Origin of the sequence: Aedoeadaptatus coli, from assembly GCF_900343085.1 — a bacterium.
Classification (GTDB): domain Bacteria; phylum Bacillota; class Clostridia; order Tissierellales; family Peptoniphilaceae; genus Aedoeadaptatus; species Aedoeadaptatus coli.
On sequence record NZ_OPYI01000003.1, the window covers coordinates 57,672 to 115,342 of the forward strand.

The 57,671-nt window shown below is 41.5% G+C and carries 55 protein-coding genes, 3 tRNA genes and 2 pseudogenes (2 of these 60 cut by a window edge); 7 read left to right on the forward strand and 53 right to left on the reverse strand.

From position 1 onward, the window contains the following. The 30 genes and pseudogenes from ltrA (DG046_RS02265) to mscL form a co-directional block, all read right to left on the reverse strand. Window positions 1-946, reverse strand: the 5' portion of a protein-coding gene (ltrA, locus tag DG046_RS02265; RefSeq protein WP_108830976.1) for a group II intron reverse transcriptase/maturase. Its footprint begins 725 nt before the window's first position; the window shows 946 of its 1,671 coding nt (coding positions 1-946); the start codon lies at window positions 944-946; the stop codon falls past the left edge of the window. 576 nt (window positions 947-1,522) lie between these two features. Beyond that, a pseudogene (locus DG046_RS09990) lies at window positions 1,523-6,013 on the reverse strand (helicase-related protein); the annotation flags it as partial. 1,768 nt (window positions 6,014-7,781) lie between these two features. Continuing rightward, window positions 7,782-8,747: a DNA cytosine methyltransferase gene (locus DG046_RS02275; RefSeq protein WP_108830978.1), complete on the reverse strand. Its 966-nt coding sequence runs from the start codon at window positions 8,745-8,747 to the stop codon at window positions 7,782-7,784. Beyond that, window positions 8,740-10,461: a DNA topoisomerase 3 gene (locus DG046_RS02280; protein ID WP_108830979.1), complete on the reverse strand. Its 1,722-nt coding sequence runs from the start codon at window positions 10,459-10,461 to the stop codon at window positions 8,740-8,742. Before DG046_RS02280 ends, DG046_RS02275 begins: the two co-directional genes overlap by 8 nt. 92 nt (window positions 10,462-10,553) lie before the next feature. Continuing rightward, window positions 10,554-11,537, reverse strand: a pseudogene (locus DG046_RS02285) (nucleotidyl transferase AbiEii/AbiGii toxin family protein). After that, window positions 11,530-12,141 (reverse strand): DUF6088 family protein, encoded by a 612-nt coding sequence (locus DG046_RS02290; protein WP_108830980.1) that lies wholly within the window; start codon window positions 12,139-12,141, stop codon window positions 11,530-11,532. Before DG046_RS02290 ends, DG046_RS02285 begins: the two are co-directional and overlap by 8 nt. 73 nt (window positions 12,142-12,214) lie before the next feature. Next, window positions 12,215-13,072, reverse strand: coding sequence for a CD1107 family mobile element protein (locus tag DG046_RS02295; protein ID WP_108830981.1), 858 nt, complete (start codon window positions 13,070-13,072; stop codon window positions 12,215-12,217). A 14-nt stretch (window positions 13,073-13,086) separates the two neighbouring features. Continuing rightward, complete coding sequence (locus DG046_RS02300) at window positions 13,087-14,670, reverse strand: stalk domain-containing protein (protein WP_108830982.1); 1,584 nt, start codon at window positions 14,668-14,670, stop codon at window positions 13,087-13,089. After that, window positions 14,657-14,896 (reverse strand): hypothetical protein, encoded by a 240-nt coding sequence (locus DG046_RS02305; protein ID WP_001080402.1) that lies wholly within the window; start codon window positions 14,894-14,896, stop codon window positions 14,657-14,659. The genes DG046_RS02300 and DG046_RS02305 overlap by 14 nt, the downstream gene beginning before the upstream one ends. Before the next feature lie 14 nt (window positions 14,897-14,910). After that, complete coding sequence (locus DG046_RS02310) at window positions 14,911-17,490, reverse strand: CD1108 family mobile element protein (protein WP_108830983.1); 2,580 nt, start codon at window positions 17,488-17,490, stop codon at window positions 14,911-14,913. Between the two features lie 7 nt (window positions 17,491-17,497). Beyond that, window positions 17,498-19,900, reverse strand: a complete 2,403-nt coding sequence (locus DG046_RS02315; RefSeq protein ID WP_412835130.1) for a VirB4-like conjugal transfer ATPase, CD1110 family — start codon at window positions 19,898-19,900, stop codon at window positions 17,498-17,500. Beyond that, window positions 19,812-20,222, reverse strand: coding sequence for a PrgI family protein (locus tag DG046_RS02320; RefSeq protein ID WP_004827263.1), 411 nt, complete (start codon window positions 20,220-20,222; stop codon window positions 19,812-19,814). Before DG046_RS02320 ends, DG046_RS02315 begins: the two co-directional genes overlap by 89 nt. A 1-nt stretch (window position 20,223) precedes the next feature. Beyond that, window positions 20,224-20,514, reverse strand: a complete 291-nt coding sequence (locus tag DG046_RS02325) for a hypothetical protein (protein ID WP_002838520.1) — start codon at window positions 20,512-20,514, stop codon at window positions 20,224-20,226. A 9-nt stretch (window positions 20,515-20,523) separates the two neighbouring features. Then, a complete protein-coding gene (locus DG046_RS02330; RefSeq protein WP_000466919.1) occupies window positions 20,524-21,387 on the reverse strand; it encodes a VirB6/TrbL-like conjugal transfer protein, CD1112 family in 864 nt (287 codons plus the stop codon). A 10-nt stretch (window positions 21,388-21,397) separates the two neighbouring features. After that, on the reverse strand, window positions 21,398-21,544 hold the full coding sequence (locus DG046_RS02335) for a Maff2 family mobile element protein (protein WP_000504425.1): 147 nt from the start codon (window positions 21,542-21,544) through the stop codon (window positions 21,398-21,400). Between the two features lie 104 nt (window positions 21,545-21,648). After that, the gene (ltrA, locus tag DG046_RS02340) at window positions 21,649-23,508 is read right to left on the reverse strand and encodes a group II intron reverse transcriptase/maturase (protein ID WP_108830985.1); all 1,860 of its coding nucleotides are present in this window, start codon (window positions 23,506-23,508) and stop codon (window positions 21,649-21,651) included. Between the two features lie 717 nt (window positions 23,509-24,225). Then, window positions 24,226-24,357: a Maff2 family mobile element protein gene (locus DG046_RS02345; RefSeq protein ID WP_000394205.1), complete on the reverse strand. Its 132-nt coding sequence runs from the start codon at window positions 24,355-24,357 to the stop codon at window positions 24,226-24,228. Between the two features lies 1 nt (window position 24,358). Continuing rightward, entirely contained in the window at window positions 24,359-24,670 is a 312-nt protein-coding gene (locus DG046_RS02350) for a single stranded DNA-binding domain-containing protein (protein ID WP_002839977.1), read from the reverse strand. 195 nt (window positions 24,671-24,865) lie between these two features. Beyond that, window positions 24,866-26,335, reverse strand: a complete 1,470-nt coding sequence (locus DG046_RS02355) for a PIN-like domain-containing protein (protein WP_001105422.1) — start codon at window positions 26,333-26,335, stop codon at window positions 24,866-24,868. 17 nt (window positions 26,336-26,352) lie between these two features. Further along, window positions 26,353-26,889 (reverse strand): ClbS/DfsB family four-helix bundle protein, encoded by a 537-nt coding sequence (locus DG046_RS02360; RefSeq protein ID WP_001258251.1) that lies wholly within the window; start codon window positions 26,887-26,889, stop codon window positions 26,353-26,355. A 61-nt stretch (window positions 26,890-26,950) separates the two neighbouring features. Next, the gene (locus DG046_RS02365) at window positions 26,951-28,741 is read right to left on the reverse strand and encodes a VirD4-like conjugal transfer protein, CD1115 family (RefSeq protein ID WP_108830986.1); all 1,791 of its coding nucleotides are present in this window, start codon (window positions 28,739-28,741) and stop codon (window positions 26,951-26,953) included. Next, on the reverse strand, window positions 28,734-29,468 hold the full coding sequence (locus tag DG046_RS02370) for a phage antirepressor KilAC domain-containing protein (RefSeq protein WP_108830987.1): 735 nt from the start codon (window positions 29,466-29,468) through the stop codon (window positions 28,734-28,736). The genes DG046_RS02365 and DG046_RS02370 overlap by 8 nt, the downstream gene beginning before the upstream one ends. Next, on the reverse strand, window positions 29,465-29,950 hold the full coding sequence (locus tag DG046_RS02375; RefSeq protein WP_108830988.1) for a PcfB family protein: 486 nt from the start codon (window positions 29,948-29,950) through the stop codon (window positions 29,465-29,467). The genes DG046_RS02370 and DG046_RS02375 overlap by 4 nt, the downstream gene beginning before the upstream one ends. Further along, window positions 29,943-30,770, reverse strand: coding sequence for an ATP-binding protein (locus DG046_RS02380; RefSeq protein ID WP_108830989.1), 828 nt, complete (start codon window positions 30,768-30,770; stop codon window positions 29,943-29,945). The genes DG046_RS02375 and DG046_RS02380 overlap by 8 nt, the downstream gene beginning before the upstream one ends. Next, window positions 30,767-31,540 (reverse strand): replication initiator protein A, encoded by a 774-nt coding sequence (locus tag DG046_RS02385; protein WP_108830990.1) that lies wholly within the window; start codon window positions 31,538-31,540, stop codon window positions 30,767-30,769. Before DG046_RS02385 ends, DG046_RS02380 begins: the two co-directional genes overlap by 4 nt. A gap of 158 nt (window positions 31,541-31,698) precedes the next feature. Next, on the reverse strand, window positions 31,699-32,460 hold the full coding sequence (locus DG046_RS02390; protein WP_199909562.1) for an N-6 DNA methylase: 762 nt from the start codon (window positions 32,458-32,460) through the stop codon (window positions 31,699-31,701). Between the two features lie 462 nt (window positions 32,461-32,922). Further along, entirely contained in the window at window positions 32,923-33,888 is a 966-nt protein-coding gene (locus tag DG046_RS02395) for a 3D domain-containing protein (protein WP_108830991.1), read from the reverse strand. A gap of 122 nt (window positions 33,889-34,010) precedes the next feature. Then, on the reverse strand, window positions 34,011-34,640 hold the full coding sequence (locus tag DG046_RS02400; protein ID WP_159082033.1) for an NUDIX hydrolase: 630 nt from the start codon (window positions 34,638-34,640) through the stop codon (window positions 34,011-34,013). Then, entirely contained in the window at window positions 34,633-35,751 is a 1,119-nt protein-coding gene (locus DG046_RS02405) for a patatin-like phospholipase family protein (RefSeq protein ID WP_108830993.1), read from the reverse strand. Before DG046_RS02405 ends, DG046_RS02400 begins: the two co-directional genes overlap by 8 nt. Continuing rightward, entirely contained in the window at window positions 35,751-36,206 is a 456-nt protein-coding gene (gene mscL, locus DG046_RS02410) for a large conductance mechanosensitive channel protein MscL (protein WP_108830994.1), read from the reverse strand. Before mscL ends, DG046_RS02405 begins: the two co-directional genes overlap by 1 nt. Window positions 36,207-36,277: 71 nt before the next feature. Here mscL and DG046_RS02415 point away from each other — a divergent pair, with 71 nt between their 5' ends. After that, window positions 36,278-36,700: a deoxycytidylate deaminase gene (locus DG046_RS02415; RefSeq protein WP_108830995.1), complete on the forward strand. Its 423-nt coding sequence runs from the start codon at window positions 36,278-36,280 to the stop codon at window positions 36,698-36,700. Here the strand turns inward: DG046_RS02415 and DG046_RS02420 are convergent. The 22 genes from DG046_RS02420 to DG046_RS02525 all read right to left on the reverse strand — a co-directional run bounded on the left by DG046_RS02420 (window position 36,678) and on the right by DG046_RS02525 (window position 53,698). Beyond that, on the reverse strand, window positions 36,678-37,277 hold the full coding sequence (locus DG046_RS02420) for a ribonuclease H1 domain-containing protein (RefSeq protein WP_108830996.1): 600 nt from the start codon (window positions 37,275-37,277) through the stop codon (window positions 36,678-36,680). The genes DG046_RS02415 and DG046_RS02420 overlap by 23 nt on opposite strands. Then, a complete protein-coding gene (gene larC, locus DG046_RS02425) occupies window positions 37,274-38,563 on the reverse strand; it encodes a nickel pincer cofactor biosynthesis protein LarC (protein ID WP_108830997.1) in 1,290 nt (429 codons plus the stop codon). Before larC ends, DG046_RS02420 begins: the two co-directional genes overlap by 4 nt. Beyond that, a complete protein-coding gene (larE, locus tag DG046_RS02430) occupies window positions 38,560-39,366 on the reverse strand; it encodes an ATP-dependent sacrificial sulfur transferase LarE (protein ID WP_108830998.1) in 807 nt (268 codons plus the stop codon). The genes larC and larE overlap by 4 nt, the downstream gene beginning before the upstream one ends. A 53-nt stretch (window positions 39,367-39,419) precedes the next feature. Beyond that, window positions 39,420-40,412, reverse strand: a complete 993-nt coding sequence (gene pta / locus DG046_RS02435; RefSeq protein ID WP_108830999.1) for a phosphate acetyltransferase — start codon at window positions 40,410-40,412, stop codon at window positions 39,420-39,422. A gap of 162 nt (window positions 40,413-40,574) precedes the next feature. After that, window positions 40,575-40,651: transfer RNA gene (locus DG046_RS02440), tRNA-Pro, on the reverse strand. A 21-nt stretch (window positions 40,652-40,672) separates the two neighbouring features. Further along, a tRNA-Pro gene (locus tag DG046_RS02445) sits at window positions 40,673-40,749 on the reverse strand. A 156-nt stretch (window positions 40,750-40,905) separates the two neighbouring features. Next, window positions 40,906-40,982 (reverse strand) — tRNA-Arg (locus DG046_RS02450). Between the two features lie 35 nt (window positions 40,983-41,017). Continuing rightward, entirely contained in the window at window positions 41,018-42,322 is a 1,305-nt protein-coding gene (locus DG046_RS02455) for a D-alanyl-D-alanine carboxypeptidase family protein (protein ID WP_108831000.1), read from the reverse strand. Beyond that, window positions 42,319-43,443: a non-hydrolyzing UDP-N-acetylglucosamine 2-epimerase gene (gene wecB, locus DG046_RS02460; RefSeq protein ID WP_108831001.1), complete on the reverse strand. Its 1,125-nt coding sequence runs from the start codon at window positions 43,441-43,443 to the stop codon at window positions 42,319-42,321. Before wecB ends, DG046_RS02455 begins: the two co-directional genes overlap by 4 nt. Beyond that, window positions 43,440-44,474 carry a glycosyltransferase family 4 protein gene (locus tag DG046_RS02465; RefSeq protein ID WP_108831002.1) on the reverse strand — a complete coding sequence of 345 codons (1,035 nt, stop codon included), beginning with the start codon at window positions 44,472-44,474 and terminating at the stop codon, window positions 43,440-43,442. Before DG046_RS02465 ends, wecB begins: the two co-directional genes overlap by 4 nt. A gap of 10 nt (window positions 44,475-44,484) precedes the next feature. After that, window positions 44,485-45,114 carry a uracil phosphoribosyltransferase gene (gene upp / locus DG046_RS02470; protein WP_108831003.1) on the reverse strand — a complete coding sequence of 210 codons (630 nt, stop codon included), beginning with the start codon at window positions 45,112-45,114 and terminating at the stop codon, window positions 44,485-44,487. Beyond that, on the reverse strand, window positions 45,102-45,545 hold the full coding sequence (gene rpiB, locus DG046_RS02475; RefSeq protein ID WP_108831045.1) for a ribose 5-phosphate isomerase B: 444 nt from the start codon (window positions 45,543-45,545) through the stop codon (window positions 45,102-45,104). Before rpiB ends, upp begins: the two co-directional genes overlap by 13 nt. After that, complete coding sequence (locus DG046_RS02480) at window positions 45,542-45,970, reverse strand: arsenate reductase/protein-tyrosine-phosphatase family protein (protein ID WP_108831004.1); 429 nt, start codon at window positions 45,968-45,970, stop codon at window positions 45,542-45,544. The genes rpiB and DG046_RS02480 overlap by 4 nt, the downstream gene beginning before the upstream one ends. Further along, window positions 45,967-47,016, reverse strand: coding sequence for an L-threonylcarbamoyladenylate synthase (locus DG046_RS02485; RefSeq protein ID WP_108831005.1), 1,050 nt, complete (start codon window positions 47,014-47,016; stop codon window positions 45,967-45,969). Before DG046_RS02485 ends, DG046_RS02480 begins: the two co-directional genes overlap by 4 nt. A gap of 232 nt (window positions 47,017-47,248) precedes the next feature. Then, on the reverse strand, window positions 47,249-47,716 hold the full coding sequence (locus DG046_RS02490) for a hypothetical protein (RefSeq protein ID WP_108831006.1): 468 nt from the start codon (window positions 47,714-47,716) through the stop codon (window positions 47,249-47,251). Further along, the gene (locus DG046_RS10060; RefSeq protein ID WP_159082034.1) at window positions 47,700-47,852 is read right to left on the reverse strand and encodes a hypothetical protein; all 153 of its coding nucleotides are present in this window, start codon (window positions 47,850-47,852) and stop codon (window positions 47,700-47,702) included. Before DG046_RS10060 ends, DG046_RS02490 begins: the two co-directional genes overlap by 17 nt. Window positions 47,853-47,915: 63 nt before the next feature. Next, complete coding sequence (locus tag DG046_RS02500) at window positions 47,916-48,614, reverse strand: alpha/beta hydrolase family protein (protein ID WP_108831007.1); 699 nt, start codon at window positions 48,612-48,614, stop codon at window positions 47,916-47,918. 1 nt (window position 48,615) lies between these two features. After that, a complete protein-coding gene (locus tag DG046_RS02505; protein WP_108831008.1) occupies window positions 48,616-49,272 on the reverse strand; it encodes a uracil-DNA glycosylase in 657 nt (218 codons plus the stop codon). A 17-nt stretch (window positions 49,273-49,289) separates the two neighbouring features. After that, window positions 49,290-50,627 (reverse strand): TrkA C-terminal domain-containing protein, encoded by a 1,338-nt coding sequence (locus tag DG046_RS02510; RefSeq protein ID WP_108831009.1) that lies wholly within the window; start codon window positions 50,625-50,627, stop codon window positions 49,290-49,292. 9 nt (window positions 50,628-50,636) lie between these two features. Continuing rightward, on the reverse strand, window positions 50,637-52,091 hold the full coding sequence (locus DG046_RS02515; protein WP_108831010.1) for a TrkH family potassium uptake protein: 1,455 nt from the start codon (window positions 52,089-52,091) through the stop codon (window positions 50,637-50,639). Further along, window positions 52,069-53,451 (reverse strand): Trk system potassium transporter TrkA, encoded by a 1,383-nt coding sequence (trkA, locus tag DG046_RS02520; protein ID WP_108831011.1) that lies wholly within the window; start codon window positions 53,449-53,451, stop codon window positions 52,069-52,071. Before trkA ends, DG046_RS02515 begins: the two co-directional genes overlap by 23 nt. Before the next feature lies 1 nt (window position 53,452). Then, the gene (locus DG046_RS02525; RefSeq protein ID WP_108831046.1) at window positions 53,453-53,698 is read right to left on the reverse strand and encodes a DUF896 domain-containing protein; all 246 of its coding nucleotides are present in this window, start codon (window positions 53,696-53,698) and stop codon (window positions 53,453-53,455) included. Between the two features lie 80 nt (window positions 53,699-53,778). Here DG046_RS02525 and DG046_RS02530 point away from each other — a divergent pair, with 80 nt between their 5' ends. Both DG046_RS02530 and DG046_RS02535 read left to right on the forward strand, forming a co-directional pair. Further along, window positions 53,779-54,303, forward strand: a complete 525-nt coding sequence (locus DG046_RS02530) for an LURP-one-related/scramblase family protein (protein ID WP_108831012.1) — start codon at window positions 53,779-53,781, stop codon at window positions 54,301-54,303. A 15-nt stretch (window positions 54,304-54,318) separates the two neighbouring features. Then, window positions 54,319-54,678 (forward strand): LbetaH domain-containing protein, encoded by a 360-nt coding sequence (locus tag DG046_RS02535; RefSeq protein ID WP_108831013.1) that lies wholly within the window; start codon window positions 54,319-54,321, stop codon window positions 54,676-54,678. Here DG046_RS02535 and DG046_RS02540 read toward each other — a convergent pair. After that, on the reverse strand, window positions 54,662-55,102 hold the full coding sequence (locus tag DG046_RS02540) for a nucleoside deaminase (RefSeq protein ID WP_199909564.1): 441 nt from the start codon (window positions 55,100-55,102) through the stop codon (window positions 54,662-54,664). The genes DG046_RS02535 and DG046_RS02540 overlap by 17 nt on opposite strands. A gap of 49 nt (window positions 55,103-55,151) precedes the next feature. Here DG046_RS02540 and DG046_RS02545 point away from each other — a divergent pair, with 49 nt between their 5' ends. The 4 genes from DG046_RS02545 to DG046_RS02560 form a co-directional block, all read left to right on the forward strand. Next, complete coding sequence (locus tag DG046_RS02545; RefSeq protein WP_108831015.1) at window positions 55,152-55,982, forward strand: M55 family metallopeptidase; 831 nt, start codon at window positions 55,152-55,154, stop codon at window positions 55,980-55,982. A 14-nt stretch (window positions 55,983-55,996) separates the two neighbouring features. After that, a complete protein-coding gene (locus DG046_RS02550; RefSeq protein ID WP_108831016.1) occupies window positions 55,997-56,641 on the forward strand; it encodes an HAD family hydrolase in 645 nt (214 codons plus the stop codon). Continuing rightward, entirely contained in the window at window positions 56,638-57,201 is a 564-nt protein-coding gene (locus DG046_RS02555; protein ID WP_108831017.1) for a VanZ family protein, read from the forward strand. Before DG046_RS02550 ends, DG046_RS02555 begins: the two co-directional genes overlap by 4 nt. Window positions 57,202-57,276: 75 nt before the next feature. Next, a protein-coding gene (locus tag DG046_RS02560; RefSeq protein ID WP_108831018.1) for a tetratricopeptide repeat protein crosses the window boundary here: on the forward strand, window positions 57,277-57,671 show its start. The gene runs 829 nt beyond the window's last position; 395 of the gene's 1,224 nt are visible here — the first part of the coding sequence; the start codon lies at window positions 57,277-57,279; its stop codon lies off the right edge, out of view.

Below are 57,671 nucleotides of genomic sequence, written 5' to 3' on the forward strand. Positions count from 1 at the left end.
GTGTTATGAGTGTCTTTTCCTCTGATAATTCTAAACCTCTTTCAGCCAAGAATTTTACAATGATTGGCTTTACACCATTTTTAAGCAATTCTGCACTTTCCCCTGTAACGATGAAATCATCTGCATATCTAACAAAGTTAACCTTTGGGAAATATGTTTTCTTATTTACTGTTCTTCTATGGTATTTCTCTTTGATTGCTTTTTCTAAACCATCTAATACCATATTGGAAATAATAGGTGATATTGGCGAGCCTTGTGGACTTCCTGTTTCTGTTGGAAATAGTTTTTGTTTTTCTATATATCCACACTCAAGCCAGAGTTTTAATAATTTCTTGTTCATTGGGATATTATTTAATATCCATTCATGACTTATATTATCAAAACAACCTTTTATATCTCCCTCAAGTACCCATTTTGCAGACTTCTTTTTATTGAGTGACGTAAAACACTGCTCGATAGCATCTTGTGTACATCTTTTTGCCCTAAATCCATAAGAATTAGGGTCAGCAGTAGTTTCTGCTATGGGTTCAAGTGCAAATTTATATAGGGTTTGCATTGCTCTATCTGTCATTGTAGGAATGCTGAGAGGTCTTTTCTTCCCGTTTTTCTTTGGTATATACACTCTTTTAAGAGGCTTAGGTTTATATCCTCTTAAATTTAACTTTTCTATCGCCTTATACTTTGCCTGTGGTGTTAGCCATAATTCGCCATCTACACCACTTGTTTTCTTGCCTTGATTTTCAGTTACCCTCTTAATAGCCAAGGCTTTTGCATAAAATGAAGTTGTGAGTAAATGTTGTAAAGATTTTACCTTTCCATATTTACTCATTTTCCACGCTTTCACAATACGCATTTGTAGTTTTTTAACATAGCTTTCTGCTAGAGAAAAATCTATACTTTCCCAGTCTTTAGCTCTGTTAGTAGTAGCACACATTTTACTGTTCATTTGCTTTCTCCTTTCAAAAATTCTACAAGTTCTCTTGTGATTAAAAACCAAATGGAAGTCTGCACTCTTTCAAGTTAGGGCAAATTTTGAACCCCTATCCATCTCATTACAAGATGGCATTCGCTTTTTCCATTCTCCTTTACCTGCACCATTATCAGCATTTCTTACGATTTGCCTTGCCTTTTGGCAATAGTACAGGCTTACCATGTTTCACTTAATTAACATTGATAACTTAGGCTCTACCTCTCTGCCGGTAGTCTTTTTGTCCGTGTAATCCCACTGTGGAAAGGATTATCCGACTACACACCATTTTGGTTCAGGCTTATCAGCAACTTTAGCCTGTTCACCTTAACGACATTTATCAGTAGTTCACATATGTTAGCCATATTATCAAGCCTCGCTCCCTAACCGCCTTGTTGCTGGCAGTTTCGGTATTCCCTCACGGTTTTACCTCAAGTAGGGCTACTTTAATATCGGCTTACCACACCTAAGTGCAGTCGATACTTGGCTCAACTAACGGAATAGTTGGTTTGGTCATTATGCCAAACAGTTAAATTAAGCGACTTCATGTCGCACCCACAAATAAGAATCAAATGTATTCTCTGTTACATATCTAAAGATATTGACTTTATCATTTTCATTACCTTGACGAACAATTCTACCACTTCTTTGCTCTAGGTCAGACGGTCTCCAAGGGACGTCTAAATCGTGTAAGGCTATTAGCTTATTTTGTACATTTGTACCTGCTCCCATTTTTTGAGTAGAGCCTAATAATACTCTTACTTCTCCTCTTCTTACCTTAGAGAACAATTCATCTTTTTGTTTGTCTGTATCTGCTTCGTGAATAAAGGCTATTTCTTCTTTAGGTATTCCCATATTCACTAGCTTATTTCTAATATCATCATAGATATTAAATTCTCCATCTCCTTTTGGTGTGGACATATCCGAAAACACTAATTGGGTCGATGAATTTTCTTTTGTCTTATCCCAGATCGAAAAGATATTTTTAACGCATACATTAACTTTTGAATTAGGATCATCGGGAAGTAGTGGATTTATTAATCTTTGGTCAAGGGCAAGTTTTTTACCATCATTTGTAATCTTTAACATATTGTCTTCTGTTGGCTCTACTTGGTTATTTCTAACCGCGTCAGCTCTTTCTGAAATAGCTTCTAATATTTCTTTTTGTTCCTCAGTAGGTTTTGTTTTAATAACTTCGAAGTTTGCTTCTGGTACTGGTAAATTTAACATATCTGAGGTCTTTATATCTGCTACTTCTTTAAACATGCTCATCAGTTCTGGCAAGTTATAAAACTTTGAAAATCTTGTCTTTTGCCTATATCCAGTGCCTTCTGGAGATAATTCAAAAGTATTTTCTGTTTCTCCAAAAGTAGAAGCCCAAGCGTCAAAATGTTCTAATCCCCTTGCCTTTAAATCGTCATATTGAAGGTATCTTTGCATGGTATAAAGCTCTGTCATTGAATTTGATATTGGTGTACCAGTAGCAAAAACAACTCCCTTTCCATCTGTCATTTCATCCATATACCTACATTTCATATACATATCCGAAGACTTAAAGGCTTCACTTTGACCGATACCAGCCACATTTCTCATCTTTGTATGCAAGAATAAGTTTTTGTAATTATGAGCTTCGTCTATAAATAACTTATCTACTCCTAGTTCTTCAAAGGTTATTACATCATCTTTTTTAAAGTCATCATTTAGTTTTTCAAGTCTAACCAAGAGTTTCTTCTTTGTTTTTTCCAGTTGTTTTACTGTAAAATTTTCTCCTCTATTTCTTTTGTTCTCATCAATAAAGGAAACTATATCATCTATTTGGTCTTGTATATGTCTTACCTGGTATTCCTTAGACATTGGTATTTTTTCAAATTGAGAGTGTCCTATGATGACCGCATCATATTCTCCTGTTGCAATCCTACCAATAAATCTTTTCCTATTTTTGGGTTGAAAGTCTTTTTTATCGGCCACCATAATATTTGCTGACGGATATAATTGCATAAACTCTCTACCAATTTGAGTGGTTAAATGGTTAGGAACTACAAATAATGACTTACTTGTAAGTCCTAACTTTTTAGATTCCATAGCAGAAGCTACCATTTCAAAAGTTTTTCCTGCTCCTACTACATGGGCAAGTAGTGTATTTCCACCATAAAGAGTCCTTGCTATGGCATTTTTTTGATGTTCTCGAAGTCTGATTTCAGTATTCATTCCATCAAAAGTTAAGTTAGAACCATCAAATTCTCTATTTCTAATTGAATTGAATTTTTCATTATAAATCTTCTCTAGCCTATATCTTCTATCAGGATCTTCAAATATCCAATTCTTAAATTCTTCTTTAATCAGTTCTTGCTTTTGGCTTGCAAGCATAGTTTCTTTTTTATTTAATACAGAAGTCTTAGAACCATCATCATTTATTACTTGGTCAAATACTTTTGTATCTTTTAGATTAAGAGCATTTTCAATTAACTTATAGGCATTAACTCTACTTGTACCATAAGTCATGTTAGCAAGGTCATTAGTTGAGTCAACACTTTTACCTTCAATGTTCCATTCACTTGTATGTGGTGAAAACCTAACATTTATATTCCACCTATCATAACCTGGTGTTTTTAAAAGGTTAAAAGTAAAGTCTTCTATATCTTTCTGAGGTATCCATGTTGCTCCTAACCTTACATTTATATCAGAAGCAGTGAGTTCTTCAGGCATAACTTCTTGTAATTTTTCTCTTTGATATTTGAGTTTGCCTAACTCGTTTAATAGTGTGTCTTTCTTTTCAGAAGGTGCTAAATCTATTACATTTTCAATTTCTCCGATATATGAATTGAGATAACCAATCTTTTCTCTGATATTACCACTTAAATATTCATCAGCCGATACATATGAAAAATGAAATGGATCGTCATTGTTAAAGTTTTCAAAGGGCATTCTGTTATTTATTAGGTCTGTATCCTTAATGTCTAAAAATATTTCGCCCTCAAGTTCAGCAATTAAGGTGTCCCTATCTTTACTTGTGATAGATTCCATATATTCAAAATCTACATATCCCTTTTGTGAAACAGATAAGACCAAAGCTTCAAGGGAAGTATCTACATGGTCTACTACTTTCGCCTTTGTGATTGTTCTTTTTGAGAATATATCACTCTTAGCTTTGAAATTATCCTCATCATCAAGTATTTCTATTGATGAAACCAAAGGAAAGTTTGAGTCTTCCTTTAAGGCTCTAGTATTTGATAAGGAGTTAATAAAGCCATGTTTCTTTGAAAAATTATCATAAACTTCATTTAACTTTGCTTGTGACTCTTTTATTTCTTCATTTGAAAAATCATCTTTTTGCTTTTCTATTACATCTTTTAAAGCATTCATTACATCAAGATAATCTTTTATCTTTTCTTTGTTTTTATCTGATATATCTTGCTTAATTAAGACTGAGTTTTCTCTTAGGTAGACCTCTTCGTCAATAATAGTGTAGGAAAAATTCTTAACATCGTCTGTTGCTGGAAGACTTAATTCTTCATCTTCCAATAGCTCGACTTCTTCATATTTTGAATTCGAAGATATTTCCTTACTTGAAAGATCCATTAAATCTTTTAACTTTTCATTTTCTTTTTCATCACAAGTAATAGTATTGCCAAATCTTCCAGATACTTCTTTCATATCCCCTAATACCATCTGAGGATTATCTACAAAGTATTTATTGTAGGTCAAACCCTTTTTATCAGTTGCAAGATGAATCCAATCATCATCTCTTTCTATAACTGAATCTCTCTTCTTTAAGAAAATAATATCTGAAGTAACTTCTGTACCAGCAAGACCTTTAAATGTTGTATTAGGTAGCCTCATAGCTCCTAAAAACTCACATCTTGCATTAATATATTTTCTAACAGATTCATCTTTTTTATCCATAGTTCCAGATGATGTTATGAAGGCTATAATTCCTCCATTCCTAACCTTATCTATTGACTTTGCAAAAAAATAATCGTGAATCAGAAAGTTATTTCTGTTATATTCACGATCGTTAACTTTAAAATCTCCAAAGGGAACATTTCCTATTACCAAGTCAAAGAAATTATTTGAGAAGTTTGTTTCTTCAAAGCCTTTAATTTGAATATTAGCTTCAGGATAAAGTTCTCTTGCTATTCTTCCGCTTAGACTATCTTTTTCTACTCCATAGACTTTAGAGCCTTGTATTTCATTTGGCATATTACCAATAAAATTACCGACTCCCGCAGATGGCTCAAGGATATTCCCAGTCTTAAAACCCATATCTGTCAGAGTTTTATATATTCCATCCATTACCTCTCTAGGTGTATAAAACGATGTTAAAGTAGACTCTTTAGCATTCAAATACTCATCATTTGTTAGATTTTCTTTTAAAATATTTCTTGCTTCAAGCCATTGCCCTCCCTTTTCTTCATCGAAGACATCGGCAAGACCTCCCCAACCTAGATAGTCAGCAAGGTAGGCTTGCTCATACTCTCTTGGACTCCTATTTTCATTTTCAAGTCTTTTTAGCATTTTAATAGCTTTTATATTTTTATCTAGTCTTTCTGATGGTGTTAGGTATTCTGAGTAGATATGAGTTTTCAAGTCATAATTTCTAGCAAAACTTAACCTTTCCTTATTAAGTTCATAGCCTAGATTCTTTAAATCTTCTTTACCTCTCAATAAGTTTTCGGCTGCTTCTCTTGGCACATTGTACCTATCCATCATTTGGTCAATTTCTGGATTGTGGGTATCAATAAAGCTTTCTTGCTCTACTTGTCTTTCAATTTGATTTTCATGGTCAGATAATTTGTATATCTCATAATTTCCACTATCTAAAAGGTCACCAATCTTTCTACTTTCTTCAAATGTTTCACCCTTACATAAAGGAAATTCTTCCCCATTAACTTCTACATAAGTTCCAGTTTCAATTAAATTAATTCCATCAAAGGTGTTCTCATCTTCTAAAATAAATTCTTTTCCAACCTTTACTGCTAATTTTTCTGATGTTTGACTTAGATTTTCAAAGATTTCTTCAAGGTATGAATCGTTTCTATATGGAATTACTTCCGAACCCCTAATCATACCTCCCATATACTCCATATTATCTCTTATGGTTACAGTTTTAAGTCCTTCACTTAGTTCATCAAAATCTGTAATGGTAAAGTCCTTGTCCTTATATCTAACCTGATCCCCTATCTTAAATTTAGGCTCTATCTTTTCCTTAATTTCTTCTTGTAAAGATTTTTCCTCGCTTAGTGCAACTTGCTCTTCTAAATATGAAAATTCACGCTCATTTACTTCTTCACCATCACCAAGGTCAATCCTATAGTGTTCGACAACTTCGCCATCTAAATAGTGGTCAAAATAGAATTTGAAATATCCGATATAATCATCAGTCATTTCTCCAAATTCATTTTCTCCAAGAGTTTGATTATGGTCTTTAACATCAATATCCTTTTGTCTTAGGATATTGATTAAGTCTTTAGTTACTATCTGCCCACTATAATCGGGAACTAATTCGTGATTTTCATTAAATTCTACAATCCAATAATCTTTTCTATTTTCATTTTTGCCATCAAAAAAAGAAGCTTCATCAGCTTCCTTTTTTTGACTTATTTCATTTTCTAAGCTTCCACGTATTTCTTGATTGCCATTTTCTTCACTGTTGCCATCAAGTTGTTCATCTGTCCTTGGTATTCCTCTGGATTCTCTCTCATCATCTTCTCTGTCAATCCTTGGGCTTTCATCATCTTGACTTTCTCTCTCTTGATAAAGTCCACTGCCTGATTCTGAATTTCCTTCAGATGGTTCAAAAGTGTTTTCTCCTCGTACATTTCCTGAAGTTTCTTCCAGTCCTCCATGTCCTCGCTCCCTACCAGGTAAGACAGTCTTAGAACTGCGTATGTTGGATTCGGAAATCTCTCCATAAATTCCAGATCCTTCTCCATCATGTCCAAGGTTTTCTCTTCGATCTTCATCGCTATTTCCTCTGTCGCTTCCATCTGTGAAAACTCGTCCATCTCTATTTCTTGACCTATCATCTCGTCTATATAAATCATCTTGACCTCCTCTATCTTCATTTGTATTTTCTATATCTCTATTATAGTCGGCATCGGCCCTTTCTGTCAGCAGCCTAGCACGATCCATTTCCTTAGATTTTTCTATTGTTCTATCTATAATATCTTCACTAACCCTTGATATTACAAGACCTATCTGTTCTAAAGAAATTGTATTAATCCTAGAAAAATTATTTTTTAAATTTTCCATATCCACAGGATAGACTGTATTAAACCTATTAGCTACCGCATAGGATATTGAGTCTCTCATAAACTTTTCAAAACTAAGTCTATCCTCTATATCTATTCTCAAATCAGCAAGAGCCAAGTTAATATATTCATCTCCATAAATTCGACTTAAAGAAAATATATTTTCATTGAGTGAATCACTAGCTTCAAATGAAGAATCTCTTATTATTTCTTTTAAAGCCTCCTTATGGTTTTCGTGGTCAAACTGCCATAAGCTAACCTCATTAATATTCCTATCCATTGATGTGGTCTGACTAATATCAAAAATATATGAAATACTTTGATTTACATCACTTCCAACTAAAATTGGAATACCCTTTTGACCTCTCATAACAACTCTTCCAAAATATTTTTTCCACATATCAAAAGTCGCACAAGCTCTAGCTTCAGGTTCTTTGTTGTATATACTTAGTTGGCTAGAAAAATCATACTTCTGATTATTGCCTATAACCTTTAAGAGTTTTAAATATTCTTTTTCATCTTGCAAAACTTCATACTTTATAGCTTCTTGTATATTCTTAAAATCATTTACTTGCATTTCCTACCTCCATTCTACGAATTTCTTTTATAATAGCCATTAAAACATCAACCACAATTGAATTGCCGGCCTGCTTATATAGTTTGCTTGAAGTGCAATTTTTTCTTCTTGGATGTGCGTCTTCTAGTTTGTTAATATCACTGTCATCAAAACCCATGAGTCTTAAACATTCTCTTTCTGTTAAATACCTATACCTACCATTTCCAATATCTATTATTCCAGAATTAGGTACTCTCATCTGTTTTGTAGAAATAGTATAAGAAAAATCTTTAATCACTTTTAGTCGCCCTCTAAAACTATTATCTATGCCTTTATTTAAAAATTTAAGCATATAAGGTTGGGTCATGGTATAAAGTTCACTTACATTCTTTTCTAAAAATTCACTTAGTGGTCTGGTTTCTTTCCTCTCCAATTTATTAAAAGAAAAGTTATTTGCTCCAAGACATGAAACAACAAATATCCTCTCCCTTTTTTGAGGTATCCCAAAGTCCACTGCATTTAATATTTCATACTTACTTTCATATCCAAGGTTTTCTAGTTCTTTTAGATAAATAAAAAAGGAGTCCCTCATATTTCTATCAAGGACTCCCTTTACATTTTCCCAAATTATCCATTTAGGTTTATCTTTCATTTCTTTAATTATTCTAATTGTTTCAAATAGTAAGCTTGATCTAGTTCCTGAATTCTTTACTCCTCCTTGCTTTTTTCCTATTCTTGAAAAGTCTTGGCAAGGACTGCCATGCATAATTAGGTCTATATTCTCATTAGGAGCTTTATATCCTACAACTGATTTTGGCTTATAATCTTCTCCATAAAGTGCGTTATATGATTTAACACAAGCCTTATCTATTTCTATATAATCAACTACTTCATAAGGTATTTTCAAATTAATAAAAGCCTTTCTAATAGCACCTATGCCACCGAAAAGCTCTAATATTTTTACCTTATTCATTTAGATTATTCTTGTATCTATCTACAAGCTCCCTTATACTATCTTCTATTTCTCTTAAAAAGTCTTCTTTATCTACTTCGCCAGATCTAATTTTTGCAAGTTTCATTTCCCATTCAGATGTTGTTTCTGCCGACTTAAACTTATCCTCTACAATCGATACAAGTCTATTGCCTTTTTCTGTTACAAGTAGATTTTTCTTATCTCTTCTTATAAGATCCTTATGGATAAGATTTTCTATAATTCCTGCTCTTGTAGCTGGTGTTCCTAAGCCTTTTCTTTCAACTTCTATATCTTTATCCAGTGATTCAATCCCTGCATTCTCCATAGCCTTTAAAAGTGTATCTTCATTATAATGACCTGGAGCTTTTGTAAATTTTTCCGATATGTTTTTAGAAGTTAGCTTAATTTTATCTCCAGTCTTTATATCTGGTAATTCATTTTCTTGTTTTCCCTTTCCATAGGTCTTTAGATACTTTGTATAACCTTCATCGATTACAGTCTTGCCACTTGCATTGAAGTTAAATTTATCATATTCATATCTAATTTTTCTACTAGATTCCTTTAAGTTACCCGAACATGAAGCAAGTAATTTATTCTTAATTAAATTATAGATTTTGCTTTCTTTATCAGATAAATTTTTGGCTTTTCCAATTCCTGATATAGTAGGAATAATTGCATAGTGGTCTGTAACTTTAGAAGAATTAAAAATAGACTTAAAGTTTGATTCATTAATTTTAAAATCATCTTCAAGTCCTTCTAATAATTCTTTCATAGTATTAGCCATATCATCGGTTAAATACCTGCTATCGGTTCTTGGATATGTGATTAGCTTCTTTTCATACAAGCCTTGTGCCAGGTTTAAAGTGTCATTTGCTGAATATCCAAAATATTTATTTGCTTCTCTTTGTAAGGTAGTAAGATCATAAGGCTTATCTGGTTTTGTAATTATTTCTTTATCTTCTACCTCTGTAATAACTATTTCATCTTCTAGTAGATTTAATAGTTGCTCTGCAACTTCAATTCTATCAATTCTATCCGATACAAGTTTCAATCCTTTATAAGATAGGTCAACTGTATAATATTTTTTCTTCTTAAATAGGTTTATTTCGCTATCTCTTTTAGCTATTAAATATAGGGTTGGTGTTTGTACTCTACCAACTGAATATGTTTCCTTGTAAATGCAAGAATAAAGCCTACTTAGATTCATTCCTACCAGCCAATCAGAGGTGGCTCTAGCACTTGCTGATCTATATAAGTCTTCAAAGTTTTCTCCGTCTTTAAGATTTCTAAAGCCATCTTCAATAGCTTTGTTTTCCATTGAAGATATCCAAAGTCTTTGAATCTTCTTCTTACATTTAGCTTGATTATATACAAGCCTAAAAATAAGTTCTCCCTCTCTTCCAGCATCACAAGCATTTATAACTGTGTCGGTGTTCTTATCGTTTAAAAGTTTCTTTAAAACTCCATATTGTTTTTTAGTGCTTTTAGATACTTCATAAATATATTCTTCTGGGATTATAGGAAGAGTGTCTATTGACCATTTTTTCCATTTTTCGTCGTGTCTTTCTGGACTTGCCATTTGAATTAAATGACCTACACACCAGGAAACAATGTATCCACTTCCTTCATAGTATCCGTTTTTTCTTATTCTTGCTCCAATTACTTTTGCAATTGTAACTGCTACACTTGGCTTTTCTGCTATTACTAACTTCATTAATACCTCCATAAATAAAAAAAGAGCGAAAGATTTCTCTCTCGCTCAAAGATTTTCTCCCGAATATTATATTATTTTTGGGAGAATTCGATTTACTTATTAACTTCTTTTTCTAGTTCTTGAAGAACTTTTATAATCTCTTCAAAGTTTGGATATTCTCCATATATCATTTCTGACATAGCCTTATAATCTTTTTCTATTTCAGAAAATCGGTATTTTCTTGGGACTAATTTTAATCTACCATCTAATGCTTCTTCATACTTTGCCCACTTCCTAGGGTAAAATTTCATTTTAAATTCAGTCACTTTCTTTAATAAGTCTTTATCCTTTAAGGCTTTGTTTTTAAAATCTGAATTTGATATTTTATATAAGTCATAAAAGTGTCTTGCATATCTGTGGGGCATAGGAGAAGCTTCTGGTCTATTTGCTTCGTGGTGTAAAATTGTTGCTTTTTCCCAAAAAGTTCTCTCTGCTGATACTGTTCTTATGCAAGTTTTTTCTTTAAATACATTTGGATAGGCTTCTCCAATTATTGGCAGGATTTCCACTTCAATTGCAGGTGTCCATGCTGCAAGACTTCCTATTTCGAGTCTTATATTTTGTGTCAAATAGTTAGATTCAAAAATTTTAGGATATTTACACAGAATGGTTTGTGGATCTATTGTATCTACCCAAAATTCAAAGTCCATGTCATTTAAATCTTCTTCTAAAACTTTTAAAAATTCATCTCTTAAAAATACTTCTGTCTTTTTATTAACCTCTTTGTTGAATTTATCCTGTTTAGTATTTGATCTTTCTAACCAAGGTTCTTTTTCTTCGTAGCCTAATACTCTCCAATCTAAGATTAGATCTATATCTTCAGAAAATCTTTCTATAAGTCCAAAACATTTCGACAATGATGTTCCACCTTTAAAAGTAAAATATTCTTTCCATTTATTTTCATTAAATAGATAGTCTAAGATAAAAGTAACCCAATAGTCTTTTTAAATTACTGCTTCAGATATATTTTTCTTTCTTGCAGTATTGACTATTAAAACTCTTAAGTCTTCTTTGTTTTCTATATAAAACTTATTCATTTTCACCCTCAGAAATTTCTCTTATTACTTCATATATCCATGATGGAACTGATTTTGACTCATTCATTAAGTCTTTTCTTTCTTTTTCAGTTAGGTTTTCTCTTATCTTTTGTATAACTTCGCTGGTTATATCTTCTTTACCTAAAGACTTAATTGCTTGAATAGCAGTCGCTGTCTTCAAAGACATATTAGCAATCTCTCCTGGATTTACTTTTTTAAATTCTAAAATGGTATCTCCAATTTTATATTCTTTATATCTTCCACTAGATATATATTTATAGTGAGTTGGTACTTGTGTTGAAACTCCTAATAAGTTTAAGGCTGTGCTATTATATGGTGCAATATTCCAATTGTATTTTCTTGCTATAGCAAGTGCTAATTCATGAATTGATACTGCTTCATACTCTCCGATTAATTCACTGTATTTTGGATTGTAATAGAATCCATCAATAACACGCTTAATTTTATCTTCATCTGCTAATCTTTTTAATATTTGTCTAACCGTAGCATTAGATGCAATATCTAAAAAGTCATTAGCAAAAAATACTTTATGTGAGTCAAAACTATTTATTTTGTTTGATATTTTTTCTGTATATGAACTCATTACAATCCTCCTTCGTCACGGATATTGTATCATATCCGTGACAAAAGTTCAATTGTACTTAAATTTAATATTCTTATAATAGTTCATCATCTTCATCTAAAGATTCCTCATGACTTTCTTCATTGTCAGACTCATCTTCTGACTCACTAATATACTCATCATCTTCTTCAAAATCTTCCAACATTTTATCTTCTTTTGCTTTAACTACCTTAAAATAGTATCCTGCTCCTACAACTCCTCCAATTACAAGTGCAATAATTAGAAATGAACCTATTCCGCTTTTCTTTTCTTCTTTTACTGGAACAGTCTTAGGTTCTTCTTTTTTTACTTCTTCTTTCTTAGGCTCTTCAACCTTTATAGTGTTTTTATCTTCTGATTCAATCATATTAAGTAGGTCTTGCTCTCCTACTTCTGTTAATAGCCTTACATTATCTTGGTTTGATGAGTGATCCACTATTAGGTGCATAGTTTTTCCACTTTTAGTTTGAAATGTTAAAAATTGTCTTACATCTACTGGATTTTCTTTATCTTTTTCTGTATCTCCACTTGGTGTAATGTCTTTTCCATTCCTATCTACATTCTCAATTACTGAACCTCTTGCCTTATTTTCTTGTGTCGCAAGATTATTTACTGCCTTTGTATTACCACCTTTTACAAGTGGTGTTTTCTTTGGAGGATTATTTGAAGGCTTGGTTGCTTCACTTGTATTTCCTGGTATTCTTGGAACATCTTGATAAGGAATTTCTTCTTTTGATGGTGTAAAAACATCATCTTTCAACATTTTTTCAAATTCTTCTTTTTGTGGTTCATATATTGAATCATTTTGACTTTCTATTTGTCCTTCATTTGTCATCGCAAATGTAGTTGCTGGTACTGTAAATGTAAAAAGGAGTAACGCTATGGCTACTCCTCGTTTGATGCTCATATTCATTTTTATATCCTTTCTTATTTTACATTTTTAAATACATAGATTGCTTTTCTAGCATTGTCCCATTCTATTGTTTGATTTTTGCCATCTTTAATATCTCCATGACTTGCTCCGAAAGCTTTGGCAATGTTTGAAATTGAAGCATGAATTCTTCCATTTATAATCACTGGCTTAACATCTGAATTGTAGACCTTTCCATCTGAATCTTTCATAACACCAGTATCAATATTTAGTCTTAATGTCTTTTTAGCTAGGATATTATTCTCTTTATTTGAGAAAATAGCTTCACGAGTAGAGTTGTCATACTCAACATTAAAACCTAGAGTATAAGCAATATATCTTACTGGAATCATAGTTCTTCCTTGATCCACATAAGTTTTTACATCCATGTAGACTGTTGTCTTACCATCTTTGTTGATAATGTTATAAAAGTTTTTGTCTACTTGAAAAACTGCAAATTCTTTTTCATCTTTAACTTGTTTTTTGCCTTGTTGTTCCTCTTGCTTTTTCATCTTGTTAAGATCAAATTGATTTAGAATATTCTTGTCATCAGCTTTTAAAAGTTCGTCCCACTTCTTATCTTGAGATTTCTTATCTTCTTTCTTCTCTTTGTTTTCTTTTTGGAGTTTTAGAAGTTCATCTAATTTCTTAGATAGGTCTTGGTTTAGGTTTTTTTCTTTTTCATCTTTAGCCTGCTTTTCAAGTTCTTCTTTAGCTTTTTTATTTGCTTCCTCGATTAACTTCTTTGCTTCTTCGATTTTCTTATCTAATTCTTCTTTTAGCTTTTTAATTTCTTCTTCAGAAGCTTTTTGTTTTTCTTCTAGTCCTTTAATCTTATCTTCTAATTCTTTTTTCGTATTTTCAGAAGATTCTTTTAAACTATCAATAGCCTTTTGAAGCTCTTCAATCTTCTTAAAGCATTCTGACTTAGAATTTTCTGTTTCTTTCTTTTTAGACTCGAGGTCTTTTATCTTAGTATCTTTTTCTTCAAGAACTTTTTCTAAGTCTTTAATTCTATTATCTTTATCCTCAATTTCTTTAGTCTTTTTTGCAAGTTTCCCTTCTAAAGACTCAAGCTTTTCTTGCATTTCTTTGATTTTATTTTCGTTTTTATCTGTCTTTTCTTTCTCAGCTTCTAACTCCCATTTTGTAGATGAATAATCTTCTTTTAGTTTTGCATTTTCATCTTGTAATCTTTTTAATTCATCTTTAAGCTGAGTAATTTCTGCTATTAGTTCATCATTATTGGAGTTTTTAAGATCCTCAATTTCTTTATTCAATTGAGCAATCTTATTATCTTTATCTCTAATCTCTTCTTCTAGCTTAGCTTTTTCTTGTTTTAGTTTCTCTCCATTATCTTTGCAAGATTCTAACTTTTCCTTTAATTCATCTATCTTTGATTGGTCTTCTTGTTTCTTATCATTTAAGTCTTTAATCTGATTTTCTAAATCACTAATTTTACTAATAGAACTTTCTATCACTTTTTTACTACCATCTGTATCATCAGCTTTAGCTAGTACATTAGTAGTTGAGGTTGATGTTAAAACTAATAAAAGAGCCATAAAAAAGGCTCTTAGTCTGTTCGTATTAAATTTCTTCATTATGAATGTTCTCCTTTTCTTTTAATTTTTCTTCTCTTTTTCTATCATTGATTTTCTCCATTAATTCTTCCAAGCTAATATTGTTCCTCCTAAGAGTTACAATTATTTCTTCATTTTCAACTTGTATTTCTTCATCGCAAATTTCCTTGTATTTTGCATTTAAATCTTTCAATTTCTCTTCTATTTTTTTCTTTTTGTTTCTAATACTTATAAGTTTTCTGTTCACATAATATCTCCCTTCTATCTTGGTCTTCCAAAACCATAAAAGTGTGATTTCCAATATTTTGAATTTATTGATGTGTATTGAATTGGATCTCCTGCGTGAATCATCATTCCGTTACCTGCGTATATTCCTACGTGAGATATTGGTGTTCCACTGTTATATGTTGAGTGGAAAAATATAATATCTCCAGGTTGAGCTTCACTTGGACTTACTGGATTACAATAGTCTTTGTATATTCTCCATGCAGTTGTTCTTGGCATTCTCTTTACACCAGACTTTGTAAATGACCAACATACAAAACCTGAACAGTCAAAGTTAGATGGTCCACTTGCTCCAAACACATATCTTTTACCTATATGTTTTTCTGCTTCATTAAATAAGGCTTTGGCAGTAGCTGAATCAAAAGCAAGACCAGGATTTCCAAAGTTTGGATTATCTACTATTTCTCCTAAGTCCCCATTACCTGATCCAAAAACATCTCCCATATTCCCCTTGGCTTCTAGAAGAGCTTCATAATGAACTACATTGTCTGGATAATCTTTAAATATTTCCCTAACAACTTCATCCATTTCTTTTTTCTTTAAAGTTACAATTAACTTTTTATATTCGTACTCTTCTTTTTCATAGCTAGTATAAGGATTACCACGACTATCATATCTAGTTCTTGCTACTGTTCTTGTTCTAATTTCAATTTCTTCCTTAAAATCAAGCTTATACATCTTATCGAAAAGTTCTTTTAGAATTCCTTTTACTTCAGATGCTGATTTTACTTCTCCACATCTTGAAGTTATATAGGATAAAAGTTCATGGGTATTATGACCAATTTCTCCTTCTTTGTTTATGATATATTCGTCATATCCAGGGTGACTTGTCTTTACACTTTCGATTTGTGATTGTAGGTCATACTCCATTGATGAAAATTCTTGATTAACTTCACTTAGAACTGTATCTTGTGATAGGTATGTTGTTGTCATTACTGAGTTAACAGAGTTACTTAATCCACTCATACCAACACTTCCACCACCAATCATGATTGATAGCATAAGACCTATTCCTATTACTAGAAATAGAACCATCTTACTTTTTCTTACGATTAGCTCTTTAGAAGCCTTACCTAAACTTAAAATAGCTTTTTTAACTCTATCCACAAGTCTTGTTTCGTGCTTTTTAGCTATCATGCTTTTCATTTGTTTTCTCTGGTAAAACTTTTTAAATCTATTTTTCTTTATATAGGCATCTGACTTTTTTAAATCTTCCAAGCCACTTTTAAACTCCAACTTGCTTTTTCTCTTTTTTATTTTCTTATCAAGTTTAGATAGCTTTTTTAAGGACTTTTTCTTTTTGTCTAACTTATACTTCCTTATTCCATGCTGGAGTTTAGAGCTTACATTAGCGACTTTTTCTCCAGATTCTACACCAGTATTGTCAGATCCTGAACTTAGATAATCTCTCACTAACTCTGATGACTTAGCTCCAGATAATAAAACCCCAGAAGATAGACTTCCTTTAGTTTTATTCTTTAAAATATTATCCTTTAGCTTGCTTTTAGACTTTTCAAGCTCTACAATCTTTTTATCTGATATAAAGTCTTTAACATCTTGTGTTTTCTTAGAATCTTTCGGCGTAACTTTCTTAGATTCATTTTTTAAGTCATCGATTTTCTTTCGAGTAAATTTATCACTTTCATAATTTTTTCTCTTGTAGTAAGTCTTCTTTTTATTAACTTTCTTTTGTTCTGAAGGTTTAAGGCTTGTTTCCTTTTCATCTTTTATAAATTTTTGATTGTTGTCTTTAAGCTCAGAATTATCAAAAGTTTTATCTGTATCAACTTTGCTTAGCTTATTTTCTTTATCTATTTCATTAGAAATTTTTTCCTTATCCCTAAACTTCTTTTCTTGATAAAGCTTCTGCTTTTGCTTTTTATCGATATTAGTATTACTCTCGTTCTTACTTACTTCATTTTTAACAAGCTTATCTTTTCTATATATTCTCTTGCTTTTCTTTGCTTCGATAGGTTTATCTTCGCTTGTGTAGATTCGCTTAGACTCTTTCTCGTTGATTTTATCTTGGAATTTATCCTTACTATGGATAAGTTTATCCTCATAATTTTTAAGAACTTGTCTTTTACTTGATACCTTCTTATTGCTTTTTGGTTGAGCCTTAGCTGAAATATCATCTGTTGTTAATTTATTAGAATTAATATTTCTACTGTTTTCACTATCAAAATTTACCTTTTTGAAGTCTACATCTAAGTCTTCATCAAGTTTAAAGCTTTCATCTGTCCTTATTTCAAGATTGGCTTGTTTTGTTCCTTCAGCCTTATCCTTATTTTCTAAAACTTCTTTTCTAATTCTTTCCTTGTTTTTAGACTTCTGAAAATCTTTTAATTTATCTTGTTTTTGATCTTTAGCTATTACATTCTCATGAATAAGTTTAGATTCTTTTTCTGAAATTTTATCTCCGAACCTATCCTTAGTTTTAATAATCTTATTGGTATAATCATCTGAATGAACAAGTTTACTATCCATATTCTTTTCAGGAGCGTCCCTATTTCGTATAATTTTCTTTTGAAAATCTTTTTTTAGTTTTTTATCCATATCACACCTACTTAGCTTCTTCTGGTTTTGTTGTCATTAGCTTATATAACATGGTGTCTTTAGGGAATTTATCTATAAAGGGAACAATAGTATTCCCGAAGAATAATAGTCCCTCACCTGCGTTTGAATTAGTAATATAGTTTAACTGATAAGGCGATATTTTTAATTTCTTAGCAAGAATATCTCTATCTCCAGATGCTTGATTTAACATTAGAACAAAGTCTGTATTATCAAAGATATTTTCAATTTCCTGACTTGTTAAAAGGTCTTTTACGTTTTGAGTTATACCTGTTGGAATACCTCCCCATTTTCTAAATCTTTTCCAGATTTCTACTGAATATGAGGCAGTTTGTGGGTCTTTTAATAAAAGGTGAAACTCATCTATATAGTATCTTGTAGACTTGCTTCCTCTATTAAGGGAAACCTTGTTCCAAACCTGGTCTTGAATTACAAGCATACCTATTTTTTTAAGTTGTGTCCCTAGCTCTTTTATATCAAAACAGAGCAGTTGTCTATTTAAGTCAACATTTGACCTATTATTAAATACATTAAGACTTCCCTTAACATAAATTTCCATTTCTGTTGCGAGTTTCCTACCAACTCCCTCTTCTTGAGATAGGAGCATATCGTATAAATCTCCTAGTATAGGCATATTTTCTGGTTTTGGGTCTTCAAAATATTTTTGATATATCTTTGGTAAGCACCTATCTATAACAGATTTTTCTGCAGCAGTAAGACCAGATCCTCCTACTACAAGTTCAAGCATAGACATTATGAAGTTTGCCTTATCCTTTAAAGGTGCGTCCCCATCTCCATAGTTCATATTAATATCTAATGGATTTAGGTAGTCCTTTGACTTTGCTGAAACTTTAATAACTTCTCCATTAAATTGTTTTACAAGGTTTGAATACTCACCTTCAGGATCACAAATAATTACATCATCGTCTGTTACAAGAATTGCATTTGCCATCTCTCTCTTTGCCGAGAAAGATTTACCAGAACCTGGTGTTCCTAATATTAATCCGTTAGGGTTCTTTAGTTTCTTCCTATCTGCCATAATCAAGTTTTGGCTAAGGGCATTTAAGCCATAGTACAAAGAATTTGCCGAATCAATAAATAGCTCTTCTGTTGTAAAAGGCATAAAGACTGCCGTTGATGATGAGGTTAAAAATCTTTTTATTTCGACTTGATTAACTCCTAGAGGCAAGACAGAAACAAGTCCTTGTTCTTGTTGGTGAGATAATCTTTTTACCTGACAATTATGTCTATTAGCAATTGATGAAATTTGAGCAATAGTGTTTTCTAATTTTTGATTAGTCCTAGCAAAATTCATCATTACTATGGTAACTACAAAGAGCCTTTCATCTCTATTTTGTAAGTCAGATAACATGGACTTAACATCAGCTCCAAAAGTATTTATATCTGAAGGGATAATATCCATATCATATCCAGCACGAACTGCTTTCTTTTGTTCTTCAATTTTCATTCTGTCCAAGTCTGTATTTTTTCTCTTAATGAGTTTAATAGCTTCTGCTTGTTCAACTACATCTATATGAAAAGCTACATAAATATTGTCATCAATATCTAAAAACTCAGATAACATTCTGTCTGATAACTCGCTTGCAAGTATTTGAAAATGGCTTACTGCTCCAATGAATTTGCCAAATTTAAAATTATTTGCTGGTGTAAAATTAAAGATATTAGGAGTTATATGTGATTTTGTAGACTCTTTTTTCTTCAAATCTTTATATGAAAAATCAAAGTTTTTGTCTGGATTTAACATATCGTGAACAAGTCTTAGTCTTTCTTCTCCATCAAGACTCTCTGCTCTTACTCCCATAGATTTAAAGTTGGATAAAATATCTACTTCAAGTCTATTTAACTTTGCTCTTGCTTGCTCTAGGTTATCGGCTTCTGTTGTAAAGGTTATATACTTCATCTTTTTAAGTCCGTTATTGCCCTTTGCAAGTTGAAGCTTTAACATCTCCCTAAACTCTTTTCTTACATCGTCATAAAAGTCTCCCTTATCAGCAATTTTAATTGCATCTTGTAGGTCTTTATTTCTTCCTAATTGATTTACATATGAAAGTTCAATGTGGACACTCGGATCAAAAGAATTTAAAAAGTTGGCAAATTGGTTAAAGATTAAATCTCTATCTTCTTCCAATGCCAACTGGTAATTTATATCTTGAAATGAAATTGTCTTTGAATAATTTTTTTCATCTAACTGGCAAATGCCCTCTGGTAACATTCTTATATATGGAATTGTATCCTCAACTGTAAATCTCTTTTTCTCTTTATTTAAAATTACACTTAGAAGACTATTTGTTGGATCTTTCTTTGTTTTTAGCTTTCTTACTTCCTTTCGGTCTTTTTTTAATTGTTTTTCCCTTAGATTTAAGTCGCTGATTTGCTTTTTTCTTTGCTTCAAGGTATGCCTCCTTTCTTATTCTCTTAGTAGGTTGATAAAACTTATGAAGATAGAAAAATTTAAAATACTTTTCAAAAGTTAAGGTGTCTTTTTCATATAAGGTTATAAAAAAGATTGGCAGGGTTACTATTAGCATTACAATGATAGAAACATCATTAGGTAGATATTTCTTCATAAATAAATAGGTTGGTATACCAATTAGTCCTGCCACAGAAAAACCTATAAGTTGTCTTTTGGTTAAGTTAAAGGCAACCTTTGTTTTAATCTTGTCCAAATCTTTTGGTATTGGTACATATGCCATTTTAATCTCCCTCTACTTCTTCTTTGGAAAGTTCAAGTATATGGTCATAATTAGATGTTGTTTCCTCTTCCAGGTAGCTAATTCTTTCTTCTAATTCTTCTTGTTTTTCTTCATTTCTGTCATTGTATTCGCCTTGATACATAACAAATTCATTGTGACATCTTCCGAGTCTATTTATTCTCCTCTTTAAGTTTCTAATCTCTTCATTTCTTTTTTTCTCTTTTAAGATTTCATAAGTTCCTCCTAATAAAATTCCAAGTCCCAATAAAGCACAATTTTTCTTTTTTAACATTTATTCCTCCTAGTGCGTATTCATAATACTTTTTGCAACTGTTCCACTCTTAAACATCATAAGTCCAAGTAGTAGAGCATATCCTAATATACTAAACAAGCTTGCGTGAATATCTGTAATCTGTACCGTTCTTATTAAAACGGTGTAGATACCTAAACATACCATCAAAAACAAACCTTGTAGTCCCAAGGCAAAAAGTCCCTTGATATAATTTGTTCCAATCTGACCCCATTCTTTATTTCCCATAGTCGCAAATGGTATGGATGATACTGATGAGTAGACATATATTTCAAACATACGCCCATATACTATTAAGGTAATAGTTAAAGATATACATTGAATTGCAATCCTTACAAGGCTTGTTTCAACTAATATCATTAAAAGCTCACCTATTTCTTTTTCTTTTAATGTATCAACCATTGCAACTATCTGATCTCCTGAAACAGTGGCAGAAGTAGTGATTACCCCTGCCGCTTTGTTTACAAGATTTTGTGCCACATCAAAGACTGCCATTGAAAATTCAAATGCATGGCTTGCAAGGTAGACTGCTATAAACATCTTTATAATGTATTTGAAAAACTCAAAAGTATCTGTATCGTGCATATTATTCTTTTGCATAACCATATTTATGAGTTCAATACATAAAACTGCTGTTATGATAAGTCCTGCTATTGGAACAATAACATTATCATTAATGTTTTTTATGAAGTTATATACTTCTCCATTCCAACCCATTGGTGTCTTTCCAACATCAGTTGCAATAACTCCTACCTTGTCATTTATATCTAAGAACATGGACTCAAGATTTGCTTTGATACCTCCGAGTAGCATATCCTTAAAAAATTCAGTTAGCTTGTCAAAGATACCAAACATAGACTTTCTCCTAATTTAAAGCATTTGCAAGTAGTGGAATTAATTTAATACCGATTAGTACAATTCCCCCACCTGCCATAAGCTGCTTAATACCTTGAGATTTAGCACCAGATAGTGATAGGTAATCCTTTGATGTTATCTCTGGATTTTCCCCCACTTCACACCGTGCATGCGACTTTCACCGCACACGGCGTTCCATCACAAGAAAGATTTTCACGTTTCAACTAAGACTTACACACTTCGTAACAAATTATTTTTTCTCTAAATTAGTGGCAATCCTGCCATTTTTCTAAGCTTATTACATTTCTCAATCTGCTTGAGCGTTAAGCCAAGCTCTTTTATATATTTTTGGATTGTATCTTCTTTTGTTGCATGGATGAGTATATGAACTGCTTCTGTAACAAGAATTAAGTTGCTATAACTGTCTGTACCGCCTTGTTCAAGCGGTATCTTGTGATGGCAATGTATATCGTTTGGCGTAAGTTTTACACCTGTTACTCCACATCTGCCATATTGAGCTGCAAAGAGCGAGATTCTGTTGTCCGCAAACTCTATGCTTTTATCAAGCACAGGGTGTTTCATTAGCCAAACAAGAGTGTCTACATCAATTTGTAGATTTTTATGAATGAAAGCTCTGCCCTTTACAGTGTATTTGTTTACAACCTTTTTCTTGTGTTTTGCGTCCTTTGTCCTGACATACCCCACTGGAATTAACGGATGTCCATTAAGGAAGCGAAGCTGTTTACTTTTTCCATATTTTTCTTTGATAAATCCTTTGTTTAGTGTTCCACTGGTTTTAATATCAAGTCTGTTGTTCATCTGCTTTTTAATGTGAAAGGCTATTTTCGCAAAATCCAGACTCACATTTGTTGCTATTTGGTAATAATTATGCAAGCCTGAAACAGTGGCATTATACCTAGCTATTGCTTTGTACTGCTCTTTTTCATTTGCAGGTCTTTTTATATCCGCAACACATTTAGAAATATTTTCTTTTGCATTTTTCAATGCCTTATCACTTATATGCGACTGTACAACAAACTTTTTACCTTTTGGTTTAACCTTCAGCTTGAAGCCTAAAAACTCTGAATACCTTTGTTTTAGGTTCGTAATTGTTGATTTTTCTTCATTTATTGTTAATTTAAGCCTATCTTCAAGCCACTGTTTCACTGCTTGATATGTCCTTTTTGCATCATAGTAATTACTGCAAAATATTTTAAAATCATCAGCATATCTTACAATGTAAATTTCCTTGAGCTTACTTGACCTTAAAGCTCTATAGGTATGGCTTTTTATTTCCGTTCCTTTGCTATTAGTCTTTTGTTTATATGGATAATGCGTTGGCATTGTTGCCCATTGAGATGAAACCCACCAGTCCAACTCATTTAGTACTATATTAGATAGCAATGGGGATAAAATACCTCCTTGAGGTGTACCCTTTGTAGGTATAATTGTTTCACCATTTGGCATTACAATATTAGCCTTTAACATTTCCTTGATAATGCAAATTAGCTTTTTATCTCTTATTCCTAAGTGCCATATTTGTTTTATGAGTTTTGAATGACATACATTGTCGAAAAATCCTTGTATATCAATGTCGACAACATAATGTAAGTGCTGTATCTGCATTAGCCTTGCACATTCTGCAATAGCGTGTTCTGTATTCCTATTAGGTCTAAACCCATAAGAACTGTCGTGAAATTTCGCTTCACATATTGGCTCTAAAATTTGTAAAATACATTGTTGTACAATTCTATCAACAATCGTTGGTATTCCAAGCGGTCTTGTTTTTCCATTAGGTTTTGGTATTTCCACTCTTTTTACAGGGCGGGACTTATACCAATGAAACTGTTTTTGTATTAGAGAAATGTATTCTTCCTCATTTAGTTTTGATAGATGGTTTATTGTTCTTCCATCTACTCCTGCTGTGTGACTGCCTTTATTTCCTTTTATACTTCGATAGGCTAGTTTTATATTTTCTCTTGAAGTTATTAACCCCATTAAATTTGAAAATACTTTATTCTCACTGCTATCTTTATATAGATTATCAAGGACCTCTTGCAAGTCATAATATTCCGTATAACGGATTTTATTTTGTTTTAATCTTTGTTTCGAAGTGGACACAGGCACCATCTCCTTTCGGATTTGATTTTCTTTGTCATACTCGAAGCTGTGTTTATCTTAATTTCAGTTCTTGTTCTTTCTTGTGACTAGTGGCTATCCCTCCACGAGCTTATTATTCTCGCTTCATAGGTACTATGCCACCACTTTCACCAAGATAAAAAATAGTTATATGATCTTTTTCTTATCATTTTCCCATTTAACACTTCATTAGCATTAGACTGCTTCCATGTTCTTGGTTTACCACGTTCCAACAATCCTATCATTGAATACGTTTAGGTTCTTCCTCTAAGCCTGTGTTTAGCTCTCGCCTTATCGCCTGTAACGATATATGGACTTTCATAACAACCATTCTTACTAATCCACAAACACACCATCTTTGATGGTAATTGCCGTTAGACAAATTCAAACGTCTAGACTTGTACATTCGGAAGTGCGTCAGTGTTTTGGTATACACATTCTCACCATGCGTATTCGACACCCGGCATATAAGTAGCACCATTTACCTCTAAACAGGTTTCGTATAACTATATAGCTATTTACGGCTACTCTCTGCCGACTTCACCGAGCTTTTGACAATAAATTAGTCTAATATTTATTGCCAATCGGAGTATCAGTGTAGGCATTTTAGGGCGTTACTCCATCATTCTACCTATTAGATTGTTAGTTCTCCTAAGTTTCGGACTTTTAGTCCTTCGACTTAGTGCATAAGCTTTTCACTTATGAACGTGTCGCACGGTTATCATTACCATAACCTTCCATTAAGTTAATAACTCCCCATGCTCCTAAACCTGCACCAATTGCAGTTACAAGTGTCTTTAAAACTCCAACTCCAGCTGTAAAAAATTCCATATTATTCCTCCTCGTTTTCTTTCTTATTTTCTATTTTATTTAGTGATTTAACTATAAAATTCTTGTAGACCTTATCTCCTTTTTTGTTTTCTTTGAAATATCCAAAGACATGGATTAGATCTCCTTTATCTAATTCTTTTGCACGTTCGCTTTTTTCTCCGTAGACTGAACAATTTATATATTCTTTTCCTTTACCATATTTTTTAATGAGAGTAAAATTTGCTACATCTACTTTTTCTCCATCTCTTTCAAATTCTGATAATTCCACTTCTTTAACTAAATTTGCATTAATATTTATCATTTCTCTATCCATTAATTTCTTCTCCTTAATCTATAAATTTCAATTAAAAAAGCGACTGGATCTATTTATTTCCAATCGCTATACATTATTCCTTATTAAATTGTTCTAAGTAGGAGCTCTTATCCTTAACATCTTAACCTCCTAATTTTGAGTATAAAAAAAGCAGTAAACTTTATAATTACTGCTTTAATAAAATATCCTATATTATTAATCATTAAATGAACAATCTCGACAAATACCACCTACATCTTCTCGCCTATCCTTAAATCCCTTTCCACATTTAGAGCAAATAAATGCATAATCATTATTGTAATTCTCCTCTTCTAAATAAGAGTCATCGTAGTCTTCTTCATTTTTGTTTATAGAATCTTGATCTATCTGAATTTCAATTATTTCAATATCTGTATATTCTTTATCATTATTAATATAAAAAGAATCTTCTTCGATATCATCTTTATTAATTAATCTTGTGACATTAACTATGACACTTCCACTAAATTCTTGTTCTATTGGTGGTGATTGTATGACTTCTTTTGTATCATCATCACGTCCCCAATAATCAAAGGATACACAACTTAAATTTATTAAATATTCTAGCTCATAAGTTATACTAACAATCTCGTCTGTAAACTCTTCATAAGTATCTAATATCTCATTGAATTCACAATTATTTATATCTAATTCTTCAATACCCTCACTTCCAATAACATACGATTCTAGATAATAATAGTTGTTATTATAAATACTGTCAACTATATCATTAGAAATATCTTGTTTTACTCTTTCTACATATGACACATCTTTTCTATTTAAATCTACATAAACATTAAAATCATATCTATCATATACTTTTGAAGCGAAATTCTGAAACATTCCTGTTGTTAAAAATTCAATATTTACATTTGGATTTTTTTCTTTAAATTCACTTAATAATTTATCGTGAACTACTAAATTATCTTGACTATCCTTACTCCACCAGTCTTCTTTTATATCATTCGTAATAAAAATAATATCTTTTACTGATTTTTCAACTGGTAAATCTAATATCTCTTTCCAAACAAATAAATCTCCAAATTTTTCAACTCCATCTTTATTAATGTCCTCATATCCAGGCGGAATTTTATATTTATACCTAAGTTCACCCTCTCTAATAATTTTTAACTGTTCACTAAACCTTATCCTATTACCTATCCTATTATTTTTTTCTAAATATGAAATAAGATTATCTATATCTTTAATTATTTCAGGAGAATCTGTTGTTATTTCATCATATTCAATACCAACACTATTTTTATAAGATTTGATTATTTGTTTTAATTCAACTAACTTGTTATTTAAATCATTCTCCAAATTTTTTCTTCCAAAATAATTATATTTAGATGATTTAATCAAGACACTCTCTAAATTTTTTTGACTCCTTTCAATTACTCTTAGTAAATCTTTTTCAAAATTTTGATACTTTTTTTTCAATTGTCCGAATACGCTATATTTATTTTTATTAAATTCTTTATACACTTGATTCGGAATCCATATTAAATCCTTACACTCCTTGAAAATTTCTAATATGTTTTTGCTACTGTATAATGAATATCGAGCTAAGTCAAGTATTACATTTGTATCTAATACTATTATAGAGGTTTTTCTATTTATTATTTTTTTAAATTTTTCATAATTCAATTAAAGCACCAACCTTATTATTTAATTACATTCACAAAATTATTAAGTTTTTTCCATTTTCTAATCTTAGTCCTAAATGTTCCAAATGGTGCTACTGTATTTACATGGATAAATTTATATACTTCCCAAGTTGCAGTTTTTGTTGCTTCATCTGCCCATTTTCTCATATGTGGTTTAAATAATTCTTCCTCTGTAAGATTATCTATCAAAGAGTAAATATCTTCTATATTCTGTGATAGTTGTTCTTTTAATTCCTTTAACGATTTATGAGCATAGGTATCTGTAAACCATTGATACAATTCTCCAAGTTGATTCCACTTAAATTTGTCAGATGGCGTTTTAACCTCAATTCCCTTTTTTTCATCTTCTTCCCATTTCAAAACTAAAGTTGTCCAACCTACTTGATAGGCAAGATTTTCAGCTGGTGTCCTATCAACTTGATCTACTCTTTTATCTTTTAATTCTTCTGGGATATTATCAAACTCTGAAATATATTTTCCAAAAGTTTTCTTTATCTCATTTTTTAATTCTTCCTTACTTTCATAAGACCTCATATGCCTACCTCCATGGTTTATATAGATATTATACCAAAAATATTTTTATCCTAGGCTTAATTCATAATCTTGTAATCAAACTGTTCCTGTTTATTTTTATTTTATCTCTATTTGTTAAATACTCTTCCACATCAAACAAGTTTTTCTTATCATAATCTTCCAACAACTTGTAATTCTTATGCTTTGTAATATCGAATTTATCAGATAGAAAAGGTCTTACTCCTCTTAACTGATAAATACACTTACCGCCATCCATTACAGTTATTTCATCTTGACTCATAAGTTCCTTGCCAGTTTTTTGGTAATTTAGACCAAAAGATTTTTGATTGGATCTTGTTTCTGATGTGTTATATAGGTCTATGGTTTCTTTTCCTAAGGTTTCAGATAATTCTTTTACTGTTGTTTTTTCTTTTCCTCCTAAAAAGAGTGTAGAGTCGCAGTTACCAACTATTGTATCTGCATGGTCTTTATAGATTGCTTTTAATTGAGATTGTGCTTGCAGTATTATGCTTGCCGATATTTCTCTTGAACGAATTGTTGCAATCAATTTTTCAAATTTAGGAATTAATCCTATATTTGCAAACTCATCAAGTAGACACCTAACATGAACTGGAAGTCTTCCACCATACACATCATCTGCCTTATCACATAGAAGATTAAATAGTTGAGAATACATTATTGAAACTACAAAGTTAAAGGTATCATCTGTATCTGATATTATTACGAATAAAGCAGTTTTTCTATCTCCAATTTTATCAAGCTCTAATTCATCTTCGCTCATTAGTTCTCTAAGCTCTCTTATATCAAAAGGTGCAAGTCTTGCTCCACAAGATATTAGAATTGACTTGGCAGTTTTTCCTGCTGCAAGCTTATATTTCTTATATTGCTTAACTGCAAAATGACTTGGGTCTTTCTTTTCAAGAGCTTCAAAAAGCCTATCAATTGGGTTCATATAGGTTTCGTCATCTTCTCTAACCTCACTTGCGTCAATCATATCCAAAAGTGTCTTAAAGTTCTTTTCTTCTTCTGGTGCTTCATAATAGATATAACCGATGAGGGCAGTGTAATATAACTTTTCAGCCTTTACCCAAAAATCTTCTCCTGCCTTTTCTCCATCTCCCTTGGTGTTGGATATAATTGTTTGGACAAGTTTTAAAATATCTTTTTCACTTCTCAAATAAGCAAAGGGATTGTATTTCATAGATTTTTTAAAGTTTATTGTGTTTAATATCTTTATGTCATATCCATTTTCATAAAGCATTTTCCCACACTCTAACACAAGCGTGCCTTTAGGGTCTGTTACTACATAGGAAGAGTGCATTTGCATTAGATTTGGCTTTACATAAAATCTTGTCTTACCTGATCCAGAACCACCTATTACTAATACATTTTTATTTCTAGCGTATTTAGGGTTTTTAGGTCTTGAGTTCATTGTCAGTCTTTCGGTATTAGTTATAAGAACATTGTTTTCAAACTTAGGGTCAATGTATGGAGCAATATCCTTGCTTTCTCCCCATCTTGCAGATCCATATTCCTTACCTTGCCTATATTTCTTTTTGTTTTTACCTTTGCTATAAACAATTAGCTTAACAGTAGCAGCAACTGAAATACCTACTAACAAGTCCCTTGGATTAAGGCTTGGTATATAAGATAAAGTTCCTATATCAGAAATTCCCACCATTATTCTATCAATAATATCTCCTCCAACATAAGAATTGATGTGCTTAGAAAAGATATTTCCAATGTAGAAAAAGGATAGATAAGGAATGTTTGATAATATAAATTTCTTTGGGTTGTCTATTTTAATTAAGTTTTTAATATCAGAAAGAATGGATTCTAATACCTTATTCATCGTAGAAACCTTCACTATCTAATAAAATTAGTAGGTAGCGTCTTCCCTTTGGTGTTATAAATGTTTGTATTCCTACAAGTGTACCTAGTGGATCAACCCATTCCTTTACTTCAAAATATCCCTTGTTCTTATCTGTATAAGGTAAGAGTTTCTTTTTCTTATCTCTATAAATTAATCCCTTATCCATTAAAAAGCTTATAAACTGATTTTGTGGTATCCCTAACTCTTTGGCAGTATTTCTAAAGTTTGTAAGTAAGTTATAATCTACTAATTTGTCATAATAGTCTGCCTTTGGTCTTAATTCTTCAATTTCTTCTTCTCTTTCAGCAATAATTCTATTAGCTACTAAAATCGCATCTGCAAGTAGCTCTTCGTTAGTTTTCTTTTCTTGCCCTGCTATATATCCTCCGTTTTTTCTAATACTTGGTAAGACTTCTCTAGTTACCCAAGCTTTGAATATTTTTGCTTGTGGTAGTTTTGATGAAAGGATAAGTGAATATAATCCTGATTCGTTAATTATTGAAATATTCTGTATTCCTCCGGGGGTGTTCCATTTCGTTACACCCTTATCTTCCTCATCTACATGGTCATAAACAGCTTTTCTTGGATTGACATATCCTAACATAGTTGCTACTTCATTAGCTATAAAGAAAAACTCACCGTCTTTTTCTATAACAGTGAGTTTCCCAAAATTTGTATTTTCAAATGTTTTTAAATTACTTATCATAAGCTTTGCTCCTTATGTTTATTTTTAACTTTATCTTTACTAATTGTGTCCTTAGCCATATCTTTAAACTTATTTATAGTCTTCGTTATTGAATCTTTTCTATCGGCCTTTCTTTCAGAAGCCTTAACCGCTTTTTTAAAGGCATGTTCCATTACCTTTATATCCTTAGATTGAAAAAACACAGAGTGGTTGCCAGTTTCCTTATCTTTCATAACAGAAAACTTCACTCCGTGTTTATTTAAAATTTTCTTTAATTCTTTTAACTCAGGAACTTTTAGATTAATTTCTTCTAACTGCCCCTTTTTAACCATATCCTTTAGCTTTACTTCTTCTCCGTTATTTTTTATTACATTTTTCAAGCCTCCTTGTTCTTCTATTTGCTTGTGAACTTTCTTTAAGGCATCAAGAATTGCTTTACTTGTTGCTTTTGCAAGTCTTACTTCAAGATTAAGACTTGACCTGGATACTTCTTCATTAATCATCTATTCCACCTCCATATAAAAGTAACTCTTTGTATTTTCTTAACTTCTCTTGATGGATTTTTCTTCTAAAATCTTCTCCCGTAACTTTAACTGGTATTGTCATTTCAAGTATTCTTGAATATATCCTCTGATACTCAAGGTCAATATTAGGATTTTGAATAATTTCCAATGATAAGTTTGTAGTAAAAATTGTCGGCCTACCTTTTAAGTATCTTGAGTTTATAATGTTATATACTTGTTCTCTTGCATAAGATGTATCCCTTTCAATTCCAAGGTCATCTAAAATTAACAAAGGAATATTAGATAGGTTATTTATAATTTCATTTGAATCTAGCTTAAATGCTGATTTTTGTATTTTGTTTATAACCTGAGATAAATTCATAATCTTAACTTTAACTTGTTCTCTTTCAATTAATTCATTTGCAATAGAACAAGCAAGATAAGTCTTTCCACTGCCAACATCTCCATGAAATAACAGCCCAACATTGTCTTCCTTCATTTGTTCAAAGCTTTTGGCATAATTATAGGCAACTTTGTAGGCTTGACCTTTTTCATTTAAGAATTTCTCAAAAGTATATTGGTGTTGGATAGGCGATGAGAAGCAATCTCTTTTCAATGACGATATTTTCATCAGTCTTTCTCTTTCTTCGTTTTCCTTATCTCTTTTTATTTCACATTCACATTTGATTCTAGGAATAAACTTTGTAAATCCAAGGTCAAGTAATTCTCCATCAACTCTTTTACCGCATACCTTGCAATAGATATGTCCATTTCTTTCAATATCCTTTTCTCTTAATACAAAATCTTTTAAGCTTTTCATAAACTCTCTCCTATATCGTAATTCATTTTCCTTGTTGTATTATCATTAATATTTTTTGCCTGATCATTAAGATACCAATTGATTAACGTTGCCTTGTGATCTTGATATTCTCTGTTATTTGCTTTCATATATGACGACAATCTATCAATGTACTCACTAATTCTGCTTCCTAACTCATTTGTTAAGTCCTTGTATTCTTCATCAGTCAAAAATATATTTTTATATATCCCATAAGGCTTTTGCCCCTTACTAAAATCATTCTTTCTTAACTCATTATTACTAATATTGTTATAGTTACCTTCCGATTTTCGAAAATCTTGACTTTCGATAATCGAATCTCTTGAATTTCGATTATCGAACTTTTGGAATTTTGTTTTTCGAACTTCTTGATTTTTTAATTCCATATTATTAAATATGCTCATAAAGTCTTTAACATAAATTCTATTAGGCTTTCCAAGTCCTTGTCTTTTCTTCTCAATAAGTCCTATTCCTGATTTAATATCAAGTTCAGCTATTAATTTATTTGCTTTTTCACTCGCACAATTAAATTGATCTTTTATACTTTCAATTGTGTAGTAAATAAAGACTTTTCCATCTTCATCTATCCAGCCATTTTTATATGAAAGACCCATTCGATTAAGCATATATGAATACAAAACTTTAGCTTCAATAGAAATGCTCTCAAAAATTTCATCTTCCATTAATACCATAGGTAACCTAATGAAGTTATACATTTCAGATTGCCTATTATAAAAATAATCAAAATTCATTCCTGCCCCCTTTCTGTGAAATAAAAAAGACGACAGAATTATTGCTTTCTATCGTCTGAGATTTACATATTAAATTTTCATCACAAAATAAGACTCTTTAAAGAATCCTTAGTTTTATTGGTATGCTATTTACAATATCCATTATTAAAATGGATACTCTAAGCAGCACACCAACTATTTATTTTTTGAGTTTTAAACTTTGGTAGAAGTCTTGAACTCCTTATATTTACATAACTATTTGCCCCTATCACTATTATGACACGAAACCCGCAACAAGGGTCGTACAATGTCCCGTCGTAGGGTTCAATCATGGCGGCAATGAGCTGTACCACGTCGTGAGGCGTGTAGAATTCGCCTTCTTCTTTCGTCGCATTGACGGCAAATTCTTTAAGGAAGTATTCGTAAACGTGGCCGATAAGGTCTTTTTCTTGCCCAAATGCTTTGTGGCTAATTTTATTCACTTCATCGACCAGTTTTTTTATGTCATTGGGTGCGAGATTACGTGTCGTAAATGTGCCTTCAATAAAGCAACCTTTTAGATCTTTAGAAGAGGACGCTATGCTATGTAGCGCGGTATCAAGGGACACGTTCAATTTTGGCGCCGGCGTATTTATGATGGTGGACCATCTTGCCTCCGGGGCCAGATTGTAGGTTCCGTCGGCAAAGGTGGCGTCTTCAAAAAATGCGGCTCTGATGTTTTCATCGTCGGGATTAAGCCCCTGTTCGATCAGTGTTTCGCGAAGGGATTCAATGCCGTCTTCGTATTTTTCTCCGATGAAACGTAAAAATACCAAGGTGAGCATCATGTCTCTTTTTTCAAAGAATGAGCCGGAGTTTCGTGCCGCTCGTAGGATATCCCGGCAGTTGAACAATACACTATCTATATTTAACGCTTTTTCAGCAGTTTTTTTCTTTCCCATTTCTCATCCTCCGCCATAAAGTTTGTAATTTCGTTGGCTATGAAAGACAGTACAGATGCACTCCGCCTTATCAGTTGCTGCCATTTTTCGTTGGAATTTCGAATTGAGGACCACCATAGCCCTCGTCTCTTAATTACATAAATCATATCATGTTCCCGCGTGCATATCCACGTAACAAGAATCGATTCGATCCAACATTGTAAAGCTTTGTGATTCACTAAAGAGTCTTCAGGCCCATACGCCCATAAAAAGAGAGATGATCCGCCGACACGAGCTGATCCGGATCAATCATTTGAATTTGTTCTACTTTTTTCTTGTCTTCTTTGTGTAGCATAGCCAACCTCCTTTTTTCTATCTTACTATAATTAAGGCGGATGCTGTTTGATGACACAAAAAAGGGAGGGTGAATCGGATGATTCTCCCTCCCTTTGTCATCACTCTGACGCCCTCGAGCGTCTTTTCTCAATCTTCTAATACATACACGGTGACATTCCTCCGACCGAAGTTGTAGGCTTCTCTTCTGCTATTGTAGAACAGGTCGATGCGATTGCCTTTAATGGCGCCGCCGGTATCTTCGGCCACGGCAAAGCCGTAGGTGGGGAAGCCGTCGGCGCTTTCGATGTAGAGTTTGGTGCCGAGGGGGATCACGCGGGGATCCACGGCCACGGCGCCGACGCGGGCGCGGGTGCCGGAGGCGGTCCATTTGCCGGCGCTGGGATCGTAGGCGGTGCCGTTCATGGTGATTTTCTTTTTGTATTTCTTGCCGTGAATCATGTTTTCCACGGGCTTGGTGCCCACTTCGACGATTTCGTTTTTGCCTTCTTTGATGACGCGGGAGGAGAGGACGATGCGGGCGGTTTCTTCGCCGTTGACGGTGCTGATGCGCACCACTTCTTCCACTTTGCTCGCCTCGCCTTTTTGAATGACGCGCTCACTCCCCGCATCCATTTGGGGATTTTCTCTGCGCTCGGTGGCGAAGGGCACGTCGCGGGCGGCTTTTTCCGTGCGCTCTTTGTAGCGATTGATCCGCAGGATTTCGCCTTCTTTCACGCTGCCTTCCATGGGCGGGGTGACCGTGTCTTTTTCGCCGAGCTTTATGTTCAGCTCTTTCAGTATGTCCGCCACCTTGTTTGAGGTAGCGGAGCGGGTGTAGCTGTGTTTGCCGTCTTTCACGGTAATGGTGTAGCCCGGTTTAATGGTTAAATCCGCCTGCTCGCTCAGTGCTTCCGATGCGCTCGGGAAGGGCACTTGGCCTTTTTCGAGGATGATGTCTTTTTCCAGAAGAAATTCGCCGACGGTGGCAGCGTCGGTTTCGTAGCGAGCGGGGGCGATGCCCGGCCGATTGACGGTGACGGTTTTCGCTTCCGCATGGGCGGGCAGAATGAGGCTCAGGGCGAGTGCCGAAAGCAGGGCGGTCTTTTTTATCACGATGGTATCTCCTTTGTCCGAGTTTTCCGTAATTGGTTACAATTTGTAACTTTCACAAAACCAATTGTACCAATTGGAAAAACCGGGGGCAAGGAAATGGTTGCGATGTCATCTTTTTGTAATTAAAGGAGGGTTTTTAAGAGTTTCGCCACGCCGTACATGATTTTTGCCGTCATGCCCCAGACGATTTGCTCTTTCTTTTCGGCGCCTTTGTAAAAGAAGATGCGGTCGATGTAGTTGTTAAAGGGGGCCACGGTGGTGGTGGGAATGAGTTCGTAGGGAAAGCCGTCGTCATTGTCTTTTTTAAATTCGATGGGGTGCACGTCCGGTTCCGTTTCCAAGAAGAGGCCGAGGGGCACGGTAAAGACGTAGGCCACTTCCGCAGGCTCCGGATCGATAGCGGTTACGTCCACGCCGTGGAGGACGCCGATAAAGCAGTGCACGGCTTTGCTCTGGCGGGTGACCAGGTAGTCGCTTTCGCCTAAGATTTCCAAACAGGCGGGATCGATCCTGAGCTCTTCGACGGTCTCTCGAAAGGCGGCTTCTTCGGGGGTTTCCCCTTCTTCGATGCGGCCGCCGGGGAGGGACACTTCGCCGGTGTGGCTTTTCAGGCGGGCGGAGCGCTTTTCAAAGAGCACGTGAAGCTCTCCTTCTACCTCCACCAAGGCGCACAAGACGGCGTAGCGATGGTCCAGGCCCAGGGGTTCAGGGCGATGGTTTTCTAAAAGACGGGTAATTTTTTCTTTATTCAATGGCCAACCTCTTTCCGCAAAACAGCAAATAGAGCACGCGGTCCAGGGTGGTGACCACCCGCGGATGGACGTGGCTCTTTTCATCCAGGGCCTTTAAAAAGCCTTCCACGGTGTAAAAGGGATCCTTCGGCAGATGGAGCACGTTTCCCCTGGCTTCCATGAGTCCGATAAACAGGGCTTTGTAGCTGTAGTCTTCGGAAAGACCCAGGTCCGCGGCCAAAGAGGGCCACAGGTTTTCCACGATGCCCCGCTCGCCGCTTCCCTTGACCTCGGCCAGGTAGCGGAAGTCTTCCGTGCGGGCGAAAAACAGTTCGCTTAATCGTCTGAAGGCTTCTTTTTCGGAGATGGGATAGAATGTGTAATCCAGTCCGTCGTAGCCCATGATAATTCGCCGGCCGTGGCGGTAGCCCTGCTGCATGCGGTAGGGAGCCAGGTCCGCATCGAAGTGCATGGTGTCGGCCACGGGGCGGGCGGGCCCCAAGACGAGGGCGCCTTCAGGGAGGCGCTCTCCTTTCTTCGGCGGATTGGTTCTGAGAATAATGGGCTCCAAGCCCTTGGCCAAGACCATTTCGTAGGGCAGATTGTTCCCCACGCCGCCGTCCACGTAAAGTTTTCCGTCGATGCGCACGGGCGGAAAGATCGGATAGGCGCAGCTGGCCAAAATGTATTGATGGAGTTTGCCCTCGGGAATGTCTTCCAGATAAAGGTATTCCGTCTTCCCTTCGCTTAGATTGTAGACCACAAGGCCGTAGTCCACGTCGGAGGCGCGAATTTTTTCCTCGTCGATGTGGCGGTGAATCAATTCTTTTAAGGGCGCCACGTCCATATTTAAGGCGGCCCGGGCGGTTTTTGCAATGCGAATAATGTCCGGCGTCTTTTTCGCCTCATCCAGTGAAAGCATCAGCTCTCTGCCCCCTTCGAAAGAGAACTTTTGCCATATATCCGCCAGCACATCGGTGTTTCCCTGAACAATAAAGGCGCCCGTTAAGGCGCCCATGGACGTGCCTACGACGAGGTCGATGTCCGGATGTGTTTCTTGAAGGGCGCGGTAAAGGCCCAGTTGGTAGCTGCCCTTGGCGCCGCCCCCTTCAAGGACCAAGCCTTTGGCCATTACTTATCCTCCAACACGGCGGTGCAGTGGGGGCAGCGGGTGGCTTCGATGTGTACCGGTTCCTTACAGAAGGGGCAGACTTTCGTCGTCGGCGCTTCTTCTTCCTTGTGAATGAAGCGATCTTTCATTTTGCCGATTTGCTTGATGACCATAAAGATCACGAAGGCGATGATGAGAAAATCGATGACGTTTTGCAGGAAGTTCCCGTAGGCCAAAATGGGCGCGCCGCTTTCCGCCGCTTCCACGGGATTGGCGTAGGTCTTTCCGTCTAAGGCCAGGTACATCTTCGTGAGATCCACGCCGCCGAGCAAGAGCCCGATTAAGGGCATGAGCATGTCGTTGACCAGGGACGTGACGATTTTTCCGAAGGCCCCGCCGACGATGACCCCGACGGCCATATCCATGACATTGCCTCTGGCAATGAAGTCTTTAAACTCATTCATTGTCTTTTTCATAAATAATTCCTTTCCTTACTCCTTTTACCAACTTATCCTCCCGTGCTATACTAAACGCGAGGAGGTTTGCTTTGAGAAAATCTTGGGACACCTATTTTATGCAAATCACGGAAATCGTGGCCAGCCGCTCCACTTGCGACCGCGCCTTTGTGGGATGCGTCCTGGTCAATAAAGACCACCGCATCGTCTCCACGGGTTATAACGGCTCGGTGGCAGGCAATCCCCATTGCGACGACGTGGGCCATACCATGCGGGACGGCCACTGCATCGCCACCATTCACGCGGAAATGAACGCGCTCTTGTATTGTGCCAAGGAGGGCATCCCCACCAAGGACACTATCTGTTATGTTACCCATTTTCCCTGCTTAAACTGCACAAAAGCGTTAATTCAGGCGGGAATTCGTGAAGTGGTCTACAAAAACGCTTATCGCGTGGACGACTACGCCTTGAGTTTGTTCGAAAAAAACAATATTACCCTTCGTCAGTTGAGCTGAAGGTCGCCTCTTTCGCCAAGGCATCGGCCCGCTCGTTGCCTTCGACCCCGGTATGGGCTTCGATTTTCACGAAGGTCACGGCCAGTCGATCTTTTACGGAATCATAGAACGCTTTGTAGTCTATGGTTCCTTTTTTATTGCATTTCCACTCGCCTTTGGCCCAATGCTCGATGCCGGCGTAGTCGTAGCAAAGCTTCATGGTGGAAAAGCCTAATTCCAGGGCCTTTTCCATGGCCACGGTGGCCCCTAAAATTTCTCCCGCCACATTGCGCATAGAGGCCATGTCTCCTGTAAAGCGGCAGCTGTCTTCCCAACTTCCGCCTTCCCAGCCCATGGACACGCCGTAGCTGTAGGATTGATCTTCGTGGCGATAGGAGCCGTCCACATAGGCCACGACATCATAGGCATTATCGTCTTTTTCTTCCGAGACTTCTCCCATAAAAGCCATGGCCTCTTCTTCCGTTTTAAAGGATTTGTAAATGGCCCCTTTAAATCCGTGGACCTGGGCCTTGCAGCTGTCCCAGTCTCTATAGATTCCGGGCTCTTTTCCCGCCTTCACGGCGTAATACTTTTTCATAGACTCCGCTCCCACGCCCGGCGCACGGCTTCCACGGTGGTGTCGTGTTTTATGGCCAGAGCCTTTAGATCTTCGTATTCCGGGGATATTTTTTCCATATTTTTATAACGGGCCCTTTTCGTCGCCACGGGACCCAGGGCCGTCATGGTTTCTTCCGCGGTGCGAGGCAGTTCGATTTTTTCCAAGGGGATTTTCTTCACACCCAAGGTGGTGGTGTGCTTAAAGAGCGCCTTCAACACCTTTTCTTCGCTCGCCCCGTCGGCGAGCACGTCCAGGCGGTAGCCCGGGCGATTTTTCTTCATGAAAATCGGCGCAAAGCTCACGTCCCGCGCCCCGGCGTCGAAGAGGCGCTCCATGCAAAAGCCCATGGCCTCGCCGGTCATGTCGTCTAAATTGCAGCTGTAAAAAATCGGCACACGGGCTTCTTCCGTCTCGATGAAAAAGAGGCGAAGCACATTGGCCAAGTCGTGATCCTTTGTGCCGGCACCGTAGGCCACTTTCAAGACTCGTCCCTCGGGGCGGGGCCGGTAGGCGGCCTGAATGCCCTTTAATATGGCGGCGCCGGTGGGGGTGGTGAGCTCTTCTTCCACCGCCGCGCCCCCCAAGGGCACATCCAGTGTGGACAGAATGTGGGCCGTGGCCGGCGCGGGCACGGGATAGGTGCCGTGGGCGCAGGTCACCATGCCGCCGCCGGTGTTGATTTTTCCCACGTAAACGGCTTCCACGCCGCTCGCTACCGTGTAGTAGGCCGCGCCCAACACGTCCACCACGGCGTCCAGCTCGCCCACTTCGTGAAAGTGCACGTCGTGAAGATCCTTGCCGTGGACGGCGGCTTCCGCTTTGGCGAGAGGCAGGTAGATGGCCTTGGCCAGGTCCTTGACCTCCCGCTCGAAGCCGCTCTTTTCGATGAGGGCCAGCATGTCGGCAAGGCCGCGATGATGATGGTGGTGGGCATGCACGTGATCGTCTTTATGATCGTGTTCGTGATGATGATCGTGGTGATGATCATGATCGCCGTGTTCGTGGTGATGATCGTGATCGCCGTGTTCGTGGTGATGTTCGTGATCGTGGTGGTGATGGCCGCGAACTTCCTCGCTCTTTAAATTAAAATAGGTGGCGAGGATCCCGGTCTTCTCCCGCTTTTCAAAAATCACATCCTCGGCGGCGATGCCGAGTGGCGCCAGGCCCTCGAGAAACCCCTTCGGCGACAGGCCCCCGTCCACCATGGCGCCGATAAACATATTGCCGCTGATTCCGCTGAAGGGATCGATGTATAAAACCCTCACGCGTCCTTCAACCCTTCGTTGCCGGAGCCGGAGCGAAAGCCCAACACGTCCAGAGCCGTGTAGGTGACGCCGAGCTCCTTAAAATAAGCCGCCACATCTTCCCTGTGATTGATGAGAAACTTTTGAAAATCCGCCACGGGAATTTCCACGCGGGCCACGCTTCCGTGCAGGCGCATGCGGCAGGTCATGTAACCCAATTCGTGGAGATACGCCTCGCCCTTTTCCGCCACGGCCAAGGCCTCCACCGTGAGCGGCGTACCGTAGGGAATCCGCGTGGCCAAACAGGAATCCGAAGGCTTGTTCCACGTGGGAAGGTCGAAATGTTTCTTCGAAAGGGTCCGCACCATTTCCTTGGTGAACTCTGCTTCCCGCAAGGGGCTCTTTACGCCCAGCTCCTCCAGGGCCTTAAAGCCCGGCCGGTGGTCGGAAAGGTCATCTAAATTCGTGCCGTCTAAAAGCACATCGAAGCCGTGCTCTGCGGCGTATTCCTTCGCCGCGAGAAAGGTCGAGCGCTTGCAATAGTAGCAGCGATTGACCCCATTGGCCATGACGTCTTCGTTCTCTAAAATGCTGGCGTTAATGACATTAATGTCCCAGCCGATCATTTCCGCCAAGACATGGGCGTCGAAGCGCTCCCTGCGGGGATGAAGCTCGTTGACCACGTAAATCCCCATGACATTTTCACGTCCCAATACTTCCGCGGCCACGGCCATTAAAAAGGACGAATCCACGCCGCCGGAATAGGCAACAGCCACCTTGTCGTAGGCGGCAAGATTTTCTTTTAATCGTTTGAAGGCATCCATTTCCTCACCTTTTCAGCATAGAAAAAAAGGCCCTTTCGGGCCGATTTTTTATTTTATCTACCTTGTTCATCTCTCGCGATGCACGCTTGTACGGCTGTGATCAAAGACAATTGATAGGTTTCTTCTTTAGTACAACCACGACTCAGGTCGTTGACCGGCATATTCAAGCCTTGAAGAATCGGACCGATGGCGGTAAATCCACCGAGACGTTGAGCGATCTTGTAGCCGATGTTTCCGCATTCCAAGTTCGGGAAGATGAAGACATTAGCTTGGCCGGCTACATCGGAACCCGGTGCCTTTTTCTTAGCTACTTCGGGATCGATGGCTGCGTCGAATTGAAGTTCACCGTCGACCTTAATTTCCGGATGGGATTCCTTTACCAGGTAGGTAGCGACTTCCACCTTCTTTACCGTGTCGCTCTTTGCGGAGCCCTTGGTAGAGAAGGAAAGCATGGCGATCTTGGGATCGAAACCGAATTGTTTTGCGGCTTCGTCGGTGGTGACAGCCACTTCCGCCAAAGTCGGCGCGTCCATTTCCGTGTTAATGGCACAGTCGGCCATGAGGTAGCATTCTTTGCCTCTGAAGAGAATGAACACACCGGATACGCGGTTGACGCCTTTTTTCGTCTTGATAATTTGAAGGGCGGGAAGAATCGTTTGGCCCGTGGTGTGAACGGCACCGGATACCATGCCGTCGGCATAGCCGGCATAAACCATCATGGTGCCCAGGTAGTTCGGGTCGTGAAGTTGTGCGCGGGCACGGGTTTCGTCGATTTTACCCTTGCGGCGTTCGACGAACTTTTCAACCAATTCATCGTTGTGTTCGAATTGACCGACTTCCACGATTTCCAAACCGGAAATGTCGATGTTTTCTCTCTTGGCCGTCGCTTCGATTTCGTTTCTGAAACCGATGACGATGGGGTGGACTAAGCCTTCTTTTTGGTGCTCAACCGCTGCCCAAAGAACTCTGGGATCTTCACCTTCAGGGAAGACGATGCGAATCCCTTTATGGGTGACTCGAGTGCGTAAATATTCAATGAAAGCCATGTTATTACCGCTCCTTTCTTTTCATTTAGAAAATCATTCTGTTCATTGCCCTGGCCACAGAGGGCCACAGTCATAATAAATATACCACATAACCGGCCTGTGACAAAGCAATATTCGCGACAAAAACCTAAAAAAAGAGACTCGCCGAAGCGAATCTCGATTTGGTCGGAGTGAAAGGATTTGAACCTTCGACCTCATGCTCCCGAAGCATGCGCGCTACCAAACTGCGCTACACCCCGCCGTATTATAAGTGATTAGAGTGGTCGGGGTGAAAGGATTTGAACCTTCGACCCCATGGTCCCAAACCATGTGCGCTACCAAACTGCGCCACACCCCGTAGCAACTTACTTAATCATTATACAGGTGTTGTGAATTTTTTACAAGTCTTTTCTTTTCGCCTGTTTTTCCGCGACTTCTGAGGGCGTTTCATACAGAAGCGCGAATAAAAAAAAGAAAATAGCTAAATTGCAGATCTGCAACTTAGCTATTCATTTGGCGGACCCGATTGGATTCGAACCAACGATCTTTGCCTTCGGAGGGCAACATTCTATCCAGCTGAACTACGGGTCCATACCCGCTTATTGTATCAAGTGGGTATTTTTCTGTCAAGCGGCCTTCTCCATGGCGCGGAACACATCGGCCATAATGTCTCTGAAGGACAAGACGGGATTGGGCTTTTTAATGTCTTCTTTTACATAGACTTTCGCCCGGGCGATTTCTTCGCCTTCGGACACGAAGCGCACCTCGCCCACGGGCTCTTTCTTGGAGTAGGGCGCAACGATGGTTTTGTATTCCATTTCCATGGTGACTTCGGCGCCGTCTTTGACGGTGCGAACCACGTTTTCGTTGACGTAGACCGGGCTTTTTCTCGGGCTCGCCGATTTCAGCGTTAAAAAGTCCAGCTCGTTGGTTTTATCGGCGAGGACTTTGTTTCGCCGGCTCATGGCTTCTTTCGACAGGCGCAGGGAGGCGGCGTAGCGATCCATGTCGTTTTCCGCGCCCATGTAGACCCCGATGAAGCGGGTGCTTAGGAATGGGCCTTCTGCTGGCCTCTCGCCGGTGGCGATAAGGCAGCGGCCGGCGGCGCCGGTGTAGCCGGTCTTCAGTCCGTCGATGCCGGGAAGGATGCCCAACAGGGGATTGGTGGCGTAGCTTCTGTATTCTCTGCCCGGCTCGTCGATTTTCGCCCGGCGCGTGGCATCGAGGATCATGGGGTAGCGTTTTAAAAGACTTCTCGAAAGCTCAAACATTTCCCTGGCCGTGGCCTTGTTGTAGTCGTTGGCTGTATAATCCGTGAGGCCGTGGACGTTGATGAAGTGCATGTGGCTGAAGCCCATTTCCTTGGCTTTGGCGTTCATGCGAGCCACAAAGGCCTGCTCGTTGCCGGCGATGCGATCGGCCAGGGCGATCATGGCGTCGTTTCCGGAGACGATCATGCCGGCGTGAATGAGCTCTTCTACTGTGTAGACTTCCCCTTCTTTGGTCTTGTAGACGCTGCCGTGCATGGCCGCCGCCGCGTGGTCGATGGTGACGGGATCTTTCATTCCGATTTCGCCTTTGTCCACGGCGTCCATGACGCAGTAGATGGTCATGAGCTTTGTGGTGGAGGCGAGGCCCACCGGCGTGTCGGCGTTAAATTCTTTGTAGATGGCGCCGGTTTCGTAATCGCCGATGATGTAGCTTTTTAAGAGGACTTCGTCGGGCTTGGCCATGGCGGCGTCGAATTCTTTTTTCTCCGTGGCGGTCATGGGCTGCACCCCCTGGCCCGTGCGGATTTTTTCTTTCTGATCCCGCGGCTCCGCCACTTTTTCTCCGGGCTGTTGCGGCGCATTTTCCGCAGGCGCCGGTGCCGCGCCCAGCAAAAGGCAGAGGCACAAAAGGGCGGGGAGGATTCGCTTCAATCGTTTCACCGGCCGCCTCCTTCTTTTTGATTCTCTAAAATAATATCTACGATGCGCTCCGCCGCCTTGCCGTCGCCGTAGGGATTTAAGGCCTTGGCCATGGCGTCGTAGGCGTTCTTGTCTTCGAGGAGCAGGCGGATGTTGTCGTACACCGCCGCCTCTTCCGTGCCGACCAGCTTCGCCGTGCCGGCCACGATGCCTTCTTCCCGCTCCGTCTCTTCCCGCACGACGAGGACGGGAATGCCGAAGTGGGGCGCCTCTTCCTGAATGCCGCCGCTGTCGGTGACCACGAGGTAGCTTCTCGCCATAATGTTTGAGAAGGGCAAATAGTCCATGGGCTCGATGCGGTGGATGTTTTTCGCACCGCCCAGTTCCGCCTCGGCGATTTCCCGCACTTTGGGATTTAAGTGCACGGGAAAGATCACTTCCACGTCGTCGTAAGCATCAGCGATGCGGCGCACGGCGGAAAAGATCCGCTTCATGGGCGCGCCCAGGTTTTCCCGGCGGTGGCAGGTGAGGAGAATGGTCTTTTTCTTTTTAAAGTCGATGGCGTTTAATGCCGCATCGTCGAAGACGAAATCTTCCCGCTCCGTGTAGGCCAAAGCGTCGATGACGGTGTTGCCCGTAATGTAAATGGTCTTGTCGTCGTAGCCTTCTCTCAAGAGGTTTTGGCGATTGGACTCCGTGGGGGCAAAGTGGTAATTGGCCAGGACCCCGGTGAGCTTGCGATTGGCTTCTTCCGGGTAGGGGGAATAGAGATTGTGGCTCCTGAGGCCCGCTTCCACGTGGCCGATTTTCACGCCGTGGTAGAAGGCGGACAGGGCCGCCGCAAAGACGGTGGAGGTGTCGCCCTGAACGAGGAGCAGGTCGGGCTTGGTGGTTTTAAATATGTCTTCCAAGCCTCTTAAGGAGCGCACGGCGATGTCCGTCAAGCTTTGACCGGGGGTGAAGATGTCCAGATCGTAGTCCGGGACGATGCCGAAGATGTCCAGAACCTGATCCAGCATTTCCCGGTGTTGGCCGGTGACGGCGACGATGCTTTCCACGTCCTTCCGCTCTTTCAGGGCCAGAACGACGGGCGCCATTTTAATGGCTTCGGGCCTTGTGCCGAAGACGGACAGTACTTTCAATGCTCTTCCTCTCTTTCATTTAACAGGCCTAAGAACAGGGCCAATATCCCCACCGCGGCAATGATGATGATGGACGCGATCAGGCCGTTTTTTTCGTGCATGGTGCTTACGATGTTTCCGATAATGCCGAAGACGATGCTCACGCCGTAAAGGGCGAGGACGGTCTGCTTTTGATTGAAGCCGTGGCGCAGGAGGCGGTGGTGCAAATGGCCCTTGTCCGCCTCGGAAATGCTTTTTCCCGAAAGCTTTCTGCGAATCATGGCGAAGGTGGTGTCGAAAACCGGCACGCCTAAGATCAAGACGGGAATTAAGATGGTGATCATGGCCACGGATTTCATGACCCCTTCGATGGCCAGATAGCTCAGTGTAAAGCCCAAAAACAGGGCGCCGGTATCTCCCATAAAGATCTTCGCCGGATTAAAGTTGTAGGGCAAAAAGCCCAAACAGCCTCCGGCCAAGATGGCGGCCAAGGCGGCCATTTCATCGTGATGAAGCCGGTGGGCCACAAACATGAGGCTGACGGATGCGATGGCGCTGATGCCGGCGGCGAGGCCGTCGATTCCGTCGATGAGATTGATGGTGTTGGTAATGCCCACGACCCAAAAGATGGTGATGGGAACGGCGAGCCAATCTAAATTAATGACGAGATTGGTGCCGTAGAAGGGATTCGTGAAAAAGGAGATCTTTGTGCCTCCGACGATCAGTACCGCGGCCGCCAAAATTTCCATGGCGAATTTGGCCTTGGCGCTCATGGCGAATTTGTCGTCGTAAAGGCCCGTGGCCACGATGATCCCGGCGCCTGTGAGAAAGGCGATCTTTTCCCCGTCCACGGGAAGAAAGATCAAGACGCTCACGAGGACGGCGAGGAAAATGGCCAGGCCTCCGCTTAGGGGCATGGCTTTTTTGTGGACTCTGCGCTCGTCTTTGGGGATGTCCATAAAGCCGAAACGAATGGCGCCTTTTCGAACGACGGGCGTGGCGATTAAGCTAATAAGGGCCGCGACGAGAAAGGGCCATAACAATATTTTCATGCTTCACCTACTACTTCGTTCCGAAAATTCGATCTCCTGCATCGCCGAGACCCGGCACAATATAGGCGTGCTCGTCTAGTTTTTCGTCGATACACGACACGTACAGGTCCACGTCGGGATGGGCCTTTTGGAAGGCTTCGAGGCCTTCCGGCGCCGCCAAAAGGCACAGGGCACGCACGGAGGTGGCGCCCCGTTGCTTCACGAAGTTGACCGCGGCGGCCAAAGACCCGCCGGTGGCGAGCATGGGATCCACGATAATGACTTCCCTATCCGCAATTTCCTTGGGAAGCTTGCAGTAGTATTCCACGGGCTCCAGGGTTTCCGGATCCCGATAGAGGCCGATGTGGCCCACCCGGGCGCCGGGAATTAAATTCAAGAGGCCGTCCACCATGCCGAGGCCCGCCCGCAGGACGGGGACGATGACGGGTTTTTTTCCGGCCATTTCTTTGCCCACGGTGCGCCCCATGGGCGTTTCGATGGCTTTGTCCTGAATGGGGAGATTCCGCGTGAGCTCGTAGCCCATGAGCATGGTAATCTCCGTTAAAAGTTGTCTGAAGTCTTTACTGGAGGTAGAGGCTTCTCTTAAAAGGGTGAGTTTATGTTGAATTAAAGGGTGTTCGGTTACCGTTACTTTTCCCATGTTTCCTCCTCGATCATGGCTACGCGGCGGGCGTGGCGTCCGCCTTCAAAGTCCGTTTCCAAAAATGCGTCGGCGATTTCTTTCATCATGTCGCCGCCGATGGTCCTGGCCCCCATGGAAATCATGTTGGCGTCGTTGTGGCGGCGGGAAAGGGCGGCCGAATAGGGCTCGGAGACCATGGCGCAGCGAATGCCCTTCACTTTATTGGCAGCCATGCCGATTCCCAGGCCGGAGCCGCAAATTAAAATGCCCCGCTCGCAGCTGCCGTCGGCGACTTTTTCCGCCGCGGCCTTTCCGTAAATGGGATAGTCCACGGAATCCGTGGAATCCGTGCCCACGTCCACGACGGTGTGGCCCTTTTCTTCCAAATAGGCTTTCAACATTTCTTTTCGTCTGTATCCGCCGTGATCGGCGCCCATGGCAATTTTCACGCCCATTCCCCCTCACATTTGTTTTTGATTTCTTCCAGTATACGATCTCTGCTCAGCCGATAGATTTCCAAAGATCCGCCGAAGGGATCGATGACGTCTTTTTCGGCAAAGGGTTGAATTTTTTCCTTAAAATCCGGGTAGCCCCGCTTTAAATTGGCGGTCATGGTGTGGGTCATCACGTAGACCACATCTGCCCACATTAAATCATTCTCCGTCACGGTCTTCGCCTTGTGGAAAGTGGCGTTGACGCCTTCTTCCGCCATGACTTTAATGGCGCCGACGCTCATGGATTCGCCGTCGTGGGCGGCCATGCCCCTTGAGCGCACGGTGATGTTCAGTCCCCGCTTGTCCGCCTCGATTTCCGTGAGCAGCTTCGCCATGGGGCTTCTGCAGGTATTTCCCGTGCAAATGTAGAGTATGTTCATAGTCCCAATACCACCTTTCCGCCACAGGCCTTTAAGAGCCGATTCATAATGCCGACGCCGATGCCGATAAAGTCGAAGCCTTCCACAAACAACACGTCCACGTCTTCCTCGTCGCAGCGCCTCAGGCTGTCGAAGAGATTGTGAGCCACGTCTTCCAAATGTTCGCGGCTGCCCATGTCCACCAAAAGATCCATGCCTTCGTAAAGGTCTTTTGTCTCCGTCGTGCAGAGCACCGCCGTCTTCTTGCCGGGCTCCGCTTCGGCGACGCGCCGATTGATTTCTTTTGCGATGTTTTTTAAATCCCCGGCAAACAAGGTTCCGTCGCCTTTCGGGGCATAGTGGCGATACTTTTGCCCCGGGCTCTTGGGCACGGCGTCGTTGTCCGCGTCGATGGTGGTCTCGTCGATGGCCACCTCGCCGATAATCGCTTCCAGATCTTCTTTCGTCACGCCGCCGGGGCGATAGATCATGGGGGGATCCACGGTCACGTCCAGGACCGTGGACTCGATGCCCACATTGGTGTCCCCGGAATCCACGATCATGGGCACCTTGCCGTCCATGTCTTCCAGGACATGGGAAAGGCGGGTGGGCGACGGGCGGCCCGAGGTGTTGGCGCTGGGCGCCGCCACGGGAATGGCCGCCGCCTTTAAAAGGGCGTGGGCAATGGGATGGGACGGCATGCGAATGGCCACCGTATCCGCCCCGGCGGTAATGCTGTCGGAGACTTTTTCCGAGCGTTCAAAAATCAATGTCAGGGGGCCGGGCCAAAAAACGTCCATGCAATCCTTGCCCTTCGGCGGAATCACCTTCACCAGATCCAATACCTGTTCCGGATCGGCGATGTGCAGAATCAGGGGATTGTCCTTGGGGCGACCTTTGGCCTGAAAGATTTTATCCACGGCCTTCTCGTTTAAACCGTCGGCGCCTAAGCCGTAGACGGTTTCCGTGGGAAAGATCACCAGCTCCCCTTCCTGCAAGAGGCGCGCAGCTTCTTCGATTTGCGCCTTATCCTTTTCGTCCGTTATGTGTAACACTTTCGTTTCCATGGCTTCCTCCTCAACAGATCATTATATCATAGAGGGATTCTCCTGACATATTCGCTAAAAATTCCAAGGTCATGGCCATCATATTGGTGGTCACCACATGTATTAAGACTACCCTGATGATAACCCTACATCAAGAACTTGGTCTTAACGCTCGTTGCAGGGTGGAAGTTGGCAAGGGGAATGTCGTTGGATGGAAAAAGTCTAAGGCACTGCAAACTGGAAATTGTTACACTTAAAAAAGCGGAATTTCACCATCATAGTTTTCTGCTTTTTCCAATAGCGGTCCTTTAGCTCCCATCGTAAACGCGATGTCGCTACTGCGGATAGAAAGCAGCTCCATTCCGTGTCTCACCTTCAAAAAATCCATCATTTTCTTCGTAAGAAGAATTTGCCCCTCCTGTGAAATTTCTACCCAGCAGTAGGAACGTCCCTTGTATTTGATAAATTCGCCAGAACCTGCTGAGTAGTCAAGCAACGGTGGAGTATCGTCCAAAATGTGACCAAGTTTTGACGGATGCAAAAGGCCTTTCCGAGTGACGCAGAAGCCACCGGTAATCTTACTTCCGGTAAAAAGATATACTTTTCCTTCATCTGCAATGTGATATTCTTCCATTGCCTGCGGTGGAATACGCAATGTTCCATCCGTCCGAATGAGTGATTTCCCGAAAATAAATTTTCCCCCCTTATTCATTTGTGGCATAAAAACACCTCCTGAAATCCTGATTTAACACTGTCATACTTTCATCACGTAAATCCATCAACAGCCTCATTCTCCACGTCTTTTCTTCTTTTTTGGCTTTGGCAATTCCTCGTACATCGCCGACAGCAAGCCACATAGCTTCTCCCTGTTATCAACTTCCTCAACCAGCAGCATTTCCTTTGCCCCTGTGTAAGGAAGTTCAAACTTCGGACAACTTCGCTAAAAATTCCAAGGTCATGGCCATCATATTGGTGGTCACCACATGGGAGGTTCCTTCGATGATTTCAAACACGAGAGGCGCGGTGTTTTCGTGTTCGTCTTTTATTTTTTCGTAGTAATTCTTTTGATAGACGGGATTCACCACATCGTCCAGCTCGCCGTTTAACATGCAAATGGCTTTATCTTTGTGCTTCGAGATGTGGTTCATGGGATCGTAGGCCTGCGCCGCTTCTTTGTAAGGGGCGATGGCCAAAGGCGTCCAGTCGCCCAGGCCGTTTAAGGCCAAGACCCCCGCCACTTCATCCCGCGCCAAGAGGCCCATGGCGGTCATGCCGCCCATGGAGTGACCCGCCACCAGGATTTTTTTCTCGGGAAAGCGGGCGCGGACGCAAGCGAGGATGACGTCGAATTCCTTCATGTTTTCGATGACCACTTCCGGAAGCTTTTTGATGTCTTCGTAGTCCCAACTGCCCCGGGCGCCGTGAAGGGCTTCTTCCACGACGAGGACGGGATAATCCGCCGCCGCCCAAATGCTCGCCCGGAAGCGGGAGCTTTCCACGTCGGAGCCCCAGCCGTGGTAGTAGATGATGACTTTGTCTTTGGCCTCGGCCTCGGGCAAGACCCAGAGCACGGGAATGGATCCCGCCGCGGCCATTTCTTCTTTTACGTGTAAGTACATATTACCTCCAGTCCACAGGCACCTCGCCCATGGCTTCTAAATACGCATTGGTCCTCGAAAAACATTTGGAGCCGAAAAAGCCTCGGTAGGCGGACAGAGGCGAAGGGTGGGGCGATTGGATGATGCGGTGGGCGGGATTTTTTATGAGGCGCTTTTTGCTCCGGGCGTGGGCGCCCCACAAGAGAAAGACCATGGGCCGCTCACGCTCGCCCAAAAGGGACACGACTTTGTCCGTAAAGATTTCCCAGCCGATTTTTCCGTGGCTCATGGGCTGCGACCGCCGCACGGTCAAGGTGGTGTTTAAAAGGAGCACCCCTTCTTTCGCCCAGGAAGTTAAATCGCCGCTTTCGCGGATGATGCCAAGATCGTCTTTTAATTCTTTGTAGATGTTGACGAGAGAGGGCGGCAGGGGAAAATCCGCCGGCACGGAAAAGCTCATGCCCTGGGCCTGTCCCGGCCCGTGGTAGGGATCCTGGCCCAAGAGAAGCACCTTTGTGTCGTGAAAGGAGGTGAGGCGCATGGCGCGAAAAATCGCCTCAGCCTCGGGATAGATGGTTTGGGTTTTGTATTCTTCGATTAAGAGACGGCGCAAGTCCTTGTAATAGGGCTTTTCCATTTCCTCTTTCAATAAATCGTCCCAGTCGTTTGCAAATGTCACATGCTCCTCTTTCTATTCTACATGGAAAACAGTTCCGTCAAAAAGCGCTTGGCCTTTCGGCGAATAAACTTCTGTAAATCTCCGGCACATTCCGGCAAAAGGAAGAGAATCAAATGATCCCCTTCTTTTAAGACAGTCTTGCCCTTCGGCAGGACGCTCTTTCCCTTCCGCTCGATGCCGCCGATCAAAAAGCCTTCGGAAAGTTCCAAAGATTCGATGGTTTTGCCCGTGGCGTAGACGTCTTCGCTCAAGACGATTTCATAGATTTCCAAGGAGCCGGGAAACAGGTGCAGGGAGATTTCCGGCGGGCCGAAGAGATTGTTTTTGATCTGTTGAGACACGAGAAGCTCTCCGGAGAATATGCCGCCGGTGTGGGCCACGTCCACGACCCGCATGTAGCGCTCGTCTTTTAAGCACAGGGCCACGTGGTTTTGGCCCGCATCCCGCGCCGCCGTGGCCACGAGGAAATTGTCTGCGTCGTCGTCGGAGGCGGCGATAAAGCCGTCGTAAGCCGCCACGTCCACGTCTTCCATGGCTTCGGTGACGGGCCGATCGATGACGTAGTTGACGCCGTAGGGATAGCGCCTCCCTCTGGAAAGAAGCAGGGTGTCCGCTTCTTTGGCCAGGGCCGCTTCGATGCTTTGGGCGCCCTTGCCGTCGCCGAAAACCAAAAAGCGCCGCTTGCGCTCCAGGCTTTCGAAGACGTCCACTCGGGCGTAGCGCCGGCGGAAGCGGCCCACGGCCTCGGTGCTGCCCACCAGGCGCAGCACGTCGTCGGCTTCGATGGCGGTATTGCCCTTGGGCACGATGACTTTTCCGCCCCGCCGAATGGTGACGAGGACCAATTCTTCCAAGGCGCCGATGTTTTTTACCCGCCGACCCACAAAGGCCGGATTGTCTGCCACGTCGATTTTTACCATGGCCGAGTCGAAGTTTTCGAAAATTTCCGTCTGCATGCCCGCCTCTTCGTAAAAGAAGTGGTGGATGCGGCCGGCCAGGATTTCGCCGTAGTCGTAGACGAAGTCGATGCCGAAGGTGGATTTGGTTTTTTCGAGAAGCCGCCCCAGGGCGCTGTCGTAGCTGATGAAGTGAATGGGCGCGCCCCGCTTTGAGAGCAAGCTCGCCAAGGCCAGGGCGCGATTGGAATCGTCGCAAAAGACAAAGGCGTCGGTCGTATCAAAATCCATGGCCAAGACATCGTCTTCGTCTTCGTAAAAATGAGCGTGAAAATCCCGCAGGGCTTTTTTCACTTGTTTTTCCCTGCGAATGAGAAATTCCACCGTGTGGTGTTCCCGGACCAGGGCCTGCGCCAAGAGCCTGGAGCCTGCGCCGGTTCCGATCATGGTAATGTGCATAGTTCACTCCTAATTCATGTAACGATGGCCCCGTTGGGGAGCGAAGAGGGCGAGGATGGTGAAAAATTCCAATCGCCCCATGAGCATAAGGGACGAAAAGAGCAGCTTATACCCCGGCGCAAATTCCACAAAGGTGTTGGTGGGCCCGACGCCGGAAAATCCCGGCCCTACATTGGACAGACAGGTTAAACAGCCGGAAAAGGCCGTGAGAAAGTCTACCCCGGAGGTGGCCGTCAGCGCCGTGGAGACGGCGAGAAGAATAATATAGACGCAGATAAAGGCCACGATGCCGAAGATCACTTGATCTTCCACGATTTTTCCGTTGATGCGAATGGGCATAATGGCGTTGGGGTGAATGCTCTTGAAAATTTCCCGCTTCACGATCTTCCACAGGACCAAAATACGAATCATCTTCATCCCCCCGGCGGTGGAGCCTGCGCAGGAGCCGAAAAAGTACAGTACCAGCAAGATGCATTTGCTGAAGCCCGGCCACTGATCGTAATCCGATGAGGCGAAGCCCGAAGTGGAAATAATGCTGGTGACCTGAAAGAGGGATTCCCTTAAGCCGAGGCCAACGGTCATTTCATTCGATAGAACCAAATTCAGGGCGATCAACACGACGGCGCCGCCGATGATTTTAAAATAGGGGCGGTACTCTTCATCTAAAAACATCTCCCGCCAATGGCCGCCCACGGCCCGGGAATAGAGGCTGAAGTTTGTGCCGCAAATGATCATAAACACGGACATAATAATTAAAATGGCGGAATTGTCGATGTAGGCGGCGCAGGAATTGGCGTGGGAGGAAAAGCCCCCGGTGCCCACGACGCCCAGGGTGTGGATGACCGCGTCGAAGACGTTCATGCCGGCGAAATACAGAAGCACGAAGAGGACGACGGTGATAAATAAGTAGATTTTATAAAGGGCCTTGGCCGTGTCCTTCATGCGGGGTTCCACTTTCCCTGCCACGGGACCCGGCGTCTCCGCCTTGAAAATGCGAAAGCCGTTGGTCCCCACCCGCGGCAAAAGGGCCAGGGTAAAGACCAAGATCCCCATGCCGCCGATCCAGTGGGTCATGCTGCGCCACAAGACGATGCTCTTGTCGATGGCCTCCACATTGGGTATGACCGAAGCGCCGGTTGTCGTAAAGCCCGAGACGGTTTCAAAGAGGGCGTCGATGTAATTGGGCGTGCCGCCGCCTAAGTAAATGGGCACAGCGCCGAGAAGGGAGGCGACGATCCATCCCACGGCCACGATAAACAGGCCGTCGCGGCCCCGAATGCGCTCTTCTTTTCGCGGCATGAAAAACAACAGGGCGCCGACGATGAGCGCCAGGGCCATGGCGATAATAAAGGCTTTTGTGCTGCCCTCTCCGTGGCAGACGGCGTAGAGAAGAGGCGGCATGAGAAACGCCCCTTCCACCATTAAAAGGGCGCCTAATACATTAAACGCCGCTCCAAAGTTCATTGAACAGGCCTCCTGATTCCGAATTGTAGAAGTATTCTTTCATGGCGTGGACATTTTCGTGTTTGCAGAAGACGATGATCCGATCACCCTTTCTCAAACAGGAGCGGCCGTTGGGAATGATCACGTCTTGGCCGCGCACGATGACGGCGATGAGTATGCCCTTGGGAAGGGACAAATCGGCCAGGGACGTATCCAAAACCTCTAAATCGTCGTCCAGCTGAATTTCCGCCACTTCCATATTGCCGTCGTACATGAGGCTGATGGCCAGGGCGTCTTTGCCCCGAATCAACTTCAAAATCAAAGACGCCGTAATAAAGCTGGGATTAAAGGTGGCGTCCAAGTTCAGTCGGTCCAGTACGTTGATGAAATTCACCCGGGAAATCTTGGCCACGGATTTCGTAATGCCCTCTTCCTTCATGGACAGGGCCATTAAAATATTGGTTTCGTCGATGCCCGTGGCACCGATAAAGGCGTCGTAGGACTTGATCACTTCTTCTTCCAACACATTAAAGTCCGTGCCGTCGCCGTGAATCACTACGGCATCGGGATGGCGCTCTTTCAAGGACACGGCCTTGTCGTGATCCTTTTCGATGACCAACACGTCGATGTTATCCTCTAATAAAAGGCTGCACAGGTAATCCCCGAGCTTGCCGCCTCCTAAGATCATAACGCTCTTCGTGGCCTTGACCGCCGTCACCTTGGAGTGGTCCCGGTCGAAGGCGTCGATGTTTTTTCGCGCCCCGATAACCAGAATCACGTCGTTTTCTTTGAGCTGGGTGTTGCCGTCGGGAATAAAAGTGTAGCCCCGGCGGGAGACGGCGGCGATAAGAAGATTGTCGAAATTTTCCAGGTCCATGAGCTTTTTGTTCACAAACTCTTTTTCCTGCCCCACGTTAAATTCCACGAGCTTGACCTTGCCGCCGGCAAATTCGTCGCTCATAAGGGAGTACTTCTTCAGCAGGTATTTTTCGATGGCCATGGCCGCCGCCCGCTCCGGATTGATGACGTAGTCGATGTCCAACTCCTCTTTGATCAGGCGGATCTGGGAGTGGTACTCGGGATTTCGAATGCGGGCGATGGCGCTTTTGCAACCGAGCTTTTTGGCGATGCTCGTAATCAATACATTGGATTCGTCGCTGGTCACCGTGCCGATGATTAAATCGTAGTTTTGAATGTCCAGTTCCCTGAGAATATTAAAATCCAGAGCATTTCCCAAGACCGTCAACACGTCCAGCTCGTTGTTTACCTTTTGGATCACCCGAGGATCGTTGTCCAGCACGGTGATCTCGATGTTTTCTTCTACTAAAGCGCGGGCGAGGCGCATGCCTAATTTTCCGCCGCCGACGATCAGGGCGCGCATATCAGATCCCGTCCTTTTTTTCGGCGGCTTTTTTGGCCGCTTTCGCCCGCTTTAATTTTTCGGGGGTAATGTCGTTTCCCTCTTCGTCCACGACCTTTGTATTTAAAAGCTGTTGACGAAAGCCTTCGCGAAAGATTTTCAAATAGGCTTTTCTCAACCGATCTCTTTCCGCCACCTCTTCGTCGGTGAGCTGACGTACCTTGGCCTCGTGAGCCAATTCGTTAATACGTTTTAAAAGTTCATCCATGTTTTCCAAGGCGACCTCCTTATTCAAATTCTTGTATTTTCGACTCGGTATAGTACAATAAACGGGAAGGATGTGACACCATGATTCGATGCACCATGCGAGCGACATCTCGCCCGCCGGCCGCCATGGCCTATGCTTTTTACGACGCGGACGGTTTAAAAATTTTACACAACAAGGACGATGCTCTCGTCGACCGATTCGACTACATCCTCCGCGAACTTCCCATGATACCCTATACTTTATCACTAATTGATGCCGATGGAAACGAGCGTTTTCGCCTGGAGCGAAAAACGCCGCCTCCCTTTCAAACCCACGCCTTTCAACTGTCCTTTGACGACGAGGTCGTGGACTTTTTCGAAGACAAGGCCCGCTTCTCCCTTCCCAATCTCAGTTTTATCTACCGCGAGAAGAAATACGACATTGTGGGCTTTGTCAGAAACCGGGAATTTTTCATCGAAGAAGACGAATTAAAGCTCATGTCCATGACCGCAAGCCCCGTCGCCGGCGGCAAGGAATACGCCGTGGCCATTTACGAAGACGCCCTTCCCTTGGCGGTGTACTTCGCCGCAGTGATTATTATGGATATTTGTTTCCACAATTACTAAAGAAACGAGGTTGTTATGACATATACGGAAAAAGACCATGTAAGGATTAAAGCAGGCGCCGCAGTGGATCCCTCGGCGAAAATTTCAGGCACCGCCGATTCCCCGGCAATCATCGGCGAATACGCCGTCGTCGAAGCGGGTGCGGAAATTAAGGGCGCATCCATCGGCGCCTACGCCACGGTGAAGGGCGGCGTGTCCGCAGGTGAAGGGGTGTATGTGGGCGATTTCGCTATTCTCGAAGAAAACACCCGCCTCCCCGACGGCGCCAAGGTGCCTTCCCGTGCCGTGGCCGAGGGGGATCCCTTCTCCATCGTGCGGGGCCTCACCAAGGAAGAACTGGATGCAGCCAAAGCCCGCGCTAGCGAAGGCCTTTAAAAAAAGACTGCATGAGGGCGCGGCACTTTTCGGCGCAGACGCCCTCGGTAACATCGACGCTGTGATTAAAGGCGCGAAAGGCCGCGAGATTCACTACGCTTCCCGCCGCGCCGAAGCGGGGATTGTCGGTGCCGATAATGAGCCGCTCGATGCGGCTGTTTAATATGGCCCCCATGCACATGGGGCAGGGCTCCACGGTGACGTAGAGATCGCCGCCGATGCGCCAGCCCTCCGTGGCCTCATCGGCCGCCTTTAAGGCCATTATCTCCGCGTGGTGCGTGGCGCTTTCGTCGGTCTCCGTTCGGTTGTGGCCCCGGCCGATAATCGCGCCGTCTCTCACGATGACGCAGCCGATGGGCACTTCCCCTAAATCGTAGGCCTTCTTCGCCTCTTTCAGGGCTTCGTTCATATAATACGAATCCATTCCCATTCCCCTTTCTTACCTTCTATCCTACCACGGAAAGGAGCATTTAATGAATATCTATATTTCCTTCGACATGGAGGGCATCGGCGGCATCGACCGCTTCAGCGACGAATACAAGGCCGCTTCCGCCTATTCACGGGCCATTCACGCCCATTTGCAGGCGGTGATCGACGGCATTCAGAGGAGCCCGAAAAACGACGAAATCGAAACCATTACCGTCGCCGACAGCCACGGCGACGGCAAAAATTTGGATTACCTCGCCCTCTCGGAGATGGACGAGCGCATCGAGCTCATCTCCGGCTACCCGAGGGGCGAATACATGATGAGCGGCTTGGATCGCCACGACGTGATCTTTTTTCTCGGCTACCACGCCTCCAGCGGCCAGCACCGGGCCAATATGGACCACAGCTACTCCACGTCCTTTCACCGGGTAAGCATTAACGGCATTAAATGCTCCGAGGCCATGATCAATCAAATCTACGCCAAGGAAAAACACATTCCCGTGGGCCTGATTATCGGCGACAGCGGTCTTTACAACCAATTGATTCTGGAAGGCTACATGCCCTATGTGGAATACGTGGTGACGAAAGACAGCCTGGCACACAGTGCCGTCGTCCACCGCAATTTTCAAAAGGTGCGGGCGGAGATTATGGAAAAGGTGGCCCTGGTTTTAGACAAGGACTTTTCCTCTCTGCCTCTCGGCGATTTAACCGCCCCCTACAATGTGACCATCGAAACCAACACCACCCTTCACGCGGACATGGCGGAAATGCTCCCCGGCACGACGCGCCTGGACGGCTACCGCATCGGCATGAGTTTCGATTCGGGAAGAGATTTAATCAACGGCCTCATGAGCTTGGAAGTGCTGTGCCGCAAATAACAGAAAGGAATCCTATGATAGCTACCGCATTCGACTTCGACGGAACCTTAATCGACTCCATGGGCATGTGGCGCAATTTGGGCCGCAATTTCGTGGAGTCCAAGGGCAAGGAATACACCGACGCCATTCACGATCAAATCACCACCATGAGTTTAAAACAGTCCAGCGCCTTTTTTAAGCGAGAGCTGGAGCTCAGCGAATCGCCGGAAGAAATCTTCAACGAAATGGGCGCCATTTTGCTGGACGGCTACAGCAACAACCTTCCCTTAAAAGAAGGGGCCATGGAGGCCGTCGAAAGGGCCCGGCGCCTGGGGCCGGTGGTTCTCGCCACGGCAACGAACCAAGAGCTTTTAATGCCCGCTTTGCACCGCTTTCAATTGGACGATGCCTTCGACTTCATTCAAACCTGCGACGGCGTGGGCATCGAAAAAAGCGACGCGGCTTTTTACTACACCCTGGCCGAGCGCCTGAGTGCATCGCCCGATGAAATCATCCTCGTGGACGACGCCCACTACGCACTGGCCGCCGCCAAGGAAGCGGGGCTTTACGTGGTGGCCGTAAAAGACACGTACAATCTACCCTATCGCGAAGCCATCGTAAAAGAAAGCGATGTGCTCTTGGACAGCTTGTGGGATTTTGATCCGGAGAGGTATTTTTGATCTACTATGTACTGAAGAAGACGCCCATCGTCGTCTTCTTTTCCTTTTTTGCTTTTTCATTCCTGCGCACGCAATTTTTTTCCAAACAAAAAAAGAAGAGCAATCGCAAACGGGAGCGGCTCCTGTTGGCCTTCTCCACCTACTGCCTGTGGCTCTTGTTTTTTCTTCTCATCGACAACGAGCGGCTGGAAATGGGCGGCGTGCTCTTGGGCATCGACACGGACCTGGCCGATTGGAAGCTGAATTTAGTTCCCTTCGCCACCATCAAGGCCTTTTGGCGCTACGGATCCTTTACGGGGATGTTTTTGAATATTTTCGGAAACATCCTCATTGCCGTGCCCCTCGGGTTTCTCAGCCCCGTGCTCTTTCGCCGATTGAAAGACCTTCGCCCTTTGTTTCTCCTCTACGGCGGCGTCTTTCTTCTCGTGGAAACCCTGCAGTTTTTCACGGGCCGAAGCGCCGACATCGACGATTGGCTCTTAAATATGCTGGGGATCACTTTGGGTTATGTGCTGTCGAAGAGGCAGCGCCGCTTTCCCGAAAAGATCTACCGCCGCTAGCACCTGAGGGTGCTTTTTTTCTTGCTTCTTGTTTCTTTTATGTCCTTTTTTTATAATAGGGGCGAGGAGGTTTCTATGCGAACCCTATTGACAAAAGTACGGGTAAATCCCGCCAACCGGGTGCAGGTGGTGGATGCCTACCTGGCTCAGGCGGATACGGATTTCGCCCTGGTCATCGACGTGATCAACGACACCGACAAAACCGTCACCTTTTTAAAAGTGGACGTGCTTTTTATTAACGCCTTCGGCAAATTTATTTTCGACGAAACCGTCTTTCACCACGGCTACGAGAATCTCGACTTAAAGCCCAAGTCCCTTTCCTACCTTCCCTACTGGATTTTGGACGAACGCCACCACACGGCACGGGGCGTGCGCATTCGCATTTCGGAAGTGCATTTTCAAGACGGCACGAGAAATTACTACGATCGCACCAAGGAAGTGTCCCTTACCGTGCCCACGGTGCCCAAGGA

Bases quoted from the DNA above. Each gene is read 5' to 3' on its own strand.
- DG046_RS02275 (WP_108830978.1), bottom strand. From the start codon at position 8,747: ATGAATAAGGTAAAAATATTAGAGCTTTTCGGTGGCATAGGTGCTATT.
- DG046_RS02280 (WP_108830979.1), bottom strand. From the start codon at position 10,461: ATGAAGTTAGTAATAGCAGAAAAGCCAAGTGTAGCAGTTACAATTGCA.
- DG046_RS02290 (WP_108830980.1), bottom strand. From the start codon at position 12,141: ATGAGTTCATATACAGAAAAAATATCAAACAAAATAAATAGTTTTGAC.
- DG046_RS02295 (WP_108830981.1), bottom strand. From the start codon at position 13,072: ATGAATATGAGCATCAAACGAGGAGTAGCCATAGCGTTACTCCTTTTT.
- DG046_RS02300 (WP_108830982.1), bottom strand. From the start codon at position 14,670: ATGAAGAAATTTAATACGAACAGACTAAGAGCCTTTTTTATGGCTCTT.
- DG046_RS02310 (WP_108830983.1), bottom strand. From the start codon at position 17,490: ATGGATAAAAAACTAAAAAAAGATTTTCAAAAGAAAATTATACGAAAT.
- DG046_RS02320 (WP_004827263.1), bottom strand. From the start codon at position 20,222: ATGGCATATGTACCAATACCAAAAGATTTGGACAAGATTAAAACAAAG.
- DG046_RS02325 (WP_002838520.1), bottom strand. From the start codon at position 20,514: ATGTTAAAAAAGAAAAATTGTGCTTTATTGGGACTTGGAATTTTATTA.
- DG046_RS02330 (WP_000466919.1), bottom strand. From the start codon at position 21,387: ATGTTTGGTATCTTTGACAAGCTAACTGAATTTTTTAAGGATATGCTA.
- DG046_RS02345 (WP_000394205.1), bottom strand. From the start codon at position 24,357: ATGGAATTTTTTACAGCTGGAGTTGGAGTTTTAAAGACACTTGTAACT.
- DG046_RS02350 (WP_002839977.1), bottom strand. From the start codon at position 24,670: ATGGATAGAGAAATGATAAATATTAATGCAAATTTAGTTAAAGAAGTG.
- DG046_RS02360 (WP_001258251.1), bottom strand. From the start codon at position 26,889: ATGAGGTCTTATGAAAGTAAGGAAGAATTAAAAAATGAGATAAAGAAA.
- DG046_RS02365 (WP_108830986.1), bottom strand. From the start codon at position 28,741: ATGAATAAGGTATTAGAATCCATTCTTTCTGATATTAAAAACTTAATT.
- DG046_RS02370 (WP_108830987.1), bottom strand. From the start codon at position 29,468: ATGATAAGTAATTTAAAAACATTTGAAAATACAAATTTTGGGAAACTC.
- DG046_RS02375 (WP_108830988.1), bottom strand. From the start codon at position 29,950: ATGATTAATGAAGAAGTATCCAGGTCAAGTCTTAATCTTGAAGTAAGA.
- DG046_RS02380 (WP_108830989.1), bottom strand. From the start codon at position 30,770: ATGAAAAGCTTAAAAGATTTTGTATTAAGAGAAAAGGATATTGAAAGA.
- DG046_RS02385 (WP_108830990.1), bottom strand. From the start codon at position 31,540: ATGAATTTTGATTATTTTTATAATAGGCAATCTGAAATGTATAACTTC.
- DG046_RS02390 (WP_199909562.1), bottom strand. From the start codon at position 32,460: ATGGGAAAGAAAAAAACTGCTGAAAAAGCGTTAAATATAGATAGTGTA.
- DG046_RS02405 (WP_108830993.1), bottom strand. From the start codon at position 35,751: ATGGCCAAAGGCTTGGTCCTTGAAGGGGGCGGCGCCAAGGGCAGCTAC.
- mscL (WP_108830994.1), bottom strand. From the start codon at position 36,206: ATGAAAAAGACAATGAATGAGTTTAAAGACTTCATTGCCAGAGGCAAT.
- DG046_RS02420 (WP_108830996.1), bottom strand. From the start codon at position 37,277: ATGAAAAAGTATTACGCCGTGAAGGCGGGAAAAGAGCCCGGAATCTAT.
- larE (WP_108830998.1), bottom strand. From the start codon at position 39,366: ATGGATGCCTTCAAACGATTAAAAGAAAATCTTGCCGCCTACGACAAG.
- pta (WP_108830999.1), bottom strand. From the start codon at position 40,412: ATGGCTTTCATTGAATATTTACGCACTCGAGTCACCCATAAAGGGATT.
- DG046_RS02465 (WP_108831002.1), bottom strand. From the start codon at position 44,474: ATGAAAATATTGTTATGGCCCTTTCTCGTCGCGGCCCTTATTAGCTTA.
- upp (WP_108831003.1), bottom strand. From the start codon at position 45,114: ATGGGAAAAGTAACGGTAACCGAACACCCTTTAATTCAACATAAACTC.
- DG046_RS02480 (WP_108831004.1), bottom strand. From the start codon at position 45,970: ATGAACATACTCTACATTTGCACGGGAAATACCTGCAGAAGCCCCATG.
- DG046_RS02485 (WP_108831005.1), bottom strand. From the start codon at position 47,016: ATGGAAACGAAAGTGTTACACATAACGGACGAAAAGGATAAGGCGCAA.
- DG046_RS02490 (WP_108831006.1), bottom strand. From the start codon at position 47,716: ATGCCACAAATGAATAAGGGGGGAAAATTTATTTTCGGGAAATCACTC.
- DG046_RS10060 (WP_159082034.1), bottom strand. From the start codon at position 47,852: ATGTGGCTTGCTGTCGGCGATGTACGAGGAATTGCCAAAGCCAAAAAA.
- DG046_RS02500 (WP_108831007.1), bottom strand. From the start codon at position 48,614: ATGTACTTACACGTAAAAGAAGAAATGGCCGCGGCGGGATCCATTCCC.
- DG046_RS02510 (WP_108831009.1), bottom strand. From the start codon at position 50,627: ATGCACATTACCATGATCGGAACCGGCGCAGGCTCCAGGCTCTTGGCG.
- DG046_RS02515 (WP_108831010.1), bottom strand. From the start codon at position 52,091: ATGAACTTTGGAGCGGCGTTTAATGTATTAGGCGCCCTTTTAATGGTG.
- trkA (WP_108831011.1), bottom strand. From the start codon at position 53,451: ATGCGCGCCCTGATCGTCGGCGGCGGAAAATTAGGCATGCGCCTCGCC.
- DG046_RS02525 (WP_108831046.1), bottom strand. From the start codon at position 53,698: ATGGATGAACTTTTAAAACGTATTAACGAATTGGCTCACGAGGCCAAG.
- DG046_RS02530 (WP_108831012.1), top strand. From the start codon at position 53,779: ATGATTCGATGCACCATGCGAGCGACATCTCGCCCGCCGGCCGCCATG.
- DG046_RS02535 (WP_108831013.1), top strand. From the start codon at position 54,319: ATGACATATACGGAAAAAGACCATGTAAGGATTAAAGCAGGCGCCGCA.
- DG046_RS02540 (WP_199909564.1), bottom strand. From the start codon at position 55,102: ATGGATTCGTATTATATGAACGAAGCCCTGAAAGAGGCGAAGAAGGCC.
- DG046_RS02545 (WP_108831015.1), top strand. From the start codon at position 55,152: ATGAATATCTATATTTCCTTCGACATGGAGGGCATCGGCGGCATCGAC.
- DG046_RS02550 (WP_108831016.1), top strand. From the start codon at position 55,997: ATGATAGCTACCGCATTCGACTTCGACGGAACCTTAATCGACTCCATG.